Origin of the sequence: Nocardioides humilatus (assembly GCF_008373755.1) — a bacterium.
Lineage (GTDB): Bacteria > Actinomycetota > Actinomycetes > Propionibacteriales > Nocardioidaceae > Nocardioides > Nocardioides humilatus.
In genome coordinates this window covers 110,769-166,278 of the sequence record NZ_VUJV01000008.1, presented here as the reverse complement: position 1 = coordinate 166,278, position 55,510 = coordinate 110,769, and the positions used below count along the sequence as shown (strand labels likewise).

The 55,510-nt window shown below is 69.1% G+C and carries 58 protein-coding genes and 1 riboswitch (2 of these 59 only partly in view); of the genes, 34 read left to right on the top strand and 24 right to left on the bottom strand.

What is annotated here, in order from left to right:
• From F0U44_RS20180 to F0U44_RS20155, 6 genes are all read left to right on the top strand, one after another.
• Positions 1-1,363, top strand: the 3' portion of a protein-coding gene (locus tag F0U44_RS20180) for a glycosyltransferase family 2 protein (RefSeq protein WP_149730175.1). It extends 65 nt beyond the left edge of the window; only the last 1,363 of its 1,428 coding nucleotides appear in the window; its start codon lies off the left edge, out of view; it ends in the stop codon at positions 1,361-1,363.
• 1 nt (position 1,364) lies between these two features.
• Positions 1,365-1,586: a hypothetical protein gene (locus F0U44_RS20175; protein WP_223163767.1), complete on the top strand. Its 222-nt coding sequence runs from the start codon at positions 1,365-1,367 to the stop codon at positions 1,584-1,586.
• Positions 1,583-2,563, top strand: coding sequence for a hypothetical protein (locus tag F0U44_RS20170; protein ID WP_149730174.1), 981 nt, complete (start codon positions 1,583-1,585; stop codon positions 2,561-2,563). Before F0U44_RS20175 ends, F0U44_RS20170 begins: the two co-directional genes overlap by 4 nt.
• Before the next feature lie 107 nt (positions 2,564-2,670).
• Entirely contained in the window at positions 2,671-4,473 is a 1,803-nt protein-coding gene (locus F0U44_RS20165; RefSeq protein WP_149730173.1) for an aldehyde dehydrogenase family protein, read from the top strand.
• Positions 4,454-6,280 (top strand): patatin-like phospholipase family protein, encoded by a 1,827-nt coding sequence (locus F0U44_RS23790; RefSeq protein WP_149730172.1) that lies wholly within the window; start codon positions 4,454-4,456, stop codon positions 6,278-6,280. Before F0U44_RS20165 ends, F0U44_RS23790 begins: the two co-directional genes overlap by 20 nt.
• A 3-nt stretch (positions 6,281-6,283) precedes the next feature.
• On the top strand, positions 6,284-7,924 hold the full coding sequence (locus F0U44_RS20155) for an FAD-dependent oxidoreductase (protein WP_149730171.1): 1,641 nt from the start codon (positions 6,284-6,286) through the stop codon (positions 7,922-7,924).
• On the opposite strand, the gene F0U44_RS20150 is transcribed toward F0U44_RS20155, so the two are convergent.
• Positions 7,908-8,804 carry an adenylate/guanylate cyclase domain-containing protein gene (locus F0U44_RS20150; RefSeq protein ID WP_149730170.1) on the bottom strand — a complete coding sequence of 299 codons (897 nt, stop codon included), beginning with the start codon at positions 8,802-8,804 and terminating at the stop codon, positions 7,908-7,910. The two genes, F0U44_RS20155 and F0U44_RS20150, sit on opposite strands and share 17 nt — an antisense overlap.
• Positions 8,805-8,871: 67 nt before the next feature.
• Between F0U44_RS20150 and F0U44_RS20145 the strand changes: the two genes are divergently transcribed.
• From F0U44_RS20145 to F0U44_RS20075, 15 genes are all read left to right on the top strand, one after another.
• Positions 8,872-9,627 (top strand): CoA transferase subunit A, encoded by a 756-nt coding sequence (locus F0U44_RS20145; protein WP_149730169.1) that lies wholly within the window; start codon positions 8,872-8,874, stop codon positions 9,625-9,627.
• On the top strand, positions 9,624-10,271 hold the full coding sequence (locus F0U44_RS20140; protein WP_149730168.1) for a CoA transferase subunit B: 648 nt from the start codon (positions 9,624-9,626) through the stop codon (positions 10,269-10,271). Before F0U44_RS20145 ends, F0U44_RS20140 begins: the two co-directional genes overlap by 4 nt.
• Before the next feature lie 45 nt (positions 10,272-10,316).
• Positions 10,317-11,675 carry a hemolysin family protein gene (locus tag F0U44_RS20135; protein ID WP_149730167.1) on the top strand — a complete coding sequence of 453 codons (1,359 nt, stop codon included), beginning with the start codon at positions 10,317-10,319 and terminating at the stop codon, positions 11,673-11,675.
• Complete coding sequence (locus F0U44_RS20130) at positions 11,668-12,732, top strand: hemolysin family protein (RefSeq protein WP_149730166.1); 1,065 nt, start codon at positions 11,668-11,670, stop codon at positions 12,730-12,732. The genes F0U44_RS20135 and F0U44_RS20130 overlap by 8 nt, the downstream gene beginning before the upstream one ends.
• 30 nt (positions 12,733-12,762) lie before the next feature.
• The gene (clsA, locus tag F0U44_RS20125; RefSeq protein ID WP_149730251.1) at positions 12,763-13,365 is read left to right on the top strand and encodes a cardiolipin synthase ClsA; all 603 of its coding nucleotides are present in this window, start codon (positions 12,763-12,765) and stop codon (positions 13,363-13,365) included.
• Positions 13,365-14,258: a DUF881 domain-containing protein gene (locus F0U44_RS20120; RefSeq protein WP_149730165.1), complete on the top strand. Its 894-nt coding sequence runs from the start codon at positions 13,365-13,367 to the stop codon at positions 14,256-14,258. Before clsA ends, F0U44_RS20120 begins: the two co-directional genes overlap by 1 nt.
• A 3-nt stretch (positions 14,259-14,261) precedes the next feature.
• Positions 14,262-14,594 (top strand): small basic family protein, encoded by a 333-nt coding sequence (locus F0U44_RS20115; protein ID WP_149730164.1) that lies wholly within the window; start codon positions 14,262-14,264, stop codon positions 14,592-14,594.
• Positions 14,587-15,369 (top strand): DUF881 domain-containing protein, encoded by a 783-nt coding sequence (locus tag F0U44_RS20110; RefSeq protein ID WP_149730163.1) that lies wholly within the window; start codon positions 14,587-14,589, stop codon positions 15,367-15,369. The genes F0U44_RS20115 and F0U44_RS20110 overlap by 8 nt, the downstream gene beginning before the upstream one ends.
• Before the next feature lie 26 nt (positions 15,370-15,395).
• Positions 15,396-15,785, top strand: coding sequence for a glycine cleavage system protein GcvH (gcvH, locus tag F0U44_RS20105; protein WP_149730162.1), 390 nt, complete (start codon positions 15,396-15,398; stop codon positions 15,783-15,785).
• 103 nt (positions 15,786-15,888) lie between these two features.
• On the top strand, positions 15,889-16,398 hold the full coding sequence (locus F0U44_RS20100; protein ID WP_149730161.1) for a zinc-ribbon and FHA domain-containing protein: 510 nt from the start codon (positions 15,889-15,891) through the stop codon (positions 16,396-16,398).
• A gap of 5 nt (positions 16,399-16,403) precedes the next feature.
• Positions 16,404-17,135, top strand: a complete 732-nt coding sequence (gene ftsR, locus F0U44_RS20095; RefSeq protein WP_223163766.1) for a transcriptional regulator FtsR — start codon at positions 16,404-16,406, stop codon at positions 17,133-17,135.
• A gap of 44 nt (positions 17,136-17,179) precedes the next feature.
• A complete protein-coding gene (locus F0U44_RS20090) occupies positions 17,180-17,647 on the top strand; it encodes a bifunctional nuclease family protein (protein ID WP_149730160.1) in 468 nt (155 codons plus the stop codon).
• Positions 17,648-17,793: 146 nt separating this feature from the next.
• Positions 17,794-18,390, top strand: coding sequence for a MerR family transcriptional regulator (locus tag F0U44_RS20085; RefSeq protein ID WP_149730159.1), 597 nt, complete (start codon positions 17,794-17,796; stop codon positions 18,388-18,390).
• A gap of 40 nt (positions 18,391-18,430) precedes the next feature.
• Positions 18,431-18,521, top strand: a riboswitch (glycine riboswitch).
• A gap of 89 nt (positions 18,522-18,610) precedes the next feature.
• Positions 18,611-21,481 carry an aminomethyl-transferring glycine dehydrogenase gene (gene gcvP, locus F0U44_RS20080; protein ID WP_149730158.1) on the top strand — a complete coding sequence of 957 codons (2,871 nt, stop codon included), beginning with the start codon at positions 18,611-18,613 and terminating at the stop codon, positions 21,479-21,481.
• Positions 21,478-22,329: an acyl-CoA thioesterase domain-containing protein gene (locus F0U44_RS20075; protein ID WP_246160689.1), complete on the top strand. Its 852-nt coding sequence runs from the start codon at positions 21,478-21,480 to the stop codon at positions 22,327-22,329. The genes gcvP and F0U44_RS20075 overlap by 4 nt, the downstream gene beginning before the upstream one ends.
• A 16-nt stretch (positions 22,330-22,345) precedes the next feature.
• Here F0U44_RS20075 and F0U44_RS20070 read toward each other — a convergent pair whose 3' ends face one another.
• On the bottom strand, positions 22,346-23,707 hold the full coding sequence (locus tag F0U44_RS20070) for a DNA recombination protein RmuC (RefSeq protein WP_223163765.1): 1,362 nt from the start codon (positions 23,705-23,707) through the stop codon (positions 22,346-22,348).
• A gap of 11 nt (positions 23,708-23,718) precedes the next feature.
• A complete protein-coding gene (gene pepN / locus F0U44_RS20065; RefSeq protein WP_149730157.1) occupies positions 23,719-26,199 on the bottom strand; it encodes an aminopeptidase N in 2,481 nt (826 codons plus the stop codon).
• 24 nt (positions 26,200-26,223) lie between these two features.
• On the opposite strand from pepN, the gene F0U44_RS20060 reads away from it, so the two are divergent.
• The gene (locus tag F0U44_RS20060; RefSeq protein ID WP_149730156.1) at positions 26,224-27,117 is read left to right on the top strand and encodes an oxidoreductase; all 894 of its coding nucleotides are present in this window, start codon (positions 26,224-26,226) and stop codon (positions 27,115-27,117) included.
• 6 nt (positions 27,118-27,123) lie between these two features.
• Here the strand turns inward: F0U44_RS20060 and F0U44_RS20055 are convergent, their stop codons facing one another.
• Entirely contained in the window at positions 27,124-27,861 is a 738-nt protein-coding gene (locus F0U44_RS20055; protein ID WP_149730155.1) for a peptidylprolyl isomerase, read from the bottom strand.
• Between the two features lie 50 nt (positions 27,862-27,911).
• Between F0U44_RS20055 and F0U44_RS20050 the strand changes: the two genes are divergently transcribed.
• Positions 27,912-28,784 carry an LLM class F420-dependent oxidoreductase gene (locus F0U44_RS20050; RefSeq protein ID WP_149730154.1) on the top strand — a complete coding sequence of 291 codons (873 nt, stop codon included), beginning with the start codon at positions 27,912-27,914 and terminating at the stop codon, positions 28,782-28,784.
• Between the two features lie 8 nt (positions 28,785-28,792).
• Here F0U44_RS20050 and F0U44_RS20045 read toward each other — a convergent pair whose 3' ends face one another.
• A complete protein-coding gene (locus F0U44_RS20045) occupies positions 28,793-29,179 on the bottom strand; it encodes a VOC family protein (RefSeq protein WP_149730153.1) in 387 nt (128 codons plus the stop codon).
• A gap of 71 nt (positions 29,180-29,250) precedes the next feature.
• Here F0U44_RS20045 and F0U44_RS20040 point away from each other — a divergent pair, with 71 nt between their 5' ends.
• Both F0U44_RS20040 and F0U44_RS20035 read left to right on the top strand, forming a co-directional pair.
• On the top strand, positions 29,251-29,469 hold the full coding sequence (locus tag F0U44_RS20040; RefSeq protein ID WP_149730152.1) for a ribbon-helix-helix domain-containing protein: 219 nt from the start codon (positions 29,251-29,253) through the stop codon (positions 29,467-29,469).
• Entirely contained in the window at positions 29,469-29,777 is a 309-nt protein-coding gene (locus tag F0U44_RS20035; protein WP_149730151.1) for a type II toxin-antitoxin system PemK/MazF family toxin, read from the top strand. Before F0U44_RS20040 ends, F0U44_RS20035 begins: the two co-directional genes overlap by 1 nt.
• A 19-nt stretch (positions 29,778-29,796) precedes the next feature.
• Here the strand turns inward: F0U44_RS20035 and F0U44_RS20030 are convergent, their stop codons facing one another.
• Positions 29,797-31,731, bottom strand: coding sequence for a hypothetical protein (locus F0U44_RS20030; RefSeq protein WP_149730150.1), 1,935 nt, complete (start codon positions 31,729-31,731; stop codon positions 29,797-29,799).
• 136 nt (positions 31,732-31,867) lie between these two features.
• On the opposite strand from F0U44_RS20030, the gene F0U44_RS20025 reads away from it, so the two are divergent.
• Positions 31,868-32,224, top strand: a complete 357-nt coding sequence (locus F0U44_RS20025; RefSeq protein ID WP_149730149.1) for a VOC family protein — start codon at positions 31,868-31,870, stop codon at positions 32,222-32,224.
• A gap of 34 nt (positions 32,225-32,258) precedes the next feature.
• Here the strand turns inward: F0U44_RS20025 and F0U44_RS20020 are convergent, their stop codons facing one another.
• Both F0U44_RS20020 and F0U44_RS20015 read right to left on the bottom strand, forming a co-directional pair.
• On the bottom strand, positions 32,259-33,473 hold the full coding sequence (locus F0U44_RS20020) for an oxygenase MpaB family protein (protein ID WP_149730148.1): 1,215 nt from the start codon (positions 33,471-33,473) through the stop codon (positions 32,259-32,261).
• 80 nt (positions 33,474-33,553) lie between these two features.
• The gene (locus F0U44_RS20015) at positions 33,554-34,003 is read right to left on the bottom strand and encodes a DUF6918 family protein (protein WP_149730147.1); all 450 of its coding nucleotides are present in this window, start codon (positions 34,001-34,003) and stop codon (positions 33,554-33,556) included.
• A 112-nt stretch (positions 34,004-34,115) separates the two neighbouring features.
• Between F0U44_RS20015 and F0U44_RS23120 the strand changes: the two genes are divergently transcribed.
• Complete coding sequence (locus tag F0U44_RS23120; RefSeq protein WP_188113580.1) at positions 34,116-34,259, top strand: hypothetical protein; 144 nt, start codon at positions 34,116-34,118, stop codon at positions 34,257-34,259.
• An 18-nt stretch (positions 34,260-34,277) separates the two neighbouring features.
• Here F0U44_RS23120 and F0U44_RS20010 read toward each other — a convergent pair whose 3' ends face one another.
• The 3 genes from F0U44_RS20010 to F0U44_RS20000 are packed head-to-tail and all read right to left on the bottom strand — an operon-like array spanning position 34,278 to position 37,559.
• Positions 34,278-34,739: a VOC family protein gene (locus F0U44_RS20010; RefSeq protein ID WP_149730146.1), complete on the bottom strand. Its 462-nt coding sequence runs from the start codon at positions 34,737-34,739 to the stop codon at positions 34,278-34,280.
• 16 nt (positions 34,740-34,755) lie between these two features.
• On the bottom strand, positions 34,756-37,113 hold the full coding sequence (locus F0U44_RS20005) for an ATP-binding cassette domain-containing protein (RefSeq protein ID WP_149730145.1): 2,358 nt from the start codon (positions 37,111-37,113) through the stop codon (positions 34,756-34,758).
• A gap of 35 nt (positions 37,114-37,148) precedes the next feature.
• On the bottom strand, positions 37,149-37,559 hold the full coding sequence (locus F0U44_RS20000; protein WP_149730144.1) for a VOC family protein: 411 nt from the start codon (positions 37,557-37,559) through the stop codon (positions 37,149-37,151).
• Between the two features lie 89 nt (positions 37,560-37,648).
• Between F0U44_RS20000 and F0U44_RS19995 the strand changes: the two genes are divergently transcribed.
• Positions 37,649-38,812 carry an alpha-hydroxy-acid oxidizing protein gene (locus tag F0U44_RS19995; protein WP_149730143.1) on the top strand — a complete coding sequence of 388 codons (1,164 nt, stop codon included), beginning with the start codon at positions 37,649-37,651 and terminating at the stop codon, positions 38,810-38,812.
• Here the strand turns inward: F0U44_RS19995 and F0U44_RS19990 are convergent.
• The 5 genes from F0U44_RS19990 to F0U44_RS19975 all read right to left on the bottom strand — a co-directional run bounded on the left by F0U44_RS19990 (position 38,799) and on the right by F0U44_RS19975 (position 42,483).
• A complete protein-coding gene (locus F0U44_RS19990; protein WP_149730142.1) occupies positions 38,799-39,638 on the bottom strand; it encodes an SDR family oxidoreductase in 840 nt (279 codons plus the stop codon). The two genes, F0U44_RS19995 and F0U44_RS19990, sit on opposite strands and share 14 nt — an antisense overlap.
• 65 nt (positions 39,639-39,703) lie before the next feature.
• Positions 39,704-40,132, bottom strand: a complete 429-nt coding sequence (locus tag F0U44_RS19985; RefSeq protein WP_149730141.1) for a helix-turn-helix transcriptional regulator — start codon at positions 40,130-40,132, stop codon at positions 39,704-39,706.
• A gap of 46 nt (positions 40,133-40,178) precedes the next feature.
• Positions 40,179-40,934: an alpha/beta hydrolase family protein gene (locus F0U44_RS19980; protein WP_149730140.1), complete on the bottom strand. Its 756-nt coding sequence runs from the start codon at positions 40,932-40,934 to the stop codon at positions 40,179-40,181.
• A gap of 15 nt (positions 40,935-40,949) precedes the next feature.
• Positions 40,950-41,120 carry a hypothetical protein gene (locus F0U44_RS23115; RefSeq protein ID WP_188113579.1) on the bottom strand — a complete coding sequence of 57 codons (171 nt, stop codon included), beginning with the start codon at positions 41,118-41,120 and terminating at the stop codon, positions 40,950-40,952.
• A gap of 118 nt (positions 41,121-41,238) precedes the next feature.
• Positions 41,239-42,483 carry a GGDEF domain-containing protein gene (locus F0U44_RS19975; protein WP_188113578.1) on the bottom strand — a complete coding sequence of 415 codons (1,245 nt, stop codon included), beginning with the start codon at positions 42,481-42,483 and terminating at the stop codon, positions 41,239-41,241.
• A 407-nt stretch (positions 42,484-42,890) separates the two neighbouring features.
• Between F0U44_RS19975 and F0U44_RS19970 the strand changes: the two genes are divergently transcribed.
• On the top strand, positions 42,891-43,595 hold the full coding sequence (locus F0U44_RS19970) for an alpha/beta fold hydrolase (protein ID WP_149730138.1): 705 nt from the start codon (positions 42,891-42,893) through the stop codon (positions 43,593-43,595).
• 4 nt (positions 43,596-43,599) lie between these two features.
• A complete protein-coding gene (locus tag F0U44_RS19965) occupies positions 43,600-44,115 on the top strand; it encodes an META domain-containing protein (protein ID WP_149730137.1) in 516 nt (171 codons plus the stop codon).
• A 3-nt stretch (positions 44,116-44,118) separates the two neighbouring features.
• Here F0U44_RS19965 and F0U44_RS19960 read toward each other — a convergent pair whose 3' ends face one another.
• A complete protein-coding gene (locus F0U44_RS19960) occupies positions 44,119-45,135 on the bottom strand; it encodes a zinc-dependent alcohol dehydrogenase family protein (protein ID WP_149730136.1) in 1,017 nt (338 codons plus the stop codon).
• Between the two features lie 95 nt (positions 45,136-45,230).
• Between F0U44_RS19960 and F0U44_RS19955 the strand changes: the two genes are divergently transcribed.
• From F0U44_RS19955 to F0U44_RS19940, 4 genes are all read left to right on the top strand, one after another.
• Positions 45,231-46,781 (top strand): helix-turn-helix domain-containing protein, encoded by a 1,551-nt coding sequence (locus F0U44_RS19955; protein WP_149730135.1) that lies wholly within the window; start codon positions 45,231-45,233, stop codon positions 46,779-46,781.
• A 7-nt stretch (positions 46,782-46,788) separates the two neighbouring features.
• Complete coding sequence (locus F0U44_RS19950) at positions 46,789-47,565, top strand: glycerophosphodiester phosphodiesterase family protein (RefSeq protein ID WP_149730134.1); 777 nt, start codon at positions 46,789-46,791, stop codon at positions 47,563-47,565.
• Positions 47,562-48,941, top strand: a complete 1,380-nt coding sequence (locus tag F0U44_RS19945; RefSeq protein WP_149730133.1) for an MFS transporter — start codon at positions 47,562-47,564, stop codon at positions 48,939-48,941. The genes F0U44_RS19950 and F0U44_RS19945 overlap by 4 nt, the downstream gene beginning before the upstream one ends.
• Before the next feature lie 166 nt (positions 48,942-49,107).
• On the top strand, positions 49,108-49,500 hold the full coding sequence (locus F0U44_RS19940; protein ID WP_149730132.1) for an RNA polymerase-binding protein RbpA: 393 nt from the start codon (positions 49,108-49,110) through the stop codon (positions 49,498-49,500).
• Positions 49,501-49,509: 9 nt separating this feature from the next.
• On the opposite strand, the gene F0U44_RS19935 is transcribed toward F0U44_RS19940, so the two are convergent.
• From F0U44_RS19935 to kdd, 7 genes are all read right to left on the bottom strand, one after another.
• The gene (locus tag F0U44_RS19935; RefSeq protein ID WP_149730131.1) at positions 49,510-49,986 is read right to left on the bottom strand and encodes an FxsA family protein; all 477 of its coding nucleotides are present in this window, start codon (positions 49,984-49,986) and stop codon (positions 49,510-49,512) included.
• A gap of 23 nt (positions 49,987-50,009) precedes the next feature.
• Entirely contained in the window at positions 50,010-50,798 is a 789-nt protein-coding gene (locus tag F0U44_RS19930; protein WP_438616537.1) for a polyprenol monophosphomannose synthase, read from the bottom strand.
• On the bottom strand, positions 50,791-52,329 hold the full coding sequence (gene lnt, locus F0U44_RS19925) for an apolipoprotein N-acyltransferase (protein ID WP_149730130.1): 1,539 nt from the start codon (positions 52,327-52,329) through the stop codon (positions 50,791-50,793). Before lnt ends, F0U44_RS19930 begins: the two co-directional genes overlap by 8 nt.
• Positions 52,330-52,736: 407 nt before the next feature.
• Entirely contained in the window at positions 52,737-53,129 is a 393-nt protein-coding gene (gene kal / locus F0U44_RS19920) for a 3-aminobutyryl-CoA ammonia lyase (RefSeq protein WP_149730129.1), read from the bottom strand.
• On the bottom strand, positions 53,126-53,854 hold the full coding sequence (kamE, locus tag F0U44_RS19915) for a lysine 5,6-aminomutase subunit beta (RefSeq protein WP_149730128.1): 729 nt from the start codon (positions 53,852-53,854) through the stop codon (positions 53,126-53,128). The genes kal and kamE overlap by 4 nt, the downstream gene beginning before the upstream one ends.
• A complete protein-coding gene (gene kamD / locus F0U44_RS19910; RefSeq protein ID WP_149730127.1) occupies positions 53,851-55,407 on the bottom strand; it encodes a lysine 5,6-aminomutase subunit alpha in 1,557 nt (518 codons plus the stop codon). Before kamD ends, kamE begins: the two co-directional genes overlap by 4 nt.
• Positions 55,404-55,510, bottom strand: partial view of an L-erythro-3,5-diaminohexanoate dehydrogenase gene (gene kdd, locus F0U44_RS19905; RefSeq protein ID WP_246160688.1) — the end only. 934 nt of this gene lie beyond the right edge of the window; only the last 107 of its 1,041 coding nucleotides appear in the window; the start codon falls outside the window, past its right edge; its stop codon occupies positions 55,404-55,406. The genes kamD and kdd overlap by 4 nt, the downstream gene beginning before the upstream one ends.

The window sequence follows — 55,510 nt, the reverse complement described above, 5'->3', positions numbered from 1 at the left end:
GCTCGTCGCGGCGGTGTCGCGGTCACCCCGTGATGTGTTGGACGACCCGGGCACCATGATCGTCGGCGGTGGGTTCCAGGTCTTCTACGACGCCAGCGGGCCGTCCTGGTTCACGATCCTCCTCGCAGCGAGCCTGGCGGTGTTCTTCGCCTCGGCCGTCTCCTCGCTCGAGCGGATGGTGACGACCCGTTCGCGTCGCAGTCGGGGCGACTTCCGGACGCCGCTGGCTCCCAACCACGTCATGGACGCGACCCGCGGTGTGTTCGCGGGGCCGGTGACCCTGACCGTCCTCATCCCGGCCCACAACGAGGAGTCGTGCCTGGCGGCGACGATCACCTCGCTGCTGGGACAGAGTCGACCGCCCGAGCGGATCATCGTCGTCGCCGACAATTGCACGGACGGCACAGTCGAGATCGCACGGGCGGCGGGGGTCGACGTCTACGAGACGATCGGCAACCGCGACAAGAAGGCGGGCGGACTCAACCAGGCACTCAAGGGGTTGCTGCCGCACCAACGCGACAACGACCTGGTGATGGTCATGGACGCCGACACCGTGCTGGGCGCCGGCTTCCTCGAACGGGCGGTGCAGCTGATGACCGCCGACCGTGCGCTCATGGCGATCGGGGGACTCTTCTACGGCGACCCCGGTGGCGGTCTGCTCGGCCAGTTCCAGCGCAACGAGTACACCCGCTATGCGCGCGACCTGCGTCGACGCCGCGGGCTGGTGTTCGTGCTGACGGGCACCGCATCGATCTTCCGACCTCGCGCGCTGTGCACGGTCGCGGCTGAGCGAGGTCGGTTGCTCCCGGGCGTCCCGGGCCAGTACTTCGACACGGTCGCGCTCACCGAGGACAACGAGATCACCCTGGCGCTGAAGTCGCTGGGCGCGCTCGTGATCTCACCGGCCGAGTGCACGGTCGTCACCGAGATCATGACCACGTGGCGTGCCTTGTGGGTGCAGCGGCTGCGCTGGCAGCGTGGCGCGCTGGAGAACCTCGGCGCCTACGGCGTGCACGGACAGACGTGGCGCTACTGGTTGCAACAGCTCGGCCTCGGCTACGGAGTCATCGCGCTGACCGGCTACCTGTCACTGATGGCGGTCACGGCGGCCTCGGTCGACACGGTCATCTGGTTCCCGTTCTGGCTCGGCATCGGCTCGCTCTTCGCTGCCGAGCGCGCCATCACCGTGTGGCGGGGAGGTTGGCATGCGCGGTTGCTCGCCATCGTCATCTTCCCGGAGCTTTTCTACGCGTTCGTGCTCGCCCTGATCTGGCTCAAGGGGGTGCTCGACATCACCGGCGCCAGGGCCGCTGCCTGGCACTACGCTGATCGAGCCGAGCCGTCGCTCGAGCTGAGGAGCTGACATGGTCGACCAAGTCATCACCGCCTGGGGACTGTTGCTGCCGGAGAGCACCCTGGACCAGCAGTGGTTCCGTGTCCTCGCCGCGTTCGTCGCCGTCAACACGCTGGTCTACGTGACCCTCTCGATCGCGAAGTCGCTGCCGCGGTTCTACTTCGACGACTGGCGCCGCCGTCGCTACCTGCGCGCCGAGACCCGCAGCATCCACCCGGACGGACCGCGATGAGACGCGCCGTCGCGCTCCTCCTCGTTGCCGGTCTCGGTGCGTGCGCGGCGGCTGGTCCCGATCCCTCGTCCTCGGCCACGCCGACGGACCGCGCGCCCGTGTCCGGGTGCTCGGTGTTCCCTGCCGACAACTGGTGGCGGGCCGACATCTCCGCACTGCCGGTGCACGAGCGCAGCGCCGCGTGGTTGCGCCACATGTCGACCAGCGGCAGCGACCTGCATCCCGACTTCGGCCCGTCGTACGGCGACGGCCCCGACTACGGCATCCCGGTGACCGTCGTCTCGAGCACCCACCCCAAGGTGGGCGTGCGTTTCGACTACGCCGACGAGAGCGACCGGGTGGGTTATCCGCTGGGCGACGACACCCGGATCGAGGGCGGGCGCCGCAGCGACGGTGACCGCCACGCGATCATCGTCGACAAGGACCGGTGCAAGCTCTACGAGACCTGGGCGACGCGACTGCGCAACGGAAACTGGAGGGCCGGGTCGGGAGCCGTGTGGAACCTGCGCTCCAACGCCCTACGGCCGGACGTCTGGACCTCCGCCGACGCCGCCGGTCTGGCCATCTTGCCGGGACTGCTGCGGTGGCGCGAGGTGCGCGACGACAAGATCGACCACGCCATCCGCTTCACGACCGACCAGACCAGCCAGTGGCACCTGTGGCCCGCCCGCCACGACGCCGGCGACTACGCGAGCCACTCCTACCCGCCGATGGGCGCTCGGTTCCGGATTCGCGCAGACTTCGTCGCGCCATCCGGTCTCGGCACCTATGCCGAGCGGGTCATCGCAGCGATGCAGACCTACGGGATGGTGCTCGCCGACAACGGCAGTCCGTGGTTCTTCCAGGGCGAGCAGAACGGCAACTGGCCCGAGGCGCTGATCGATGACCTCAAGCAGATCCCAGCGAGCGCTTTCGAGGCCGTGGACACCTCCTCGCTCCAGGTCGACCCTGACAGCGGACAGGTGAGCACCCCGTAATCACCCCATCGACGGTGGTGGAGGGCCAAACTGGGGGCCTAGCATGACGAAGACCCGCCCCTGGGCGGTCGTCGGAGTGTTCCCTCACGCGCCAGGAGGCGGAAGCCATGAGCCTGCCCGGATTCTTCGATGCCCTCTCGGACGAGCACCGCGAGACCGTCGCCAAGCTCCTGACCGAGGTCGAGTTCGCACCCGGCACGACGATCTTCACCGAGGGCGATGAGGGCGACGCCGCCTACTTCATCGACGAGGGCGACGTCCGCATCGAGCTGGAGCTCCCGGAGGTCGACACCGAGTCGGTGCTCCGCTACGAGGGTCCCGGCTCCACCCTCGGCGAGGTCGCGCTCCTCGACCGGCTGCCCCGCTCGGCGACCGCGGTCGCCGACACCCACGTCCGCGCGCGCACGATCACGACCGCGAGCATCGACGAGCTCGCCGTCCGCGAGCCCGGTGCGGCCCTGGCCCTGACGCTCGAGCTCGCCCGCGATGCGACGGCGAAGCTGCGCACCCTCACCAACCAGGTCTCCGACCTGATGTTCGCCACCGCGCCCGACCCCGTCGTGGACGACCTGGTGGATCGCGCGGTGGCGGCCCAGACAGCCTTCGCCGACTGGCCCGAGGACCGGGTCGACGCACTCCTCGGCAAGCTCACGGCGGTCTTCCTCGAGCACGCCCCGGCACTGGCTCAGGCCACGGTCGAGGAGACCCACATCGGCAACGTCGACGACAAGACGCTCAAGAACATGGTCGCTGCCCAAGGGGTCTACGACTCGTTGGTCGGCCAGGTCGGTGCGGGCACGATCAGCACTGACGAGAAGACCCAGGTCACCGAGATCGCGGCCGCGGCCGGCGTCGTCTTCGGACTCGTCCCGGTCACCAACCCGGTGGCGACCGCCTACTTCAAAACCTTGGTCTGCCTCAAGTCGCGCAACGCCGTGATCCTCAGCTTCCACCATGCCGTCCTCGGAGTCGGCAACCAGGTCGGCGAGCTCATCCGCGGGGTGTTGGAGGCGGAGGGCGCCCCCGCCGACATCGTGCTGTGGGTCAAGAAGCGCGGTAGCCGCAAGCTCACCCAGCAGTTCATGAGCCACCCGGGCGTGTCACTGATCCTGGCCACGGGCGGGTCCGCGATGGTGCAGGCGGCCTACAGCTCCGGCACCCCGGCGCTCGGGGTCGGACCGGGCAACGCGCCGACCTGGATCGCCGCCGACGCCGACCTCCCGGCCGCGGCGTCGTCGGTGGTCATGTCGAAGTCGTTCGACAACGGCGTCATCTGCGGGGCCGAGCACAACCTCGTCGTCGATCGTGCGGTCCGGGAGGAGTTCATCGCCCAGCTCGAGGCCAGCGGGGCCGCGGTCCTCAGTCCCGAGGAGGCCGAGACCTTCATGAAGGCCGCCGTCGATCCGGCGACCAACCGTTTCCAAGGAGTCACCGTCGGTCAGTCCGCGGCGACGATCGCGGGATTCACCGGTATCGCGCGGCCCTACGACATCAAGGTGATCGTCGTCCCGGCCTCCTGGGACGGCGAGGACGACCCACTGGCGGCCGAGAAGATGACCCCGATCCTGTCGCTCTTCGACGTCGAGGGTGACGACGAGGCCATCGCGCTGTCCCTGCGGCTGCTGGCGTTCATGGGCACCGGCCACACCTCGATCATCCACTCGCAGGACCCCGACCGCGTCGCGCGTTTCGGCGCGGCGATGCCGACCAGCCGGATCCTGGCCAACTCGCCCGGCGCTCACGGGGTGTTCGGCGTGACCACGGGACTCACGCCGTCGCTCACGCTCGGTTGCGGCACGTTCGGCGGCAACTCCACGACCGACAACGTCACCTTCAAGAACCTCCGCAACATCAAGCGGCTCGCACGACTGGTCCAGCCCGGGGCAGGCGATGCGGACCATCCGGGCTGAGCCGCGCCACGCGGTCGGGGCGCTCGCCGGCTGCGCTGTCTTCACGGGCATGCCCGAGGCGCGCCTGGAGGAGCTCGCACGGTCGATGGAGTGGACGGTCCTGGACCGCGGCGAGGTGCTGATGCGCACCGGAGACCCCGGAGACGATCTCTTCGTGGTGGCCGGCGGCCGCCTCAACGTGTCGATCGTCGGAGCCGACGGCACCGAGACCATCGTGCGCGAGATCGGCCGGGGCTCGACCGTGGGAGAGGTCGCCCTGCTCACCGGTTCACGTCGTACGGCGACCGTGCGCGCCGTGCGGGACACGTTGGTGGGCCGGCTGTCCCGAGCCTCCTTCGTCAAGCTGATGGAGGAGGACCCGAGCAGCGCCCTCGAGCTGACCCGGGTCGTCGCCGGCTGGCTGCTGCCGGGCAGTCCGCCGCGTCGGACGAGTGCTCCGGCCACCGTCGCGCTGGTGCCGGCCTCCGGCACCGACGTGCGTGAGGTCGCCGCGCGGCTCGCCGCCGCCACGCCGCTGCGCGCCCTCGACCCCGAGACGGTCGACGCTGCCCTCGGAGAAGGCGCCGCACGGTCGCCCGCCGGTTCGGAGCATGAGCGCGCGCTGGCCGACTTCTTCGACTCGGCGGAGGTCGCCGACCCGTTGATCCTGCTGCTCGCCGACCCCGACCTGGAGTCGTCGTGGACCGAGCGGGTGCTGCGCCGGGCCGACCGGGTGCTCGTGGTCGCGCCCGGGGGAGTGCGCCCGGACCGTCATGCCCGCGGCCTGCTCGCCCGCGTCGCCGCGACGACGGCCGAGGTCCCGCGCGAGCTCGTCGTCCTGCACCACCGTGGGCGGGCGACGACGGGGGTCACCGAGCTCTGGCGCGACGCCGGCGAGCTCGGTCGCCAGACCCATGTGACCGTTGCCGACGACGGCGACTGGCAGCGGCTGGCCCGTCACCTCACGGGTCGAGCCACGGGCCTCGTCCTCGGCGGGGGAGGCGCGCGCGGCTTTGCCCACATCGGCGTGCTGCGCGCACTCGACGAGGCGGGCATCGCCATCGACCGGGTCGGCGGCAGCAGCATGGGGGCGATGGTCGGCGGCCTGTGGTCGATCGGGCTCGAGCCTGACGAGATCGTCGAGCGCAACCGCGAGGTCTGGCACGAGATCCGCCCCCTGAAAGGGTTCACGCTGCCGTTCGTCGCACTGCACGGCTCGCGCCGCAGCCGCGTCGCGATGGCGGAATGCTTCGGCGACCGCCGCATCGAGGACCAGGCCCGTGAGTTCTTCTGCACCTCGACCAACCTCACCCGCAACCGGAGCGTGATCCACACCAGCGGGCCGCTCAGCCGTTACGTGCTGGCGAGCATGTCGATCCCGGGCATCGTGGCGCCGGTGATCGACCACGGCGAGCTGCTGGTCGACGGGGGAGTGCTCGACAACCTCCCGGTCGACCCGATGAGCCGCACGGGGGCCGGTCGCGTGATCGCCAGCGACGTGTCGCCGCCGCGCACCTTCTCGGTCGGTTCGCACTGGCAGCAGGAGCCGGGCCTCGTCCAGGTGCTACGTCACCGCATCCGGCAGGGGGCCGGCACGGCGTTCCCGAGCATCGTGCGGATCCTGGAGCGCACCGCGACGCTGGCGAGCGATCGCGCGGCCAACACGCAACGGATGCGCAGCGACGTGCGTTTCATCGCACCTCCGGTCGAGAAGTACGACACCTTGGACATGCGCCACCTCGACGAGATCGTCGAGGTCGGTTATCGGTCGGCCGTCGAGACCATTGCCCGATGGCACCAGGCCGACGATGACAACGAGGAGGACTGACTGATGGTGGCAGCTCGGAGGAAGCCCCTGCGGGTCGTGTGCCTGGGTGGCGGGTGGACAGCGATCTACCTGTCCCGCTCGCTCAAGAAGGCGATCAACAAGGGCGATGTCGAGCTGACGATCGTCAGCCGCGACAACTTCCACACCTTCCACGGCTTCATCGCCGAGATGCTGACCGGCAAGGTGTCCCCGACCAACATCACCAGCCCGTCGCGGCGGCTCTTCCCGCCGGCTCGGTTCCACAACGCCGAGATCAAGTCGGTCGACGTTGAGAAGAAGACGGTCACGACCTCACGGCTGCTCGACGGCAAGGAGCAGGTGCTCGACTACGACCACCTGGTCATCGCCCTGGGGTCGATCGACGACCTGTCGCGCTATCCAGGGATCGCCCAGCACGCCCTCCAGCTGAAGACCTACTCCGACAACTTCAAGGTCCGCAGCCACCTGCTCGCGATGTTGGAGATGGCCGAGGCCGAGCCCGACCCGGTCGAGCGGCGACGACTGCTCACTTTTGTGGTGGTCGGTGCCGGCTTCGGTGGCGTCGAGGTCGCGACCGAACTGATGGACTACTTCCAGCGCCTGGCCCGCAAGGAGTACGCCGGCCTCGACCCTGACGAGATCCGGGTCGTCCTGGTGCACTCCGGTGACCGGATCCTGCCCGAGCTCGGCGAACGGCAGCCCAAGCTCATCGGCTACGCGGAGAAGACGATCGCGAAGGCCGGGATCGAGGTGATGACCGGCACCCGGATCTCCGCAGCGACCCGCGACGAGGCGATCCTGTCCGATGGCACCGTCGTGCCGACGCGGTCGATCATCAGCTCGTCCGGGACGGCGCTCTCGCCGCTGCTCGACCTGATGCCCTACGAGCGCGACGACCGCGGCCGGGTGATCACCGACGCCAACGTGCAGGTCCCCGGGACCGACGACGTCTGGGCTGCCGGTGACTGCGCCGCCGTACCCCACCCGCAGGGGGGCACCTGCCCGGCAGTGGCGATCTACGCGATGTACGCCGGCAAGCAGATCGGGCGCAACATCGTGCGGCAGATGGAGGGCAAGCCGCTCAAGCCCTTCACCTTCCCCGGCTTGGGTGATGCCTGTTCGCTCGGCCGTCGCAAGGCCGTGTCGCACCTGAAGGGGTTCCGGTTCTACGGCACCCCGGCGTGGATCGTGTGGCGGCTCTTCTTCTGGTGGTTCGTGCCGACCTGGGAGCGCAAGGCCGACATCGCCTTCGACTGGCTGTGCGCGCCCTTCTTCGGCCGCGACATCGTCGGCGTCGGCGTCGCGACGCCCTACGGGCTCAGGCGTGAGCACTACGAGACCGGACAGCCCGTGGTGCGGCAGGGCGAGGTCGGGCAGGCGATCTACGTCATCACGAGCGGCACTGCCGAGATCATCCGCGAGACACCTGAGGGGCCGGTGGTCGTGACGACCCTGGGCTCGGGTGACCACTTCGGCGAGAAGGCGGTCTTCGAGAAGTCGAGGCGTACGGCGACGGTGCGGGCGACCTCACCGCTCGAGGTGCTCTCGCTCGGCGAGGCCGAGGCACGGGCACTCGCCGAGACGATCAGCGTGTTCGGTGCGGCCGTGCGCGAGCTTCCCAACGAGCCGGAGCACAACCCGGCGCCGCTCAGCCCGGCTGGGTGAACCTGAAACTGGTCGCGCCGACGACGACCTCGTCACCGTCGACGAGCGGCCGGGCCATGGTGACCTCCTCGCCGTTGACGGTCGTGCCGTGCGTCGACTGCAGATCGGTGAGCACGAACCCGGCAGGAGTGCCGGTGATCGCGCAGTGGTGGCGGCTGACGAGCGTGTCGGTCAGCACGAGGTCGTTGTCGGGCATCCGGCCGATGCGCAGCCCGTGCTCGTTGACGGTGAGGCTGCGGCCGTCGTCCATGATCAGCTCGGCGTTGGACACGGCAGCGGGCCGGTAGAGCGTCCGCGCGATGACCGCCGCCGCTGCGCCGGACGTGCCGAGCGACTTGATCCGCGGGAAGGACGACAACATCCCCTCGGCGTGGATCTGGAACAGCCGCTCCTCCTCGGCGAGGTCCTTGAGCGGGTGGCGGCCCAGGTCGGTGAACTCGATGCCGTCGGGCTTCCGTGGGAAGGAGGCGATCACCGCTTGCGACGCGACGACCTGCCCTCCGTTGGCCGTGCCCATGATGCGCGCGGCGCGGTGGACGTCGTAGCCGACGTAGCTGCCGTCGTACGACGAAACCATGCCGATGTGGAGACCCATCCGCGACCGGATCGGCTGCCCGCCCGGCCAGTCGACGGCCGCGAGCTCGCGCTGCGCCTGGAGCGCGGCGGCGACCGCGTCCTCGACCGACCCGAAGACGACGAAGAACCCGTCGCCGGCCGTGTCGACCTCGTGGCCCTGGTGGGCCGCCCAGGCGCGACGGCACGTCTCGCGGTGCAGCCGGAGGACGTCCTTCCACTGGTCGCCGAGACGATTGGCGACCAGCGTGGACCCCTCGATGTCGGAGAACAGCATGGCCAGGCGCTGCTGTGACAGCTCGCTCACCCGGCCACTCTATTGTTCGGAGCGGACGGGCTGCGCAACAACGCATCGCAGGAGGGCTTGAGAACAGATGGACAAGGTGGTGGCGAGCGCCGCAGAGGCGATCGCGGACATTCCCGACGGAGCGACCGTGTCGGTCGGCGGATTCGGTCTGTGCGGCATCCCGTCGGTCCTGATCGACGCCCTGCTCGCCCAGGGCGCGACCGACCTCGAGGCGGTCTCCAACAACTGCGGTGTCGACGAGTGGGGCCTGGGCCGGCTGCTGTTCGCCCGCCGCCTGCGGCGGATGGTGTCGTCCTACGTGGGGGAGAACAAGGAGTTCGCTCGCCAGTACCTCTCCGGCGAGCTCGAGGTCGAGCTGACCCCGCAGGGGACCTTGGCCGAGCGGATGCGGGCGGGTGGATCCGGCATCCCGGCCTTCTTCACCGCGACCGGTGTCGGCACCCAGGTGGCCGACGGCGGCCTGCCGTGGCGCTACGACGCGTCCGGCGCCGTCGTGGTGGCCTCGCCCCCGAAGGAGGTGCGGACCTTCGGCGGTCGGGACTACGTGCTCGAGGAGGCGATCGTCGCTGACTTCGGTCTCGTGCGCGCCTGGAAGGGCGACCGGCACGGCAACCTGATCTACCGCGACTCGGCCCGCAACTTCAATCCGCTGGCCGCGATGTGCGGACGCATCACGATCGCCGAGGTCGAGGAGCTGGTCGAACCCGGCGAGCTCGATCCCAACAACATCCACACCCCGGGCGTGTTCGTGCAACGCGTCGTCGCCCTGACGCCCGAGCAGGCCGCGGACAAGCGCATCGAGAAGAGGACGGTAACCCCGTGAGCTGGACTCGCGAGCAGATGGCGGCCCGGGCCGCTTCTGAGCTGACCGACGGTTCCTACGTCAACCTCGGGATCGGCCTGCCGACCCTCGTGCCCAACTACGTCCCCGACGGGGTCGAGCTGATCCTCCAGTCGGAGAACGGCATCCTCGGCGTCGGTCCCTACCCGACCGAGGACAACGTGCACCCCGACCTGATCAACGCCGGCAAGGAGACGGTCACGATCAACCGCGGGGCCTCGTTCTTCGACTCGGCCACGTCGTTCGGGATGATCCGCGGCGGGAAGATCGATGCGGCGATCCTGGGCGCGATGCAGGTGTCGGTGAAGGGTGACATCGCCAACTGGATGATCCCGGGGAAGATGGTCAAGGGGATGGGCGGCGCGATGGACCTGGTCCACGGCGCGAAGCGGGTGATCGTGCTGATGGAGCACACCGCGCGTGACGGTGCCTTCAAGATCGTCAACGAGTGCTCGTTGCCCTACACCGGTCTGCGGGTGGTCCAGCGGATCATCACCGAGCTCGGCGTGATCGACATCGAGGACGACGGGCTGCACCTGGTCGAGCTCGCCCCCGACGTCACCGTCGAACAGGTCCGCGCTGCCACGGAGCCACCGCTGCTCTCCGTGCCCCCATCGGCGGGATGACCGGGGTCGCTACGCTTCAGCGATCATGACTGACGGTCAACATCGATGACGACAGCCTTGCTGCTCCTCGCGGTCGCCCTGCTCCTGGTGCTGCTCTGCGGGACGTTCGTCGCGGCTGAGTTCGCACTGGTGACGGTCGACCGCAGCCAGGTCGACAAAGCAGCGGCGGAGGGTGACCCGACCGCGGTCGGTGTCCAACGGGCACTCCGCACGTTGTCGACGCAGCTGTCCGGCGCGCAGGTGGGCATCACCGCGACCAACCTCGGCATCGGTTTCCTCGCCGAGCCGGCGATGTCCGAGCTGCTCCGGTCGCCGTTGGAAGCGGCCGGTATCTCCCACGACGCCGTCGGCCCGGTCGCGCTGACCGCCGGTCTGGTGCTCAGCACGATCCTCACCATGCTCATCGGTGAGCTGGTGCCCAAGAACGTCGCGCTCGCGCTGCCGATGGCGACCGCTCGAGCCACCCAAGGTCCGATGCGCGCCTTTACTGGCGCGATCAGGCTGCCCATCCGGTTCCTCAACGGCGCGGCCAACGCGATCGTGCGATGGTTCGGGATCGAGCCGCAGGAGGAGCTGCGTTCTGCGCGCAGCTCGACCGAGCTGGCGTCGCTGATCCAGCGCAGCGCCGACGTCGGCACGCTCGACGCCGAGACGGCCGAGCTGATGGAGAAGTCGGTGGAGTTCGGCACGCGGACCGCCGGCGAGATCATGACGCCGCGCGTGCGCACCCGGTCGCTCGACGACAACGACCGTGCCAGCGCGATCATCGACCTCGCTCGTGAGACCGGGCACTCGCGATTCCCGGTGCTCGACGAGACCGACGCCGTCGTCGGCACGGTGCATGTGAAGAACGCGGTCGCGCTCCCCGTCTCGGAACGCGCGACCACCAAGGTCAAGCACCTGATGGCCAAACCGATCATCGTCCCTGACAGCCTCCGGCTCGACCCGCTGATGGCCCTGCTCCGCAAGGACGGCTTCCAGATGGCGGTGGTGCTCGACGAGTACGGCGGCCACGCCGGCATCGTCACGCTCGAGGACGTCGTCGAGGAGATCGTCGGTGACATCGCCGACGAGCACGACCGGCTGGGCAGCCGTGGCCGGTTGCGCCGCGACGGCACTTGGTCGCTCTCCGGACTGCTCCGGCCCGACGAGGTCGAGGACCTCACCGAGCTCGAGCTGCCCGAGGGGGAGGACTACGACACGATCGCCGGTCTGTTCCTCAAGATCCTGGGTCGGATCCCGTCGACGGGCGACCACGTCGTCGTACCCCTGCCGGAGCAGCGCTCGGAGTCAGGCAGCGAGGACCCTCCGCGGCGCCACGTCGTGCTGACCGTCGAGCACATGGACGGGTTGCGCATCGACCGGCTGGCCCTGCGCGTCGAGGAGGGGAGCGTCGATGAATAGCCTCACCGCCCTCTTCGTCACGGTCGTGCTTCTGGCTGGCAACGCCTTCTTCGTCGCGACCGAGTTTGCCCTGGTCTCGGCGCGGCGCAGCCAGATCGAGCCGCGCGCGCAGGCCGGGTCGCGGCTCGCACGGACGACGCTGCGGGCGCTCGGGCAGATGCCGCACATGATCGCCGGCATCCAGCTCGGCGTGACGGTGTGTTCCCTGCTCCTCGGTGCGATCGCCGAACCGGCGATCTCGCACCTCATCGAGCCTGGGTTCGAGGCGCTTCACGTGCCCGAGAACCTGCTCCACCCCGTGGGGTTCGCGGTCGCGCTCGGGTTCGTCGCCTTCCTGCACGTCGTGCTCGGGGAGATGGTCCCCAAGAACATCACCCTCGCCGGCCCGGACCGGGCAGCGCTCCTGCTGGCGCCCCCGATGCTCGGCCTGGTCACGGTCCTGCGGCCCGTGATCACCCTCCTCGACGCGATGGCGAAGGCCATCTTGCGCCTGCTGCGGGTCGAGCCGAAAGACGAGCTGAGCTCGACCTTCACCCGCGAGGAGGTGGCTGCCCTCGTGGAGGAGTCCCGCGGTGAGGGCCTGTTGGCCAAGGACGAGTACGACCGGCTCGCGGGTGCGCTCGGCTTCACCGAGAAGACCGTCACCGGCGTGATGATGCCGCCCGAGTCGCTCACGACCGTGCGGCGCGGGTCGACCGGCGCCGACGTCGAAGCCGTCTGCGCGGCCACCGGCTACAGCCGGTTCCCCGTCATCGACGAGCTCGAGGACGGGAGCGTCGAGCTGATCGGTTACCTCCACATCAAGGACGTGCTCGAGCCGGATGAGGCGCGCCGGCACCGGCCCGTCGCCGACCGCTGGGTCCGCCCCTTCGCGACGGTGGGGGAGGACGCCCTGCTCCACGACGTGCTCGAGAACCTGCAACGTCGCGGTGCCCACATGGCGCGGGTCGTGACGGAAGACGGGGCGACGCTCGGTGTCGCAGCGCTCGAGGACGTCATCGAGGAGCTGGTCGGAGAGATCCGCGACGCGGCCCACTCCGACGAACTCGGCCCCTGAGTAACTAGGGTGTCCTCCGTGGCTCCGACGATGCGCGACGAAGGTCAGTCGGCTGCCATTTTCACGATCCCCAATGTGCTGAGCTTCCTCCGGCTCGCAGGGGTGCCGCTCTTCCTGTGGTTGGTGCTCGGGCCCGAGGAGGACGCCTGGGCGCTGGTCCTCCTGATGGTGTCCGGGGTGACCGACTTCCTCGACGGCTGGCTCGCCCGGAAGCTCAACCAGCAGTCCGCGCTGGGACAGGTCCTGGACCCCGTCGCCGACCGGCTCTACATCCTGGCCGTCGTCGTCGGCCTCGGACTGCGCGACGTCATCCCGTGGTGGCTCGCCGTGTCGCTGCCGTTGCGCGACCTCCTCCTCTGGGGGCTGGTCCCGATGCTGCGCACCCGCGGCTACAGCGCCCTTCCGGTGCACTTCGTCGGCAAGGCCGCCACTTTCAACCTGCTCTACGCCTTCCCGCTGCTGCTGCTCGGTGACGGCGAGGGCGACATCGCCACCCTGGCGCAGCCGTTCGGGTGGGCGCTGGCCCTGTGGGGGATCGGCCTCTACTGGTGGGCCGGCGTGCTCTACGCGTGGCAGGTGCGCAAGCTGCTCGCCACGACCGAGCGTCGCTCGGCCCGCTCGGCAGGTCATTGATGACCGCCGCGCCCGAGGTCCCCGGCCAGACCGACGCGGTCACCGCCCGCACCCGCACGCCGCTGCTGACCCTGATCTCGGCCGAGGCCCTGGAGCGCGACTACCAGATGGTCGCGTTGCGCCGTGTCCAGCAGGGCGGGTCGCCGAGCCGGCGCGGCGGTTGGCTGTCGGGAGGGTTGGGAGTCATCACGATCGTGGCTGTCTTCGGCTTCCTGGTCACCCTCGCTGCCGTTCAGACGTCGCGCAACGCCGACGTCACCGACGCCAGCCGCGCGACGCTGATCGACCGGATCGATGCCCGTCGCGCCGCCGTACGCAGCCAACAGCGCGCCATCTCCGACCTGCGTGACGACAACACGAAGGCCGAGGCCGACCTGATCGAGCTGAACGGCCAGGTCAACGACGTCGAGGGCGACGCGACCGATCTCGGCGCCGTCACCGGCTTCACTCCCGTGGTGGGGGAGGGCATCCGGATCCAGCTCGACAACGCGCCCTACGCCGACCCCGACACCGAGCACATCCGCGACTCCGACCTGGCCATGCTGGTCAACGCGCTCTGGACCGCGGGCGCCGAGGCCATCGCGATCAACGGGCAGCGGATCTCCTCGCGCACCGCGATCCGCAACTCGGGCACCGCGATCGAGGTCAACAGCATCGGGATCGCGCCGCCCTACGTCGTCCAGGCGATCGGCAACGTCAACACGCTCTCGTCGCGCGTGGTCGAGTCCGGCAGCGGCGCGTCCTTCGGAGTGCTGGCCGGTGACTACGGCTGGTCCTACGACGTGGACAATGTGGCGGAGCTGCGACTTCCGGCTGCACCGGCGCGACTGCGCCAGCTACGGTCAGCCGAACAGGCGTCGCAGGGTGGACGAGCACCGGAAGGAGACGGGTAGCAGGTGATCGCAGTCCTCGGCCTGCTCGTCGGCGTCGTGCTGGGCATCGTGTTCCAGCCGGACGTCCCGCTCGGTCTCGAGCCCTACCTGCCGATCGCTGTCGTGGCGGCCCTCGACGCCGTCTTCGGCGCGCTGCGCGCCTACCTCGACGGCATCTTCGACGACAAGGTCTTCGTCGTCTCCTTCATCAGCAACGTCCTGATCGCTTCGGGCATCGTCTACCTCGGCGACCGGCTGGGGGTCGGCGGTCAGCTGTCGACGGGTGTCATCGTCGTGCTCGGCATCCGGATCTTCACCAACGTGGCAGCGATCCGGAGACACGTCTTCCATGCCTGACACCGCCGCGCCCGACCCGGACGTACCTGACCCGGACGTCACGTCTCCGGCCGGTGACGACGGCCCGCGTCAGCGCCTGGTCGCCGGGCTGCTCAAGCCATCGCGAAGCCAGATCGTGGTCGGGCTGCTCCTCGCGGTCGTCGGGTTCGCCGCTGTCACCCAGGTCCGGGCCAACTCGACCGACGACACCTACTCCGGTCAGCGCGAGCAGGAGCTCATCGACATCTTGTCTGCTCTGGCGGGCACCCGGCAGCGAGCCGAGGAGGAGATCTCCGAGCTCGAGGACGTGCGCGACCAGCTCCAGGACGACACCAGCAAGCGGCGGGCCGCGCTGGAACAGGCTCAGGAGGACGTCGACGAGCTCAACATCCTCGCCGGGCTGGTGCCCGTCACCGGGCCGGGCATCCGCATCACGATCCAGGAGGAGACCGGTCGGGTGACGCTGTCCTCGCTCCTCGACACGATCGAAGAGCTGCGGACCGCGCAGGCAGAGGCGATGCAGCTCAACGGCACGATCCGGATCGTCGCCCAGACCTCCTTCGAGGAGACCTCCGGTGGGTTCCTCGTCGACGGCGAGCTGGTGGAGGCGCCCTACGTCCTCGACGTGATCGGCGACCCGTCGTTGCTCGCGTCGTCCCTGGAGTTCCTGCTCGGACCGCGCAAGCAGCTCGAGGAGGACGGCGCGACGATCGACGTCGACCAGCTCGGCTCGATCGACATCGAGTCTGTCAGCGAAGCTGCCCAGCCGGACTTCGCCGACCCCGATGCCGGCTAGCGCGAGGGTTGAGTACCCTTCCGCCCATGACCACCCCAGGCGACCTCAAGTACACCGTTGAGCACGAGTGGCTGCGCACTCCCGGCGAGCAGCCGGGCTCGGTGCGGGTGGGCATCACCGACTACGCCCAGGACGCGCTCGGCGACATCGTCTACGTCTCGCTCCCCGACGTGGGCGCGAGCCTCACGGCCGGCAGCGCGTGCGGTGAGCTCGAGTCGACGAAGTCCGTCAGCGACGTCTACGCGCCGGTCAGCGGCGAGGTCGTGGCGCGCAACGAGGCCCTCGACGCCACCCCCGAGCTCGTCAACAGCGACCCCTACGGCGACGGCTGGTTGTTCGAGATCGTTCCGGCCGACGCCGGTGAGCTCGACAGCCTGCTCGACGCCGCCGGCTACGAGGCCCAGATCGGCGGATAGTCGCGACACCCCTCGCGCCACGCTGACGAGGGGTACCGACCGGGGTGTAGGTTTCGAACCATCGACCTCATCCTCAGCCTGAGGGAAGCCTCGAGGAGTACTGATGCCCTTCTGCACCGCTTGCGGTCGGCAGAACCCGGACGACGCCCGGTTCTGCTCCCAGTGCGGGACCCGTCTTGTCGCACCCGAGCCCACGATCGAACCCGGTGACGCCACCGCGACGATCAGCTTCTCCGGCGCCGACAAGGTGGAGACGTCCGACCGTCAGCTGAGCGCGATCGACGCCGCGGCTGTCGACGCCCTCCCCATCGGTTCGGCGTTGCTCGTCGTGCAGAAGGGGCCCGGTGCCGGCAGTCGGTTCCTGCTCGACCAGGACGTGGTCAACGCCGGACGCCACCCGGAGAGCGAGATCTTCCTGGACGACGTGACCGTCTCGCGCCGGCACGCGGTGTTCAACCGTGCCGGCGACGGCTACACGGTGAGTGACGTCGGCAGTCTCAACGGCACCTACGTCAACCGCGACCGGATCGAGACGGTGTCGTTGAAGGACAGCGACGAGGTCCAGATCGGCAAATACCGGTTGGTGTTCTTCGCAGGGCACGAGGACGTCTGACGCCCGTGGGGATCTCGTCCGCGGAACGTCCCGATCCGCTCCTCAACATCGGCCAGGTCCTCGACCTGCTGCGCCCGGACTTCCCGGACATCACGATCCCCAAGATCCGGTTCTGGGAAGAGAAGGGCCTCATCAAGCCCGAGCGCACCCCCGCCGGCTACCGCAAGTTCTCCGACCGTGACGTCGACCGGCTCCGCTACGTCTTGAAGATGAAGCGCGACCACTACCTGCCGCTCGACGTCATCCGCGATCACCTCGACGCGATCGACCGGGGTCTCGCGCCGCCGCAGATCGACGAGGTCGTTCCGACCGTGCCGAAGGTCGCTCTGGCGTCTGACGGGCTTCCCGCCGCCGAGTCGTTCCGGCGCACCGACAACTTCCGTCTCTCGCGCAAGGAGCTGGTCAAGATCGCGGAGATCGGCGACGACCTTCTCGGTCAGCTGGAGGACTTCGGCCTCATCTCGGCCGGACCGACCGGTCACTACGACACCGACGCCCTCGTGATCGCGCAGGCGGCACGCGAGCTCGCCGAGTTCGGGCTCGAGCCGCGCCACCTGCGGGCGTTCAAGACGGCGGCTGACCGTGAGGTCGGGCTCGTCGAGCAGGTCGTGGCTCCGGTGCGCAAGAGCCGCGACGCGACGGCGTCGGCGCGTGCCGAGGAGGCGATCAGCGAGATCGCCGCCCTGTCGATCCGCCTGCACGCCACCTTGGTGAAGGCGGGCCTTCGCCGCCTCTGACGCACCCGGTCCGCCGCTGCCTGCCCGGGGGTAGGGTTGGAGCCATGCGCGAGGTCGACGTGATGGGTGTGCGGGTCGAGATGCCCTCGAACCAGCCGATCGTGCTGCTGCGTGAGGTCTCGGGAGAGCGCTACCTGCCGATCTGGATCGGCGCGGTCGAGGCGACCGCGATCGCGTTCGCGCAGCAGGGCGTCGTCCCACCTCGGCCGCTGACGCACGACCTGATGAAGGACATCCTCGCGGCGACGGGCAACGAGCTCACGCAGGTGCGGATCACCGACGTCAAGGACGGCGTCTTCTACGCGACGCTGGTCTTCGGCTCGGGCGCCGAGGTCAGTGCACGCCCGTCGGACTCCATCGCGCTCGCGCTCCGCACCGGCACCGCGATCTACTGCGCCGACGAGGTGCTGGACGAGGCCGGACTGGCCGTCCCGGCCGAGCAGGAGGACGAGGTCGAGCGTTTCCGTGAGTTCCTCGACCACGTGTCTCCCGAGGACTTCGAAGCTCTTTGAGACCCTTTTGCCCTCAACTAACCCTCAACTAGAGGGTGAGAGTTGCGACACGCCGGGGCGAGGTCTTTGACCATGCCTTGCGGAGCGCCGTACCTTGAGGAGTCGGCAGCTTTCCCCCGCCGACCGGACCACAACCGGAGGACCGAGTGAACGAGCACCAGCCCGACGCAGGCAGCCAGGCTGCTGACGTCGCCGCCGGCGTCGCCGAGGAGCAGGGTCTGCTCTTCAACGACGACGTGTCTCCGCTCCCCAGCGACCTCGGCTACCGCGGTCCGACTGCGTGCAACGCGGCCGGCATCACCTACCGCCAGCTCGACTACTGGGCCCGCACGGGTCTGATCGAGCCGAGTGTCCGGGGTGCGTCGGGCAGTGGCTCGCAGCGCCTCTACAGCTTCCGCGACATCTTGATCCTCAAGGTCATCAAGCGGCTCCTCGACGCCGGGATCTCGCTCCAGCAGATCCGCACGGCCGTCACCCACCTGCGCGAGCGCGGCACCGATGACCTGACCCAGGTCACGCTGATGAGCGACGGCGCCTCGGTCTACTACTGCACCAGCAACGACGAGGTCATCGACCTGCTTCAGGGTGGGCAGGGTGTCTTCGGCATCGCCATCGGTGGGGTGTGGCGCGAGATCGAGGGCACGCTCGCCGAGCTCCCCAGCGAGCACGCGGCGCAGGAGTCGACCGAGCCGACCGCCGGCGACGAGCTGGCAGCGCGACGCGCTGCACGCAGCGCGGTCTGACTGACCGCGCCTGGCTGAGCGGCTGTTATTCTTCAGCCGCTGATCCCACACGGGAGAGTCTGGGCTCGACCCAGCGCCGAAGGGGCAAATCCTCCCCGGAACCTCTCAGGCACCAGGACCGTGTGGACGGGCAACTGTGGAGCCGTGCGCTGGGCAAGTAACAGGGCAGGGTGACAGAGGGGGAGGGACCCGAGATCGACCGATCCCTAAGGTGCCTTCCTTGACTGACGTCCCCTCCCTGCCCGAGCTCGACGGCGCGCTGCCCTTCGTCAGCCGCCACCTCGGCCCCGACGACGCCGGCATCGCGACGATGCTCGAACGCCTCGGCTATGACTCGCTCGAGGGCTTGATGTCGGCTGCTGTGCCGAAGGCGATCCGGACAGTGGCCCCGCTCGACCTTCCGGCTGCGCTCAGCGAGGCCGCCGTCGCGAGCGAGCTACGCGCACTCGCCGGGGCCAACAGCCCGCTGGAGACGATGCTCGGTCTGGGCTACCACGCGACGATCACGCCGCCGGTCGTGCGCCGCAACGTGCTCGAGGACCCGAGTTGGTACACCGCCTACACGCCGTACCAGCCGGAGATCTCGCAGGGCCGCCTCGAGGCGCTGCTCAACTTCCAGACGATGATCAGCGACCTGACCGGTCTGCCGACCGCTGGCTCCTCGCTCCTCGACGAGGGCACGGCTGCCGCGGAGGCGCTGGCGCTGGTCCACCGTGCGCGCCGTTCGATCAGCGGCCCGTTCGTGCTCGACGCCGACGCCCTCCCGCAGACGATCGACGTGGTCCGCACCCGGGCCGAGGCGATCGGCATGGAGGTCACCGTCGCCGATCTCTCCGCTGGGCTGCCCGAGGGTGACCTGGCCGGTGTCCTCATCCAGTATCCGGGTGCGTCCGGACGGATCCTCGACCCGCGCCCCCTGATCGAGGCCGTTCACGAGCGGGGCGGGCTCGCCGTCGTCGCGGCCGACCTGCTCGCCCTCACCGTCCTCGAGGCGCCCGGTGCGCTCGGTGCCGACGTTGTGGTGGGATCCAGCCAGCGTTTCGGTGTCCCGCTGTTCTACGGCGGCCCGCACGCCGGCTTCATGAGCGTGGCCGCCGGGCTCGAGCGTCAGATCCCGGGACGCCTCGTCGGCGTCTCGATCGACGCTGAGGGTCGTCCGGCCTACCGCTTGGCCCTGCAGACCCGTGAGCAGCACATCCGTCGCGACAAGGCCACCTCCAACATCTGTACCGCCCAGGTGCTGCTGGCCGTCACCGCATCGATGTACGCCGTCTACCACGGCCCCGAGGGCCTCCGGCAGATCGCGACGCGCACCCACCGCTACGCCGCGGTGCTCGCCCACGCGCTGTCCGAGGGCGGCTTCGCCCCGACCAACGAACAGTTCTTCGACACCCTGACCGTGCCGGTGCCGGGGAGGGCCGCCGACCTGGTCGCCAGCACGCGGAGCCTGGGTGTGCACCTGCGTCTGGTCGACGCCGACACCGTCGCCCTGTCGACCTCGGAGTGCACCACGCGTGCCACTGTCTCGACCGTCCTGAAGGCGTTCGGGCTCGAGCCGGTCGACCTCGACGACGTCGATCGCACCACGTCCGATGCACTGCCGGGCGCGCTGCGTCGCGCGTCGGACTACCTGACCCACCCGGTGTTCAACACCCACCACAACGAGACGTCGATGTTGCGCTACCTGCACCGGCTCTCCAACCGGGACTACGCGCTGGACCGCGGCATGATCCCGCTCGGCTCGTGCACGATGAAGCTCAACGCCACGACCGAGATGGAGCCTGTCTCGCTCCCGGGCTTCGCCGACCTGCACCCGTTCGTGCCCGCCGCGGACGCGTCCGGTTATCTCGAGCTGGTCGCGCAGCTCGAGAGCTGGCTGGCTGAGGTGACCGGCTACGACAAGGTGTCGATCCAGCCCAACGCAGGCGCACAGGGCGAGTTCGCCGGCATGCTCGCGATCCGTGCGTTCCACGACGCCAACGGTGACCACGACCGCCGCGTGTGCCTGATCCCGTCATCGGCCCACGGCACCAACCCCGCCTCGGCGGTGATGGCCGGGATGTCGGTCGTCGTGGTCAAGGCCAACGACGACGGCACCGTCGACCTCGACGACCTGCGTGCCAAGTGCGAGCAGCACGCCGCGACGCTGGCCGCGATCATGGTGACCTACCCCTCGACCCACGGGGTCTACGAGGAGACGATCACCGAGCTGTGCGAGATCGTCCACGAGCACGGTGGGCAGGTCTACATCGACGGTGCCAACTTCAACGCGCTGCTGGGCTACGCCAAGCCGGGTCAGTTCGGCGGAGACGTCTCCCACCTCAACCTGCACAAGACCTTCTGCATCCCGCACGGCGGCGGCGGTCCGGGTGTGGGCCCGGTCGCGGTCCGGTCCCACCTGGCTCCCTATCTTCCGTCACACCCGCTGCACCCCGAGGAGTCGAAGCGCGAAGGGGTCGGCGCGATCAGCGCGGCGCCCTACGGCTCGACCGGCATCCTGCCGATCTCGTGGGCCTACGTGCGGATGATGGGCGCCGAGGGTCTCGCTCAGGCGACGGCCGTCGCGGTGTTGTCGGCCAACTATGTCGCCGCGCGCCTCGGTGAGCACTACCCGGTGCTCTACCGCGGCGAGTCCGGTCTGGTCGCCCACGAGTGCATCCTGGACCTGCGCGAGATCACGAAGGAGACGGGCGTGACCGTCGATGACGTCGCCAAGCGACTCGTCGACTACGGCTTCCACGCGCCGACGATGTCCTTCCCGGTCGCGGGCACGCTGATGGTCGAGCCGACCGAGTCGGAGGACCTCGCCGAGGTCGACCGCTTCTGCGACGCGATGATCGCGATCAAGGGCGAGATCGACCGTGTCGCCGCTGGTGAGATCGCGGTCGAGGACGCGCCGCTGCGGCACGCGCCCCACACGGCCCGTGCGCTGGTGGGGGAGTGGGACCACCCCTATTCCCGCGAGGAGGCCGTCTTCCCGGCGGGGATCACCGTCGACAAGTACTGGCCGCCGGTGGCCCGGATCGACCAGGCCTACGGTGACCGCAACCTGGTCTGTGCCTGCCCGCCCATGGACGCCTACGCGGAGTGAGTGACGAGGGGTTCGTGCTCGGCTGGTGGCGGGCCGAGGGCGACGGCTTCTTACCGATGCCGCTTGCGCAGAGCCTGTGGAGCACCGAGCAGATCCACGGCGTCGCCGTCAGCGGATTGCTTGCGCGAGCGCTGGAGCGGGCGGTCGGGGCGGCTGGCCGCGACGACCTGGTGCCGGCGCGCTACCACGTCGACCTGTTCCGTCCGGCGCGGATGGAGGTCACGACCACCTCGGCTGTCGTGGTGCGCGAGGGCCCACGGCTGATGCTGCTCGATGCCGTGGTCGAACAGAGCGACGGGGTCGTGGCTCGCGCGACCGCGACCTTCCTCAAGCCGTCGGCCGAGGCGGACGGCAGCGTCTGGAGCGCGACGGACCGCCCGGTCCCGCCGCCTGATGACGTCGCGCCGACGAGCGGGGAGCACCACGTGCCGTTCTTCGCGAGCGAGCAGCCCTGGTCCAACAACTTCTCCGAGCACCAGAACCCCGGTCGTCATCAGACCTGGCAGACGGCGATGCCGATCGTCGTCGACGAGAACTGCACCCCCTTCCAGGCCGCCGCCTCGGTCGCCGATGCGGCGAGCCTGGTGACCAACTGGGGTGCCGCCGGGGTCGAGCACATCAACACCGACATCAGCCTGACGCTGGCGCGACTGCCGGAGAGCACGTCGCTGGGGCTTCGGGCGCTCGACCACGTGGCGGCTGACGGGCTCGCCGTGGGGGTGGCGGAGGTCTTCGACCGTCGCGGCCCGCTGGGCACCGCGACGGTTGCCGCCCTGGTCAACACCCGCCGTTCGGTCGACCTCGCCGGATCAGGGGGCGACAAGCCGAAGGGCATGCCAGGCGTCTAAGGCGTGTCCTGCCTGTTCAGCCCGCGTCGCGGGTCTCGTCGACGATCTCGGCCTCGAGGGGCTCGACGTCGAAGATGGTGAGCTCCTCGCGGTCGAGGTCGGCGATCACCTCGAGGTCGGGGCTGGTCATCGTTCGCGGCGCTTCCTCGATGGCAGCGGGGGCCGCGATCTGAGCCGCCAGCGGCTCAGCGGCGTTGAGCTTGCGGGCCGCCGGGAGCACCGAGCGCTCGAGCGAACCAGTGAAGGCGTTGTAGTCCTTCACGCTGCGCTGGATCGAGCGGCCGAGCTTGTCGACGTGCTCGGCGAGCTTGACGATGCGTCGGTAGAGCACCTGGCCCAGCTCGAACAGCACCTGCGCGTCCTCGGTCAGTGCCTCCTGCTTCCAGGTGAAGGCGACCGTCTTGAGCATGCTCCAGAGGTTGGTCGGCGTCGCCAGCACGATGCCCTGCTGGAAGGCGTGCTCCATCAGCGACGGGTCGACCTCGAGGGCCGCGTTGAGCAGCTGCTCGTTGGGGATGAACGCGACGGTGAACTCCGGGCTCACAGGGAGCCCCGTCCAATACCCCTTACGGGCGAGGGTGTCGACGTGACCACGCACCTTCTTCGCGTGGTCGAGGAGGAGGCGGTCACGCACCTCGGGCTCGATGCCGGCTCGATGGGCGTCCATGAAGGAGTTGTAGGGGGCCTTGGCGTCGATCGCCATGTGCTTGCCACCCGGCAGGTTGATCACCATGTCGGGGCGGCGCGAGCCCGAGTCGGCGTCGACGGACGCCTGCAGCTCGAAGTCGATCCGGTTGAGCAGGCCGGCGGTCTCGACCAGCGTGCGCAGCTGCGTCTCGCCCCACGCGCCACGGACCGCGTTGTTCTTGAGGACCGAAGCCAACGTGTCGGCTGCCTTGCGCGACTCCTCGACCGACTGCTGGGTGTGGCGGATCTGGGTGGCGAGCTCGGCGTGCTGCTGGACGCGGGACTTCTCCAGGTCGTCGACCTTGCGCTGCATCGAGCGGAGATGCTCGACGACCGGGGTCAGCGTCTTGAGCACCTGGGTCTGACCGGCCTCGCCCTTCTCGCGCTCCTGCTGGGCCGTCCGCTGCTGGTTGAGCAGCTCCTGGTGCTGCTCGCGTGCCGCGACGAGCGCATCCCGCAGCTCGTCGACGGTGGCCTGGGCCGAGGCGAGGTCGGCCTGGATCTCGGCGCGCGCCTCGATCTCCTGCCGGCGCACCTGCTCCAGGACCGTCTGATGGCGCGCCGCGACGACCTCGGGCGCTTCGCCCGGGGTCTCCGCGACCATGACCGGCGGCGTCATGCGGGCGCGGACCACCCATCCGACGACGACGCCGATGACCAGACCGAGGAGCAGCAGACCGAGGGTTTCCATGATGGAAACAGTCAATCAGCAGGGTCCGTCGAAACCCGGGAGGCAGGGAACGCGGCGGCCACTGCGCGGCGTCGTTCGAGCTCGTCGACCTGTTCGCGCAGGCGTCGCAGTGCCGCTGCAGGCAGATCGAGCGTCAGCGCCGCGCGGGCCCGGGCGTAGGTGGCGTCATCGAGGTGCGTGATCGGGAAGTACGCCTCGACGGCGACCGCTTGCACCCAGCCCTGGTGGTGGGCGACCACCGTCGGCAGCTGGTCGAAATAGGCGCCGGCGTAGCCCTGGGTGAGGTGCTGCTGTCCGGGTTGCCACAGGTCGTAGCCAGCAGCCTCGATCTCGTACATCGCGACGGAGACCTCGCCCATGAGCCGAGACCACGCAAAGTCCTTGCCCTCGGCTGTTGGCAGGGACGCCACGGCGGCAGCGTGCTCCACCAGGGCATGACTCGTCGGCCCTGCGTCGAGTGCGGCGTCGAGCTCCGCCTTGCCCGTGAGACCGAGCCGCGCCTGGCGGCGGCGGATCCGCCACGCGAGGTCGTCGTCGAGGTCGACCCCGTCGGCGATGCCGTGGTCCGCGGCCCAGGACGCCAGTGCTTCGGCGTCCGAGCAGGACGCGACGAGCGCTCGGAAGGTCGAGAGCCGGAGCTCCGAACCGGCCTGGGTGCGCTCCAGCGCGGCGCGGAGGCCGAGGTGCACCCGGTCCAGTGAGCCGGCCGGTGCGAGGGGCACGACGGTGCCGAGCACCCAGGGCAACAGGTGCTTGCGGCTGTCGGCGGTGTCCTCGATCGGAGGAGCGACGGCGGCGAGGTCGACCACGGCGGCCGGGTCGACCGTCGCGTTGGCAAACCCGAGACGCACGTTGTTCCACATCGATGCTCGCAGCTGCGGGTCGAGAGTCCGGGTCAGCCGGGGGAGGGCCGCCATCGTGACCGGGTCGGGTGGCGCCACCGCCCACGTCGTCTCGTCGGCGTCGAGGAGGACGGCCGCCTCCGGCGGTGGTGAGTACGGCGTCGCCGGACCCACGAGCTCGAGCGGTTCGCGCTGCCACCCGTCCGGACCGTGCGTGGCGACGGTGATCCGGTGGCGGCGATCTGCCGGGAAGGCGGCCGGGGGAGTGCGGCGTACGAGGCCGGCGGCCCTGTCGAACGTCAGCACGTCGGGACCGGGCGTGCGCAGCCAGTCGTCGACGAAGCCGTCGAGGTCGCCGGCTCCCGCACGCGTCCAGCTCGCGAAGAGGTCGTGCATGGTCGCGTTGCCGAAGCGGTGCCGCTCGAAGTGGTCGCGAACGCCGGTGAAGAAGACGTCGTCGCCCAGACGCTCGGCGAGCTGGCGCAGCACGTTGGAGCCGCGGGCGTAGGAGATGCCGTCGAAGTCCTGGAGTGCAGCGAGGGCGTCGACCGCGCCGTTGCCCGCCACCGGATGGGTGGTCGGGCGCTGGTCGGCGGTCAACCCCCACACGCGTCGCGAGTAGGACTGGTCGACCCAGGCGTCGTGGTAGGCCGTGGCGTCGGCGATGACCCGGTAGCCCACGTACTCGGCGAAGGACTCGTTGAGCCAGAGGTCGTCCCACCACTGCGGGGTGACCAGGTTGCCGAACCACTGGTGCGCCATCTCGTGGGCGATCAGGGTGGCGCGGTAGGAGCGGTCCGCATGGGTGCTCGGACCGTCGTAGAGCAGCTGGTCGCGGATCGTGATGCAGCCCGGGTTCTCCATCGCGCCGGCGTTGAACTCGGGCACGAACGCCTGGTGGTAGTCGCCGAACGCGTAGCGGCTTCCGAAAAGTCGGTGCAGCTCGTCGAAGCTCTGCCGGGTGAGGGTGAACAGTTCGTCGGCCTGCTCTTCGAGTGCGCGCGCCTTGCTGGCCCGGGCGCTCATCGTCAGCCGGATGCCGTCGTGCTCCTCGGCGAGGTGCTCGTAGGGGCCGGCGACCAGGGTGACGAAGTAGGTCGAGAGCCGGGGAGTGGGGCCGATCCGCCACTCTCGAGCCGCGTCGTCGTCGCCGATCTCCTCCGCCCGTGCGTTGCCGACGACCAGCCAGTCGTCCGGCGCCGTGACGTGCATCGTGTAGGGCGCCTTCAGGTCGGGCTGGTCGAAGCAGGCGAAGATCGTCGGCGCGGCATCCATGAACGACATGCCGTAGATGTAGGCCTCGCCGTCGGCCGGGTCGATGCTGCGGTGCAACCCTTCGCCGTCGTTGCGGAACGGCATCGTCGCGTCGACCACGAGCTCGTGGTTGCCGGGGGAGAGGTCCAACGGGAGGCGGCCCCGATCGAGGGTGCCGGTGTCGAGGACAGCGCCGTCGAGCGCGGCGCGGTGCAGGGCGGTCGGTCGCACGTCGGCGAAGGTCGGGCCGCCGGTGGAGGTGAACCTGATGGTGGTGATCGACCGGAACGTGGTGTCGTCGGTCGTCAGGTCGAGCCGGACGTCGTAGGAGGTGATCGACAGCTGAGCACCCCGCTGGATCGCCTCGTCCCTGGTCAGACTTCGCCACGTCGCCACAGCAACGCACCCTAGTCTTTGCGCATGCGCCCGTGGACTGATGTGCCGCCCCAGCAGGGACGACGTTTCGTGATCACCGGAGGCAACGGCGGCATCGGGTTCCAAGCTGCGCGGATCCTCGGGTCGCGCGGTGCCGAGGTGGTGCTGGCCTGCCGAAGTGTCGAGAAGGGGGAGGCAGCCGCGCGTCAGGTCCCCGGCTACGACCAGGGGCGCGTCGCCGTACGCCGTCTCGACGTCGCCGACATCGCCTCGGTGCGGGCGTTCGCTGCGGACTTCCTCGAGGACTACGACGGCCTCGACGTGCTCGTCAACAACGCCGGCGTCCTCGGCGCGCCGCTGGGGTTCACCGTGGACGGGGTCGAGACGCACTTCGCCACCAACCACCTGGGCCACTTCGCGCTGGCCAACCTGCTGCTGCCGGCGATCCGCGAGCGGGTCGTCGTCACCAGCTCGCGCGAGCACCGCCGCGGCGTCCTCGACCTCGACGACTTGGCCTGGGAGCGGCGTCCCTACAAGGTGTTCGACGCCTACGCCCAGTCCAAGCTGGCCGATCTGCTCTTCATGACCGAGCTCCAGCAGCGCCTCACCGAGGCCGGCTCACCGGTCCGGGCGGTCGGCGCCCACCCCGGTGCGTCGTCGACCAACATCACGAGTGGCTCGGGCAATCCGGTGCTCACCTGGATCGGTGTCAATGGGTCGAAGCTGGTCAGCATGCCCGCCTGGCGCGGGGCGCTCTGCACCGTCTACGCGGCCACCATGGACATCCCCGGGGACACCTACATCGGACCGCACGGCAGGCTCGAGCTGCACGGTTGGCCCGCCGTCGCCCGACGTGGCAAGGCGGCCGAGGACAAGGTCCTCGGCCGCCGCCTGTGGGACGTGTCGGAGAAGCTGAGCGGGGTCAGCTTCCCTCTCTGAGATCGGTCAGCCGACGCTGACCGAGGCGATGTCGACGGGCGTGTTCGGCGCGCCGTCGCCGGGGCCGTTGGACTCGTCGGTGCCAGCGTCACCGACCTGCGTGACGAGGTCGATCGTCGCCTGGTCGACGTGGCCGAAGACCGTGTAGGCGGGCGGCAGCGGGCTGTCGCCGTAGACGATGAAGAACTGCGAACCGTTGGTGTTGGGGCCGGCGTTGGCCATCGCGAGGGTGCCGGTGCCGTAGGTCTCGGTGCCGTCGAGCTCGTCGGCGAAGGAGTAGCCGGGGCCGCCGGCGCCGGTGCCGGTCGGGTCGCCGCACTGAAGCACGTAGATGCCGGACGTGGTCAGGCGGTGGCAGTGGGTGCCGTCGAAGTAGCCCTGCTCGGCGAGCGACACGAAGGAGTTGACCGTGCACGGCGTCCGGTCAGCGTCGAGCTCGAGCTTCAGGTCGCCGATCGAGGTGTTCATCGTGATCGGCACCTTGCCCGACACGGTGGACGCGGTCGGCGGCGCGTCGACATCGCCCGAGGACCCGTCGGACGGGTAGTCGCACGTCTCGCCCGTCGCCGTCTCGGTGACGGTGGTGTCCGCCGTGGCGTCGGTCGACTCCGTGGGCGAGGTGCTGGAGGTGGTCTTGTCCTTGGCCTCGGCTTCCTTGGGGTCATCGCTGCAGGCGCTGAGGCCGAGGGCGAGGGTCAGGGACGCGGCGACGAGGGCCGGGCGGAGGAACGACTGAGCACGCATGGCGGGAAGCCTAGACACTCATCGGTTGTGGCGGTGCGTACGGTGGCCTGGTGGACCTCGGTGTGCATCACGCGAACTTCTCCTACCCCGGGTGGGAGACCAACCTGACCGAACGTCTGGTCGCCACTGCGCAGGCTGCAGAGGCCGGTGGTGCTGAGCTGTTCACCGTCATGGACCACTGGTTCCAGATGGAGAACATGGGTGGCCCGCCGGAGCCGATGCTCGAGGCCTACACGACCCTGGCGCACATCGCGGCGCTGACCGAGCGGATCCGGCTCAGCGCGCTCGTCACCGGCGGCACCTACCGCCACCCCGGGCTGCTCGCCAAGACGGTCACGACGCTCGACCGGCTCTCCGGCGGGCGGGCGATGCTCGGGATCGGGGCTGGCTGGTACGAGCGGGAGCACCTCGGGCTGGGCGTGCCGTTCCCATCGACCGCCGAGCGATTCGAGCGACTCGAGGAGTCGCTGCAGATCTGTCTCCAGATGTGGAGCACCGACGACGGGGTCTATGACGGCAAGCACTTCCGGCTGGCGGAGACCATCGGTGTCCCGCCGCCGTTGGCCCACCCGCACCCGCCGATCATGATCGGGGGAGCGGGGGAGCAGAAGACGCTGCGGTTCGTCGCGCTCTACGCCCAGTGGTGCAACATCTTCGGCGTCTCGCCCGAGGTCATGCGCCACAAGCTCGACGTGCTGCGCCGCCACTGTGACGACGCCGGCACCGATTACGACGCCATCCGCAAGACGATGATCACGTCCGAGGACCCGTTGGCCGACGCCGACGGCTTCGTCGCACTCATGAGCGACTACGCCGACCTGGGCATCTCGCTCGTGACGTTGATGCCCCACGGCAACGACCCGGTGGTGTGGACCGAGCGGGTCTGCGCCGAGGTGCTGCCGCGCTTGCAGGAGCTCGGCTAGTCGTTATGTCAGGTGGTTTCGGCCGGCTGGAAGAGCTCGACCAGGTTGCCTGACGGGTCCGCAATCAGCACCTGGCTGCCACCGGGCCCGCTCACGACGTCGCTCACGAACGTCAGCCCGTTGGCGCGGTGGCGGGCGACCTCAGCGTCGAGGTCGTCGACCACGAGGTTGATCCGGTTGCGACCGGGGGAGTCGGCGACGTCGGGGGGAGTGGCGCGAGCGCCGGAGCTGGCTGCCCCGGACAGGAGGAGCCGCAGGGGACCCCGGGCGACGTCGGCGAACGCCGGCGCGCGGCTCATGTTGACGGTGAACCCGAGGTGGGCTGTGTAGAACTCGATGGCCGCGTCGACATCGTCAACGAGGTAGCGGACGCTGGCACGTGCGGGCTCGGACATGGACATCGCCTCCTTGCCTGACCTTAGCGCGACGAGGCGCCGAACGAATCCCAGATTGGTACCATGATGGTATGAGCACCCAGATCGCCGTACGCCTGCCCGACGAGCTCGTCAGCTATGTCGACGCCCTGGTGTCCGACGGGGCAGGTTCGCGCGCGACGGTGATCACGCGTGCTCTCAAGATCTATCAACAGCAGCTCCGGGCTGAGGCGGATGCTCGGATTCTCGAGGCGACCGGGGACTACGACGAGTTCGACGCGCTGATCGCGCATGCGTCGGTCGACGAGTGATGCGAGACATCCACATCGCGCACCTCGACAAGGCCCGCCCGGTCCTCGTGCTGACGCGAGAGCCGGTCCGGGCGGCCATGCGCAGGGTGACCGTCGCGCCGATCACGTCGACGGCGAAGGGCTTGAGCACCGAGGTCGCGGTCGGCGTGGCCAACGGACTCGAACAACCGTCGGTCGTCAGCTGCGACAACATCATCACGATCGACAAGGCGGCGCTCGGTCGTCACGTCGGCTTCCTCTTCGAGCACCAGGAAGCCGATCTGGCCGGAGCGATTGCGAGCGCCTTCGCCCTGCGGGTCGACACCTGACGCTTCCAGGGCGGGGCGCTCAGCGCTTGGGGGCGTGCTCCAACTCCATGCGCAGTCGGCTGAAGCGGTCGGTGATGAACTGGTCGAACTCCCGGTGCGTCGATCGTTCTTCGAGGTAGAGGCCGAGCTTCGGCAGGCTTTCGTCGAAGAAGGCAGTGAACCTGAAGAATCCGGGGCGCGCGGCGATCAGCTCGGGGGTCCAGATGCTCCGGAAGCTGCCCTCGTAAACGAACAGGGACGGGAACTGGTAAGCCGGATTTCCCTTGGTGTAGTAGAGCTTGAGCTTGCCCGGGTCGATTTCCACCCAGGGTCGGCCACGATTGAGCACGAACTTGGTCCGGCCGTCGGCCGACGTCTCCAGTCGGGATGAGAGCGGGATCGTGGCCTCGACCCTCAGCGGCGCGACGAGCTCGGCGTTGCCAGCGGCCCAGTCCGTGGCATACGAGGCCGAGTTGTAGTAGAGCCACTCGGTGACGACGAGGTCCTGGGTGCCGGCGGTTTCGAACCGCCCGGCGTCGGTCATCGTCGTGATCAGCGCGACGTCAGAGGCCGCGACCTCGACGTCGCCTTCCTCTTCGACGTGTCCTTGGGACCTGTCGTCCCGGGTGTACTCGCGGACGCGTGCATCGAAGTCCAGCTCGAATCGTGCGCACTTCTGGAGCCGGTCGATGGCCTGGTCGCTGACGGACTCGGGACCGCCGAGGATGGTGACCATACGCGCGAGCATCAGCAGGGCTGGCGCGTAGGCCGTCTCCCGGTTCATGCAACGGTCGAAGCCCTTGTCGAAAGCGTTTTGGATGACATCGAGCACCAAGCCGAAGCCTTCGGTGGCCTGCTCGCTGAGCCCGTGGTCGGCTGCCACGAGCTGGCTGGTGCGGGTCCAGCCGAGGAAGCTCGCCATCGCGAGGACGGCGAGGGTGTCGTCGGTGACAGCCGCGTCGAGGCGGGGTTTGACGACGCGTCGGTAGTAGTCGAGCAGGTAGGGCACCAGTTGGTCGCCGTCGAAGTTGCCTTCACGCTTCATCTCTTGCGCTTGATCGCCGATGAGCTTCTCGATTTGCGCTTGTGCGTCAGCAGGCGCCCGCAGCTTGGCTGCGGCGCGCTCCGTGGACGTGGCGTTGCCGACGCCGTAGTCAGAGAAGTGGCTCAGCTGCAGCGAGATCGCCGAGGTTTCCTGGGTCGGGGGATAGGCGTGGAAGTCCTTGCCCGCTTCGCGTGTCGCGAAGACGAGCTGTCGGGTGAGGGGAATCGCGTCAGGCGGTGTGATGGTGAGCGTGGCTAGCTGTCCGAGCTGCAGGCCGTGGGGCGTGATGTCCACCGCCGACATGGCTCCGGCAAACGGCTTGCCGCTGAGGCTTGTCACCGGGGTGAGAGTGATCTGCTCGTCGGTCAGCACGCCGTCGGGAGGCACGTCGAGGACGAAGACGCTGCCGTCGAGCCCGGTGGCGGTGATCGTGCCGCCGGTGTCAGCGGGGACGAGAGCCGACGCTGCGTGGGCGGTGTCGAGGACGGGCGTGACGTCCAGGGGATTTCCGGGCGGAGGCGGCAGGGCCGGGTCCTGTCCGGGCTTCGTCACTCGGACGGGCGCTGTGCGGCAGCTTTGGCCGATGCAGGCGATGAGGTAACGCGCGCCGGCCTGCTTGGGCACCACGTCGACCTTGTAGGTGCGCCGGGCGCCGGCCTTCAGTTCTGGCACGTCGATCGTCGCGACTCGGACGTCGTCTGCGTCGGCGGTCTGGTTCTTCGACAAGACGATCTTCAGTCGAGCGGTCGCCGTGCGACGCGCGAGCTTGTTGACGACGACGACATCGGCGGAGAACGTCTGGTTGATCACGGCATTCTCGGGCGCGCGGACGGCCTTCACCGATGGCAGCCTGGTCGCACCCTCGGCAACTGATGGCACGAGCGTGACGAGAAGGAGTGCAACCACGAAGGCGGAGCCGGCCTTGCGCATCTGGCGAGACTAGACCCGTACGGAGGACACTGAGGGGGATTCAGTAAAGACGTCACCTGACATAATGTCACTTATCGGCGGTACGTAGACGAGTGGCAGAACCCCTCTCGAGCGCCTCCCTGGCACGCTGGTGCCCATGGAACGCGTGCTTGGCATTGGTGGACACTTCCTTCGTGCAGCGGATCCCGCTGAGCTCAGCGCTTGGTACCGCGAATGCCTCGGTCTCGACGCTGACGAATACGGAACCTGGATTCAGGAAGCCGGGAAAACGGTGTTCGCGACCTTTGAGGCTGATACCGACTACTTCGGGTCGCCGACCCAGCAGGTCATGCTGAACTTCCGGGTGCGCGACCTGGACGCGATGTTGGCTCAGTTGCGCGCCAAGGGCGCTGATGTCGCCGATCGGGTCGAGGACATGCTCGGCGTGGGGCGGTTCGGTTGGGTGACGGATCCTGAGGGAAACCGGGTTGAGCTCTGGCAGCCGGCGAGCTGACATAACGTGCCGGGCTCCCCTTGGAGGCTGGGGGTCAGCTGTAGTTCGGGTTGTTCCCCGTCGGCAGCGTGATGTTGACGCGCTTGCCCTCACCGAGGAAGAACAAGACGCCCTGGCGAAGGAACTCGTCGAACATCCAGTAGCCCTCAGGTGCCAGCGGTAGCGCGAGTCCGAACTCGCGGAACTTGATGAACGGCGGCCACCCTGCCTTGATCATGCCGTCGTAGGGAGACTTGGGGATCTCGAGCCAGGTCGCGATCTGCTCTCCCAGGCAGTAGCGCGCGAAGGCGTGGAGCATCGGCTTGGTCAGACCGCCGTCGTACTCCGCCGCCAGGTTGAGCAGGATGTGTGCCAGTGCCTTGCCCTCGGTGGTCGGCGCAAGGATCGGGTCGAGCACCTGTCGGGCCTGATCATTGGCGGACACCCAGGTGGCCGGGATGTACTCGTCCTTCACGCCCAGCATGTGTGCGGTGATCTGCCACAGGTGGAGGAACGCCTCGGAGTCGGCTGCCGGCATCGGCACCTTCCAGGCGTCGAGCTTGTTGCGGCTGAACGTTGCGAGGCTGTGCCAGGTCACCATGATGTCGGCCTGGCTGATCGGCAGGGTCTCCTCGGCGCCGGCCTTCCAGTGGCCCGACTTCGGCAGCAGGTAGCGGACCGCGGAGTGCGTCAGGCGGGTCTTGAGGCACGTGACGACCATCTGGCCACCCGTCCCGAAGGCGTTCTTGGTGCCGATGTCGTAGCCGAGCTTGGCCGTCTTGGCGATCCGGTCCTTCATGTCGGCGCCGCCGGCCGAGTAGTAGACCGCACGCGCCTCCCGCGGGATGACGCAGCTCATCATGCCGCTGCCGAAGCCGTAGAGGATGCCGAGGTAGAGCCCGCGTCGCTCGTAGAAGTCGAAGACGCGGGTCAGCTTGGTCTGGTCGGTCCACGACGGCAGTTGGCGCGCTCGCTCGAGGAAAGCGGCCAGGTCGCTGGGCAGGCCGGCTGGCAGTGGCTGCTCGTTGTGCGTCCAGCCAGCCAGGAGGTCGTTGACCAGGTCGACCTCATCGCGCTCGAACAAGCCGGCGACGATGCGGTCGGCCTCGTCGTCCCAGACGTACTTGGGATCCATGCCGGTGCCTGCGCCGATGACCGACTGCGACGGTGACCAACTCCAGGCCGGACTGGGCGCCACGATCCCGAGCGCTCCGACCGCTCCGAGCGCACTGCTCCCCCACAGCACTGAGCGCCTGCTGAGTCCGTCCATGCCAGTCTCCTCATTGATACGAAGATACGTGTTGCGTCTCTTTGTATCATCGAGAGCCGAGGTGCCACAAGGACCGCCGGTCAGGGAGTGCGGGTGGCGTGCTTCTGCACGGTTGCGCCGAGTCGCGGCAAGGCGGCCTGGACGTGAGCGTCGGCCTTGGCTCGTAGGGCGCGGTAGACCTTCTTGAGAGCTTCCTTCGAGGTGGCCTCGGCTCGGGCGTCGGTGATCGCAAGCAGAGCGGCGGTCACCTGCTCGCCGTGCTGGGCAAGGTAGGCGCCGAAGTCGGGGCCGCCGTCGGCGACGAACTTCTCCCAGAACGGCTCGAGCGCGCTGAGCGCATCAGGCAGCAGCTTGCGCACCGCCTTGCGGACCAGGTCCGGCATCATCTTCGTGGCGGTGGCGTAACCCGCCTTCAGCGTGGCACCCGACACGCCCTTCTTGTCAGCAACCTCCTGGCGGACGACGTCGACCAGGTCGGTGACGAGGGGAGGTCGGTTCTTCTTCGTCAGCAGCTGCTTCGAAAGGCTCATGAGACCGAACGGTAGCGACCCGCGCTGAACACCGGACGACGCCCGTCACCGGATGATTCCAGCGCTGTCGGGTACTGACGGGGTACACAGCGTCACAGAAACGGAGACAACAATGGTTATTCTCGGCGTCGTCCTCTTGGTCATCGGCCTCCTGGCCAGCATCTCGGTGCTCACCACGATCGGAGCGATCCTCATCGTGGTCGGGCTGGTCCTCAACCTGGTGCCGATCGGTGGCACCCGACGGACCTACTACTGATCCCCTGAGCGCTGCCTGTCAGTCGAGGCAGAACTCGTTGCCCTCGGGGTCGGTCATCACGATGTGGCCCGAGCCGATCGGAAGCGCCGGCTCGAACCGCTCGACCCGTAATGCCCCGAGGGCGACGAGGCGCTCGCACTCCGCTTCCAACACCGCCATGCGCTCGTCCCCCTCGAGCCCCGGCGCAGCACGCACGTCGAGGTGCACCCGGTTCTTCGCGACCTTGCCCTCAGGAACCCGTTGGAAGAACACCCTCGGCCCCACCCCGTCGGGGTCCTCGATGGCCGAGGCGCTGTTGCGCCGCTCCTCGGGGACGCCGGCCCGCTCCAGGAACTCGTCCCAGGCAGCGAGGGGGTCCTCGCCGTCGGCCAGGGTGACGCCGGGCGGCGTCGGGTGGACGTAGCCGAGGGCGTCGCGCCAGAAGGTCGAGAGCCCCCGCGGGTCGCGCGCGTCGAACGTGATCTGCACTGTGCGGCTCATAGGGGTCACCCTGCCGTCAGCCGCCGACATAGTCAGCCAGGTGCTCACCGGTCACGGTCGACCGCTGCGCGATGAGGCCGGCGGGAGTGCCTTCGAAGACGACCGTGCCGCCGTCGTGGCCGGCACCCGGGCCGAGGTCGATGATCCAGTCGGCGTGCGCCATCACGGCCTGGTGGTGCTCGATCACGATGACCGACTTCCCCGCGTCGACGAGCCGATCGAGCAGCCCGAGCAGGTTGTCGACGTCGGCGAGGTGCAGGCCGCTGGTCGGCTCGTCGAGGACGTAGGTGCCGCCCTTCTCCGAGAGGTGCATCGCGAGCTTGATGCGCTGCCGCTCTCCCCCGGACAACGTGTTGAGCGGCTGACCCAGCTTGACATAACCGAGGCCGACGTCCTCCAGGCGACCGAGGATCGCCGCGGCCTGCGGGGTCTTGGCGTCGCCGTCGGCGAAGAACGCGTGCGCCTCGGTGACCGGCAGGTCGAGGACCTCGGCGATGTTGAGCCCGCCGAAGCGCAGCTCGAGGACGTCGGCCTGGAAACGCTTGCCGCCGCAGTCCTCGCAGAGCGTCGCGACGGTCTCCATGAAGCTGAGCTCGGTGTAGATCATGCCGTTGCCGTTGCAGGTCGGGCAGGCGCCCTCGGAGTTGGACGAGAAGAGCGCGGGCTTGACCCCGTTGGCCTTGGCGAACGCCTTGCGGATGGGCTCGAGGAGTCCGGTGTACGTCGCCGGGTTGCTGCGCCGGGAGCCCTTGATGGCGGACTGGTCGACGACGATGACATCGGCTGAGGCGGAGATCGACCCATGAATCAACGAGCTCTTGCCCGAGCCGGCCACGCCGGTGACGACGCACAGCACCCCGAGCGGGACGTCGACGTCGACGTCGCGCAGGTTGTGTCTGTCAGCGCCCCGGATCTCGAGCACGCCCTTCGCGGTCCGCACCGACTCCTTGAGCTGCGCTCGGTGGTCGAGGTGGGTGCCGGTCAAGGTGCCACTCCCCCGCAGCCCCTCGACCGTGCCCTCGAAGCAGACGGCGCCGCCGGCCGTGCCGGCGCCCGGCCCGAGGTCGACGACGTGGTCGGCGATCTCGATGGTCTCCGGCTTGTGCTCGACGACGAGCACCGTGTTGCCCTTGTCGCGCAGGTCGCCCAGCAGCTTGTTCATCCGCTGGATGTCGTGCGGGTGCAGGCCGACGGTCGGCTCGTCGAAGACGTAGGTGACGTCGGTGAGGGCTGAGCCGAGGTGGCGGATCATCTTGGTGCGCTGGGCCTCACCGCCCGAGAGGCTTCCCGAGGGCCGGTCGAGCGACAAGTAGCCCAGGCCGATCTCGACGAAGCTGTCGAAGAGGTGCAGGAGGTTGCCGACCAGCGGTGCGACACCGGGGTCGTCGATGCTGCGGATCCATTCGGCCGCGTCGGTTATCTGCATCGCGCAGACCTCGCCGATGTGCTTGCCCTTGATGGTCGAGGAGCGCGCTGAGTCGTTGAGACGGGTGCCACTGCAAGCGGAGCACGCTGCGAACACGGCGGCGCGCTCGACGAACGCCTTGATGTGCGGCTGGAGCGAGTCGACGTCCTTGCTGAACATCGACTTGCGGATCTTGGGGATGAGCCCCTCGTAGGTGATGTTGATCTTCTCGACCTTCACCTTCCGTGGCTCGGCGTAGAGCAGCTCCTCGCGCTGCGCCTGCGTGAACTTCGCGATCGGCACGTCGGGCGGGACGACCTCCTTGTAGGGCGCGACCATCCACCCGTCGGCGGTGTAGCCCGGGACCAGGATCGCGCCCTCCTCGAGCGTCTTGCTCTCGTCGAGGATCGCCGTCAGGTCGAGGTCGGACACCGTGCCGCGGCCCTCGCACTCGGCACACATGCCGCCGAGGTAGATCGCCTGGCGTACGACGTTCTTCTCGACCTTCCCGCCGGCCTTCTCCGTCTGCATCACTCCGCTCGCCTTGCGGGTCGGGACGTTGAACGAGAAGGCCGTCGGCGGGCCGATGAACGGTGAGCCGAGGCGGCTGAAGAGCACCCGCAGCATGGCGTTGGCGTCGGTGACGGTGCCTACGGTGGAGCGCGCGTTGGCGCCCATCCGCTCCTGGTCGACCACGATCGCGGGCGTGATGCCTTCGAGCAGGTCGTAGTCGGGGCGGGAGAGGTTGGGCATGAACCCCTGGACGAAGGTCGAGTAGGTCTCGTTGATCAGCCGCTGTGACTCCGCAGCGATCGTGCCGAAGACGAGCGAGCTCTTGCCCGAGCCCGAGACGCCGGTGAAAACGGTCAGCCGCCGCTTCGGCAGCTCGATGTCGACGTCCTTGAGGTTGTTCTCCCGAGCGCCCTGGACGCGGATGAGGTCGTGGCTGTCAGCAGTGGGGGTAGCCATGGTGAATATCTACAGCAGGTCGTCAAGCAGCGCCGTCAGGCGGTCTGCTGGATCTTGATCTCGTTGCCGGCCGGATCGCGGAAAGCGCAGTCCCGCACGCCGTAGGGCTGGTCGATCGGCTCCTGCGCGACCTCGGCGCCGCGCGACTGGAGGAGGTCGAACGTCGCGTCGACGTCGTCAGTCGCGAGGTTGATGCCGAAGTAGGTGCCCTTGGCCATCAGTTCGCGAAGCGTCTGCTTCTCGGCGTCGGTGAGGCCCGGTGTGGCCGCCGGCGGGTGGAGGACGATGTTGGTGTCGGGCTGTCCCGGCGGACCGACGGTCACCCAGCGCATGTCGTTGTAGCCGACGTCCATGCGCACCTCGAAGCCCATCGTGTCGCGGTAGAACCTCATCGACTCCTCAGCGTCGAGGTGGGGCAGGAAGCTGCTGTGAATCTTGATCTCCATGGCCAGAAACCTACGACCGGGTCCCGACACCGCGCTTCTCGATTCCTGATCACTCTCGAGCGTTCCGTCAGGTGCGGCATCATGCGCGCATGGCGAACTTCTCCGACTTCAACCTCGGCATCTACCTGAGCGGGCTGAGCGGCGTGAAGCCGCCCTTCCCCGTGACGTACGAAGGCATGGCGGCTGCCGCCGCCGAGAAGCTCGACCCCGTGCTGCTCGACTACGTCGCGGGCGGCGCGGGCGACGAGTACACCCAGAACGGCAACAGCGAGGCGTTCCGCCGGTGGGGCATCTACCCGCGGATGCTGGCGGGCGCTGCCGAGCGCGACCTCACCATCGAGCTCTTCGGTCGTACCTATCCCACGCCCCTCTTCATGGCTCCGATCGGCGTCGTCGGCATCATGCACGAGAGCCAGCACGGCGACATCGAGGTCGCCCGGGCCGCCGCCGCGTCGGGCGTGCCGGCCGTCATCTCCACCCTGATGCAGGACCCGATGGAGGACGTGGCCGCTGAGCTCGGCGACACCCCCGGCTTCTACCAGCTCTACACGCCCAACGACCGCGAGCTGGCGGAGAGCTTCGTCCGCCGGGCCGAGGCCGCCGGTTATGCAGGAATCGTCGTCACCCTCGACACGTGGTCACTCGGCTGGCGCCCCCGCGACCTCCAGCACGCCGCCATGCCGCAGCTGCAGGGCAAGTGCCTGGCCAACTACTTCAGCGACCCGGTCTTCCGCAGCCGTCTCGAGAAGTCCCCGGAGGAGGACCCGGGCACGGCCACGATCGCCTGGGCACTCACCTTCGGCAGCCCGGCCCTGTCCTGGGACGACCTGCCGTGGCTGCGAGGGCTGACGGACCTGCCACTGCTGCTCAAGGGCATCTGCCACCCCGACGACGTACGCCGGGCGAAGGACGGCGGCGTGGACGGGATCTACTGCTCCAACCACGGCGGCCGGCAGGCTGCGAGCGCCCCGGCGATCGACTTCCTCCCGGGTGTCGTCGCCGCGGCCGACGAGATGCCGGTGCTCTTCGACTCGGGTGTGCGGTCCGGTGTCGACGTCGTCAAGGCGCTCGCGCTCGGTGCGACCGCGGTCGGCATCGGCCGGCCCTACGGCTGGGGCATCACGGTGGGCGGTGCGGCGGGCGCCCACCACATGCTCCAGTGCCTCCTCGCGGAGGCCGACCTGACGATGGGGCTCAACGGCTACCGCACGATCGCGGAACTCACGACCGAGTCGTTGGTCAGGACTCCTTGATCCAGGCCTCGCTGCGCGCCCACAGCTCCGCGGCGAGCTCGTCGGTCACGACCTTCGACGGCGTCTTCTCACGCTGGTTGTCGTAGTAGCGCCCGGTCTGGCCCGCGACGTCGGGCGAGGTCGCGCAGTAGAGGGTGGTCCGGGCCCCCTGCTCGACCGACTTCATGAAGAGCTTCATGACCTGGCGGAGCCCGATCGGGACCTCTCGCCAGACATCGGAGGCGACCGCGCCCGGGTGCACCGAGTAGGTCGTGACGCCGGTGCCCTCCAGTTGACGGCCGAGCTCCTTCGCGTGGAGCACGTTGGCCAGCTTGGACACGGAGTACTCGTCGAACGCGGTCCGGGTGACGCTGGGCTGGCGGATCGCCTCCCAGTCGATGCCGGGCGCGCGGAAATGAGCGGTGCTGGCGACGTTGACGATCCGGCCCGGGCCGCTGGCGACGACGTGGTCGCGAAGCAGCTCGGTGAAGAGGAAGGTGCCGACGTGGTTGGTGCCGAAGGCCAGCTCGAAGCCGCTCTTCGTCAGGCCCCGCGCACCGGCGAGGCCGGCGTTGTTCACCAGCACGTGGAGCGGCTCGCCACTCGCAAGGAACGTCTCGGCCGCCGTGCGGACCGACGCCAGGTCGCCGAGGTCGAGCGGGACGAAGTCGAGATCGGTGTTGCCGGTGCTGTCGGAGATCTCCTTCATGGCCGCGCGGGTCTTCTCCTCGGACCGACCGGCGATGACCACGCGGGCACCGCGGCCGGCCAGCACGCGGGCGGTCTCCTTGCCGATGCCGGTGTTGGCTCCCGTGACCAGGAAGGTACGTCCCTTGAGATCGCTCATGGTCGACCATCTTGTCGGGGTTTGCCCGGCCTGTCGTCCGACCCTGGTCGGAGGAGCTGTGTGACTCAGGCGACGCCGCGGTTGCGCACCGGCCGGGTGACCTTCTTCGCGACGCACGCGATCATGCCCTCGGTCGAGGACTGCGCGTCGTCGCGGTAGACGCTCGGCGACACCCCGACCAACTCGGTGAAGCGAGTGCTGAAAGTCCCGAGCGAGGAGCAGCCCACGGCGAAGCACACATCGGTGACGCTCAGGTCGCCGCGACGTAGCAGCGCCATCGCCCGCTCGATGCGACGCGTCATCAGGTAGGAGTACGGCGGCTCGCCATAGGCCTCCTTGAACTGCCGGCTCAGGTGACCGGAGGACATGCCGACACCTGCGGCGAGCGCGGCGACGTCGAGCGGCTGGGCGTACTCCCGGTCGATGCGGTCCTTCACCTTGCGCAGCAGGGCGAGGTCGCGCAGACGCTGGTCGTCGGCCGGACGGTTGCTCACAGCCTGATCGTGCCACGTCGCACGGACACCGGGATCGGCCCCGGAATCAGTCGACGAGGTATTGGTCGGCCCAGGCAGAGATGATCCGACCGGCCCGTTGCCCCTGGCCGGGCTTCGTGAGCAGGTGGTCCGAACCCTCCAGCGAGACGAAGCTGCGCGGGTGACGGGCGGTGCGGAAGATCTCGCTCGCGTTGGCGATCCCGACCGTGTTGTCGGTCGGCGAGTGCATGACGAGCAGCGGTCGGTGCAGCTCGCGGATCGCTTCGCGCAGGTCCGCGCGGCGCATGTCCTCGACGAAGGAACGTCGCAGCGTCAGCGCCTTCCCGCCGACGAGCCACTCCGCCTCCCCCTCCTCGAGGACCCGGTCGACCAGGGAGTCGTACTGCGACTCGGCGTGGGCCGGCTCGATCGGCGCGCCGATCGTCACGACCGCACGCGCTTGCGCGCCGTGCGCGGCGGCCAGCGCAGCGGCCCCGCCCAGCGAGTGCCCCACGAGTACGTCGACGCCCGTCCCCCGCTCGGCCATGAACCGTGCCGCGCAGACGGTGTCGGCGACCTTCTGGGTGAACGAGCCCGCGTCCCAGTCCCCGTCGGAGTCGCCGAGGCCCAGGTTGTCGTAGCGCAGCATCCCGATGCCGTCGCTGGCGAGCTGCTTGCAGATCCGCGCGGCCGCGGGACAGTCCTTGCCGAGCGTGAGGCCGTGGACGAACAGTCCCCAGCCGCGCGCCTTCCCGACGGGCTCGTCGATGAGCCCAGCGAGCATCGGTCCCGTGCTGCTCTCGAACCTGACCCGGGTCGCCATGACCCGGAGGTTAGATCAACTGGCTTCCAGCCAGGAACCGGTCCGCGAGATCACGACGCGCTGGTGCACGTCGCACATCCCGTGCTCGGTCACCCGCTCGCGTTCGCACATCGGGAACCCGCAGTCAGCCGGGACCCCCTCAGGCCCTCCGGCCGGTCCAGCGTCGTAAGACGATCCTGCGCTCATCGTGGCCACCTCCCCCTTGTGGTGATGACTTCATCGTGCGCCTCGAGGTCGCACAAGAGCGACGGGTCGTCGTCCACAGGTGTCCTGGTCACTCAGGACTAGTCCGCCGCGCGAACGGTCAGGCGGCGTCGAGGGCGACGGTACGGATCCGGTCGCGCCCGTCGTTCTTCGCGGTGAAGAGAGCCCGGTCGGCGGCGCTCAGCACCTCGACGAACTCGACGGCTCCCTCGTCGGCCCCGACGGCGGCGACGCCCAGGCTGATGGTGATCGCTCCGGCGCCCGGGAAGGACGTCGTGGCGACCCGGCACCGGATCCGCTCGGCGATCGCTGTGGCCTCGGCCGCCGTGACGTCGGGCAGCATCACGCTGAACTCCTCGCCCCCGAACCGGCCGAGCAGGTCGTTGTCCCTCACCTCGGCCCGGATGGCGTCGGCGACCAGCGCGAGCGCCTCGTCCCCGACCAGGTGGCCCCACGCCTCGTTGAAGTCCTTGAAGTGGTCGAGGTCGGCGAAGATCAGGCACCACGGCTGACCGCGACGTGCGCACCGCGCCGCACCTTGGACGGACAGCCGTCGCCAGGACTCGAAGCGCAGGGCACGGGTCTTCTCGTCGTACTCGGCGCGTTCCCGGAGGGGCTCGTGCAGGGCAGCGCGTTGGGTGATCAGGTAGACCGGAGCCAGCAGCACCACGAACCACCCGCCACCGGTCCAGATGGCCGCCGACAACCCGCCGACGAGCAGCACGCCGGCCTCGGTCAGGTAGAACGACCACGTAGCGAGGGTCTGGCGGAGCCACCCCTCGTCGCCGGCCTCGTTGAGGTAGGCACTGCCGTGGAAGAGGAGGGTCTCGACGCCGAGGAACGCGGCCGCCGCTGTCACGACGGTCGCGAGGCCGAGGAACCCGCTCCCGTGCATCAGGTCCGGCTCGTCGGCCATGACGCGGTGCGCGACCAGCGAGGCCGCGACGCCGGCGAGGACGACGTACGCCGCCGAGCCGATCCACTTCCAGGTGGCCACCCGCAGTCCGCGCCACCAGGCGTGGGCGTAGGTGATCGCCACTACCGGCAGTAGCCACGGCGTGGGAAGGAGTAGCGCGCTCGCGAACGCCCAGGCCGATAGCCCCTTGTGCGGCCGCTGGCTGTCACTCGCGCCGCCCTCGAGCAGCCGCCCGAGCTCGACGTTGACGATGGAGAGGAGGACCAGGAGAAGGCCGGTGAGCACCGGCGCTCCCGACGTGCTGCCATGGCCGAGCTCGTTCGTGAGCAGTGGTACGGCGAGCGCACCCACCACCGCGGTCGTCACCCAGACTCGCAGTCTGAGCGGGGCGCGCAGGAACGGCCACCCGCGAACGTCGACTCCGTCCATGGGGTGAAGGTAGGACTCGACCCGAGCCGCGTCAGCCGAACCGCGCGACATCGTGCCACCGGTCGGGCCGCCTGGTCACAACGGACCAGTGCCGTGATGCCTTCGGGGCAGACCTGCTCGACTGCCATGGCGTGTCTCAGGGACGCGTGCTTACCGTCGATGTATCAGGCGAACCCGCCAGCGATCCGTAGGGAAAGGAGGTGGCGAACATGAGGGACAACGTCCTTACCATCAATCGGGCGGACCACTTGTCGCACGACCTGCCCTGCGGGCGGTGCGGACACGGCGTCCACACCTATCTGCCGTGCAGCGACCACTGCGACTGCCCGCCGGTGGTCCTGCCGGGCCAGGTCGCCTGACTCTGCCAGCCTCGCGGCACTGTCGGCGGTCGTCCGTAGGTTGCTGACATGACGACTCCACCGATCGTGCTCGTACCCGGATTCTGGCTCGGCGCTTGGGCGTGGGACGAGGTGGCCGAGGTGCTTCGCGCCGCTGGCGACGAGGCCCACCCGGTGACGCTGCCCGGGCTCCACTCCCCCGACGACGACCGCTCGTCGGTGACGTTCGCCGACCACGTCGACGCCATCTGCGCGGCGGTCGAGGCCGTTTCTGGCCCGGCGGTCCTGGTCGTCCACAGCGGTGCGGGCATGCCGGGCTACGCGGCGACCGACAAGATCCCCGAACGGATCGCTGCGATGGTCTACGTCGACACCGCCCCCGGCAAGGGCGCGATGGACCCGGAGTTCGCCGCCGTTGAGCTGCCGCTCGCTCCGACCTGGGAGGAGCTCGGTGAGAACCTCGACGGGATCAGTGAGGCCCAGCTTGAGCGGTTCCGAGAGCGCGCCGTACCGCAGCCGGGCGCGGCGCTGAGCGGTGAGTGGGCCTTCGCCAACGACATGCGGCGGGCGGTGCCGTCCACGATCATCTGCACGGCCTTCACCGCCGACGAATATCGGGCCGGCGTCGCCGAGGGCCACAGCTTCCTGGCTGGCGTGCCCGAGCTGGACGACCTCACCTGGGCCGAGCTGCCGACCAGCCACTGGCCGATGTGGTCGCGCCCCGCCGACCTGGCGTCGATCATCGCTGGCGTGGCTGACGCTGTGGGAACCTGATCGGGTGACGCGTCGTCCCACCCCTGTGAAGACCATCTCCCTGGCTGCGGCCGCACTGCTCGTCCTGACCCTCGCCGGGTGCGGTGACGAGGACTCCTCCCCCGAGGCCCACGACGACCCGGCGTCGACGGGCCTCACCCTCGACGACCTCGACGGCAATGGCTATGCCACCGCCCAGGTCTCCGGACACATGCTCGTCGACGAGACCGTGGTCCGCCTCGGTTTCGACGGCACCCAGATCGCTGTCGACGCCGGATGCAACCACCTGTTCGGCACGCTCGCGCTCGACGGCGACACCCTCGACGTCAGCAACATGGGCGGCACCGAGATCGGCTGCGAGCAGGACCGTGCCGACCAGGACGCATGGATCGTCGACTTCCTGACCAGCGGCCCGACCATCGCGCTCGACGGCGACACCCTCACGTTGACGGCAGGTGACGTCTCGATGGCGCTTGCGCTGCAGGCGCCGACCGACGTGTCGTCGGGTGACCCCGACGACACCGTCACCAGCAACGAGTAGGACTCAGGGCTGGAGGATGACCTTGATCGCGCGGCGCTCGTCCATCGCGCGGTAGGCCTCTGGGGCTTCAGTCATCGGAAGCGTGAAGTCGAAGACCTTGCCCGGGTCGATCCGACCCTCGACCACCAGGTCGAGCAGCTCGGGCAGGTAGCGCCGTACGGGGGCCATGCCTCCGCGCAGCCCGACGTTCTTCTGGAACATCCGGCCCACCGGCAGCTCGACGCCGTGCGGCACGCCGACGAAGCCCACGGTCGCACCGGGCCGGGCGACAGCGAAGGCCGAGCCCATCGAGTCGTCGGTGCCGACGCACTCCAGGACCGCGTCGGCCCCGATGCCTCCGGTGATGTCCTTGACGGCCTTGGCCCCCTCACGGCCGCGTTCGGCGACCACATGGGTCGCGCCGAAGGCCGTGGCAAGCTGCTGCCGGGACTCGTGACGAGACATCGCGATGATCGTCTCCGCGCCCATGACCGAGGCGGCGAGCACGCCACAAAGGCCGACGGCGCCGTCACCGACCACGACGACCGAACCGCCCCGCCGCACCCCGGCGGACACGGCGGCGTGCCAGCCGGTCGGCATGACGTCGGTCAGCGCCAGCAGGGACGGGACCAGTGCCGCGTCGGGGGTACCGCCGGTGGAGACCAGGCTGCCGTCGGCCTGGGTGACCCGGGCGTACTGACCCTGTCCGCTCGACGTCATCCCCAGGTTGTCGCAGGCCGACTGCACGCCGGCCACGCAGTGAGCGCAGGTGTTGTCGCAGTGGCAGAACGGCACGATGACGTAGTCACCGGGTTTGAAGTCGCGCACTTCGGCACCGACCTCCTCGACCACACCGATGCACTCGTGGCCGATCGTCGCCCCGGCCGAGATCGGGTTCTCGCCGCGGTAGGGCCACAGGTCGGATCCGCAGACACATCCGGCGGTGACCTTCACGATGGCGTCGGTCGGCCGCTTGATCGTGGGGTCCGGGACCTCCTCGACGCGGATGTCACGAGGGCCGTGGATCGTCGTTGCGAGCATGCCGACAATCCTGCCCTATCGCCTGAATCCGGCGCTTCACGCGCGGCCCGCGGGGATGGTTGGCGTTATCTCACATGTGAGTTACCGTCTGTTCCATGACGGTCTCCCCTGTCCTTGAGAGCGACACCAACTACAAGGGTCGGATCGGAAACCTGATCCGCGATGCCCGTAAGCACCGGGGCCTGACCCAGACCCAGCTCGCCGAGCGCCTCGGCACCAGCCAGAGTGCGATCAACCGCATCGAGAAGGGTCACCAGAACCTCTCCCTCGAGATGCTGGCCCGGATCGGCACCGCCCTCGACTCCGAGATCGTCGCCCTGGGCGCCGGCCCGACGCACCTGCGGGTCAAGGGCCCGACGACGCTGTCGGGCGAGATCGACGTGAAGACGTCGAAGAACGCCGGGGTCGCGCTGCTGTGCGCCTCGCTGCTCAACCGGGGGCGCACCACCCTGCGCAAGGTCGCCCGCATCGAAGAGGTCAACCGGCTGCTCGAGGTGCTGGGCAGCCTCGGCGTGCAGACGCGTTGGATCAATGACGAGAACGACCTCGAGATCATCCCCCCGAAGGAGCTCGACCTGAGCCGCATCGACGAGGAGGCGGCCCGCCGTACTCGCTCGGTGCTGATGTTCCTCGGACCGCTCCTCCATCGCGCTGAGAGCTTCGAGCTGCCTTACGCAGGAGGCTGCAACCTCGGCACGCGCACCGTCGAGCCGCACATGTCGGCGCTGCGCCCCTTCGGGCTCGAGGTCAAGGCCACCGACGGGTGGTACCACGGCGAGGTCAGCAAGCTGGTCTCCCCCAGTCGGCCGATCGTGCTCACCGAGCGCGGCGACACCGTGACCGAGAACGCGCTGATGGCAGCGGCGCTGCACCCTGGCACCACCGTGATCCGCAACGCGTCGTCCAACTACATGGTCCAGGACCTGTGCTTCTACCTGCAGGCGCTCGGCGTCGAGGTCGAGGGCGTGGGCACGACGACGCTGACCATCACGGGCAAGCAGGTCATCGACGTCGACGTCGACTACGCCCCCAGCGAGGACCCGATCGAGGCGATGTCGCTGCTCGCTGCCGCGATCGTGACGCGGTCGGAGATCACGATCCGCCGAGCGCCGATCGAGTTCCTCGAGATCGAGCTGGCGACCCTGGAGGAGATGGGCTTCCGTTACGAGCGGTCGGAGGAGTACCTCGCGGCCAACGGCCACACCCGGCTCGTCGACATCCGCACCTTGGCCTCCGACCTGGTCGCTGCGCGCGACAAGATCCACCCGATGCCCTTCCCCGGCCTCAACATCGACAACCTGCCGTTCTTCGCCGTGATCGCGGCCGTCGCCGAGGGCCAGACGACGCTGCACGACTGGGTCTACGACAACCGGGCGATCTACCTGACCGAGCTCAACAAGCTCGGTGGACGGGTGAGCCTGCTCGACCCGCACCGGGTGATGATCGAGGGGCCGACGTCGTGGACCGGCGCCGAGCTCGTGTGCCCGCCGGCTCTGCGGCCGGCGGTCGTCGTGCTGCTCGCCATGCTGGCCAGCAAGGGCACCTCGGTGCTGCGGAGCACCTACGTCATCCACCGCGGCTACGAGGACCTCGCCGAACGCCTGAGCTCCCTGGGCGCCGAGATCGAGACGTTCCGGGACATCTAGCCCACCCATGAGCTACCTCGCGCCGGGGCGGGTCCTCGCGTTCGCCCACCGCGGTGGGGCCTACCACCCCGAGATCGAGGGGCTCGAGAACACGCTGGCGGCCTTCCAGCACGCTGCGGCCCTCGGCTACCGCTACCTCGAGACCGACGTCCACGTGACGAAGGACGGCGCGTTGCTTGCGTTCCATGACGACGTGCTCGACCGGGTGACCGACAAGGTGGGCGCGATCCGCGACCTCGACCTGGCCGAGATCAGGGAGGCGCGGATCGGCGGCCGAGAGCGGGTGCCGACCTTCATCGACCTTCTCGACAACTTCCCCGACGCGCTGTTCAACATCGACATCAAGTCCGACGGCGCCGCGGCGGCGTTGGCCGCGCTGGTCCGGGAGCGCGACCTCTGGGACCGGATCCTGGTCGGGTCGTTCTCCCGCGCCCGCATCCGGGAGTTCCGACGGCTGACGGACGGGCGGGTGCCCACGGCGGCCCACCCCCTCGAGATCGTGGCCTTCCGCTTCCTTCCCAGCGCCCGCCTGGCTGACCGGCTCGCGGGCCGTGGATTCGTCGCGCTCCAGGTCCCCCACCGTCGTGGTCGCCTGCTGTTGGTCTCGCCCGGTTTCGTACGACGGGCGCACGCGGCGGGCAAGCAGGTCCACGTGTGGACCGTGGACGACCCCGACGAGATGCGCGCGCTCCTCGACCGCGGGATCGACGGCCTCTTCACGGATCGCACCGACGTGCTCAAGGATGTGCTCGTCGACCGTGGCCTCTGGGAGGGAGCCTCATGAACACGACGCCTGCGATTGCTGACCTGTCACCGCTCAACCGACGCGCCGAGCAGCGCGCCTGGAACTGGTACGACTGGGCCAACTCGGCGTTCTACACGACCTCGCTGACGGTCCTCTTCGGACCGCTAATGATCACCGTGGCGGGCCGGGCAGCCGGGTGCGGTGACAGCGCCGACGACACCTGCAGCAAGACCGTGTCGGTGCTCGGTCTGCACCTCGCGGCCGGGTCGTTGCCGTCGTACCTCACCAGCTTCGCGACGATCGCCAGCGCGTTCCTGTTGCCGATCGTCGGGGCCATGGTCGACCGCTCGGGCCGCAAGAAGATGCACATGGCGTGGTTTGCCTGGGCCGGGTCCTTCTTCGCCGCGCTGCTCTTCTTCATCCACGGCGACCACTGGCAGCTCGGCGCTGTGGCGGTCATCGCCGCGAGTGTGCTCGCCGGGTGCTCGCTGGTCGCCTATTACGCGATGCTCGTGGAGATCTCCGAGGAGCACGAGCGCGACGCCGTGTCGGCCCGCGGCTGGGCCTTCGGCTACCTCGGCGGTGGCGTCCTGCTCGTGATCAATCTGGGGATGGTGCTGGGCCACGACGCGCTCGGGCTCGACAAGGAGCTGGCGGTCCGGCTGGCGCTGCTGAGCGCGGCGGTCTGGTGGGCGGCCTTCACGATCATCCCGGTGCGCAGGCTGCGCAACCGGCCGGCGCAGGACGTGGTGCTCGAGAGCGGCGGGCTCGTCCACCGCAGCTTCGGCCAGCTCTGGGCCACGCTGAAGGACCTGCGCAACTACCCGATGACCTTGACGTTCCTCCTTGCCTACCTCTTCTACAACGACGGCATCCAGACGGTCATCGGCAGCGCCGCCATCTACGGCTCGAAGCAGCTCCACTTCGGCGACAGCGTGCTGATCGCGACGATCCTGCTCATCCAGTTCGTCGCCTTCGGTGGTGCGCTCCTCTTCGGGCGGATCGCCCAGAAGCACGGCGCCTACCGCTGCCTGGTCGGCGGCACGATGGGCTGGATGGTCATCGTGGTCCTCGCGATGTTCCTCCCGGCGAAAAACATCGTGCTGTTCCTCCTCCTCGGCGTCGCGATCGCCCTCGTCATGGGCGGCACCCAAGCGCTCTCGCGGTCGTTCTACAGCCTGTTCATCCCCCGCGGCCGGGCCGGCGAGTACTACGCCCTCTACAACGCCTGCGAGCGCGGTACGTCGTGGTTCGGCACGCTGCTCTTCGGCGTGATGTTCCAGGTCACCGGGTCCTATCGACCGGCGATCGTGTCCCTGATCGTCTTCTTCGCGCTGGGTCTGTTCTTCTTGCTGAGGCTCGATCCGGAGCGCGGGATCCGTGAAGCGGGCAACCAGACGCCGGAAACCGTTTGATTTTGCCCGGATCTGCTGCGAATTTCGTAGAGATTGAAACCTTTGGGTGCTGGGTAACGTTGTATGGATAGCGGCCGCGTCGGTCACACCTGTCTGAGGAGATCCCTCAGCGACCACGCAGCCGGACCCCGCCAGGAGCAGGGGTCAGGGACATGGGAGGAAAGACATGGCGGAGCGCACCCTGCGAGGCGCACGACTGGGCGGCCAGTCCTTCGAGGACGAGCGAGGGATCGAGTTCGCGGCCCGGCAACAGGTCGGCTACCAGTGCGTCCACGGTCACCTGTTCGAGATCACGATGTCGATCGAGGCCGACGTCCCTGCGGTGTGGGAGTGCCCGCGGTGCGGAGCCGAGGCGGAGAGCACGGCTGGCATCGAGCGCATTGAGAAGGTCGAGAAGCCGCAGCGCACCCACTGGGACATGCTGCTCGAGCGGCGCTCGGAGAAGGAGCTCGAGGAGATCCTGACCGAGCGTCTTGAGCTGCTCCGCGGCGGCGAGATCGGCCCGGCCCACCTCCACCGCACCACCGCCGCGCGCAAGCGCAAGGCAGCCAACGCCTGAGGCTCGAGCTCAGTCCTCGACGACCTCGCCCCGGACGACGGTGTCCCCTGCCGTCGGGCCGGGGCTTCGTGGTGTCCGAGTGGCACCTACCACGGTCAGTCGCGCACCGAGGTAGCCCGTGAGCAGCCGCCGGAAGATCGGGCGGGTGAACGGCAGCACGAGCAGGAAACCGGCCACGTCCGTTGCGAACCCCGGGGTCAGCAGCAGCGTGCCGCCGATCAGGATCAGCGCACCGTCGGCCAGCTCCTTGGCGGGCGGTCGATAGGTCTGCAGTGCGTCGCGGAGCGCCTGCCACGCCCGCCTGCCCTCGCGCTTCACCAGCCACGCGCCGATGAGGCTGTCGATGATCAGCAGCAGGATGGTCCACCAGGGGCCGATCGCCTGACCGACCTGGATCACGACGTAGATCTCGAGCAGCGGCACCACCACGAACGCCAGGACCAGCACCAGCGGCAGCCAACGCCGCCGCCGCTTCGTCGTCGTCATCTCGTCAGCCTAGCCAGACGGTCCTACGCCTCGGCACGGTGCGCCTGCCGCCTGCGCGCCTGCTCCAGTCGTTCGCGGACGCCCCACTCGGTGATCCGCCGGAGCGACTCGACGGCGACCTGACCGCTCATCTTGGACTCGCCGCGAACCCGCTCGACGAACTCGATCGGCACCTCACGCACCGTCAGGCCGTGCCGGATGCAGCGGGTGACCAGGTCGGTCTGGAAGACGTAGCCGGTCGACTGCACGGACCCGAGGTCGATCTTCTCGAGGGCGGCCCGGCGGAAGACCCGGAAGCCTGCGGTGGCGTCACGGACATGGATCCCGAGCAGCAGCCGGACGTAGAGGTTGCCGCCGCGCGAGAGCGCCGAGCGACGCAGCGGCCAGTTGACGACGCTGCCACCGGGGATCCAGCGCGAGCCGATGACGAGGTCGGCCTCCTGGAGCGCGTCGAGGAGGCGGTGCAGCTGTTCGGGCTGGTGCGAGCCGTCGGCGTCCATCTCGCCGATCACGTCGTAGCCGGCTTGGAGCGCCCACGCGAAGCCGGCGAGGTAGGCCGCGCCGAGGCCGCCCTTCCCCGTGCGGTGCAACACGTTGACCTGGGGGTCCGCGGCAGCCAGCCGGTCGGCGACGGCGCCAGTGCCGTCGGGCGAGTTGTCGTCGACGACCAAGACGTCGACCGCAGGCTCGGCACGTCGCAGCCGCTCCACGATCCAAGCGATGTTGGCGACTTCGTCGTAGGTCGGGATCACAACGACGACCCGCCCGAGCGTGGTGCTCAGGTCGCCTGCGGTGATCGGTGGTTCAGACAACGACGGCCTCGTTCGGAGTGGTGGATGGGGACCCGTCGGGATCCTGCCTTCGACGGTACGCGATTCCTCCCAGCACGACGCCGACCAGCGCCAACCCGGTGAACACCCGGGCCGGCCAGGCCCCCATGCGCGTGGCCGGGGTCAGCTCGGTGCTCAGACCGACCCGCTCGACGAGGACCGCCTGCGTGCGCGGATCGGCTGACGCGACCACGGTGCCGTCGGGGGCGATCACGCCGGTGATGCCGTTGGTGGCGGCCACGACGAGCCAGCGGCCGGATTCGATCGCCCGCAGCCGCGTGATCGCGAACTGCTGGTCGATCTGGTCGGTGAAGATGAAGCTCGCGTTGCTGGTCTGCACAGTCAGCAGCTCGGCGCCCTGCTTCAGCTGGTCGCGCATGACGTCGTCATAGGCGATGTCGAAGCAGATCGCATCGGCGACCTCGATCCCGGCTACCTGGAGCGGGCTGGTGCGGGTGCCGCTCTTCATGTCGCGCCCGATGGCGCGCAGAGCGCCGAAGTTGGGGTCCCAGTAGCGGCGGAAGGGGATGTACTCGCCGTACGCGACGGGGTGCTGCTTGGTGTAGCGGTCCCCCGGCCCGGTCACCGGGTCCCACACGATGCCCTGGTTGAGGACGTGTTCGTTGCCGTCGTCGACGATGCCGCCGACGACGACCGGCACGCCGACCGCAGCCACGGCCCGTCGGATGCCAGCGTTGGTGCTGTCGTCCAGGAAGGGGTCGACCGCCGTGGAGTTCTCTGGCCAGAGCACGAAGTCGGGCTTGGGACCGGGCTCCTTGCCGAGCCTGACGGTGGCGTCGACGTGGTTGCGGGTGACCTGCTGGTAGTGGGCCAAGATGTCGTTGGCCGGGTCGGGGATGTTTCCCTGTACGGCGGCCACGACCGCCGTGCCCGACTGCTCCGTCTCGTAGGGCATCACAGCAGGCGCCACGAGCAGGGCGAGCACCCCGACCAGCCCGGCCAGCGCGATCGGCCGCGTGTGGGCTGGCGGGTCGGAGCCCGCGCGCCAGGTCTCCACGCCGGCCGCCAGCAGGAAGCCGGCCAGTGCGAGGAAGAACGAGAGGCCGGTCATGCTGAGGTAGGCCACGGACGCCGCCACGGGCGTGTCGATCGCGGCGAAAGAGAGCCGGCCCCAGGGCATGCCGCTGAAGGGCCACGTCGCTCGGACCTGCTCGACCGCCGTCCAGAGAGCTGCGAGCCAGATAGGCCACGCGGGCAGGCGCCGCAGCAAGGGAACCGCGAGGCCGACCGCGCCGTAGAAGAGCGCCTCCGCGGCGGAGAGCGCGATCCACGCGTCGGTGCCGATCGACTCCTTCATCCACCAGATGTGGGTGAAGTAGAAGGCCACGCCGAAGCCGAGGCCGACGATGCCCGCTCGACGGACCGAGAGATCACGGGTGGCCAGGGCGAAACCCGCCAGTGCAAGCGGCACCAGGTAAGGGATCGCGATCGGCTCGAAGGAGGCGGCGAGGGCCAGACCGCTCGCGAGAGCGAGGAGGAGTCGGGCCAGCACGGGGCCAGCGTAGTGAGTGCCTCTCGGTGCCAGGACAACGGAAGGGTCGAGGCCTCCTTCGGACCATCCCGACGACCGGCTGGCTGCCGGCACCGAGATGTTGTCTAGGGAGACCGCGACCCTTCCGTGTTGCTCTCGTGGTGCGAACCGACCTCCGCGAACCGCGACGGGTGGTGTTGGCGCTACACCCCTGTCTGACGGCCACTCGGACGTCGGTCCGCCTACCGCGACCTGCATGAGCGAACGGACACGTACTTTGGCGAGCGAGACGGTGAGTGTCAACCGTCCGCTGACCTGCGCGGATGCGCGAACGCGCAGGTCAGAGCGGGGTCGACCGGAAGCCAATTTCTCGAAAAATCTCGATCTGTTTCGGCGTGTCGCTGGCGACGCGCCGCGCCCTGTTCCGATTAGGGAACGACGACGGTCCCGGTCGCGGTCGTCGCCACGATCGGAGGATCGAGGATCTCCGCCGCGCCAGGGCGGTCCTCGGTCGCGGCGCCCCGTGCCACGACGATCAAGGTGAACGCCATGACGCGCGATCGTGTGCCCGCACGGACCAGCTCGGCGCTGGCCTCGACGACGTCGCCGGCGCGCACCGGCGCACGGAACTGCACGTCGTCGTAGGAGGCGAAGAGACCTTCGTCGCCATCGGTCAGGATGCAGAGCTCAGTCGCCACGTCACCGAACAGACCCAGCCCATAGGCCCCGTCGACGAGGTTGCCGGCGTAGTGGGCGTGGGAGTAGGGCACGTAGCGGCGCTGGGTCACACGGGTGCCGACCGGCTGCTCGAGCGCGCTCATGACGCCAGCCTATGGGCGAGGAAGCTCGCGACCTCGCCCGGCGTGGTGCCGCGCCCGAAGATCCGGTCGACGCCCAGCTCGCCGGCCATCGCCTCGTCGAACCGCGGCCCGCCCACGACCAGCAGTGGTCGCTCAGCGGCGGGGAACGCCTCGCTGAAGGCAGCCGACATCTCCCGGGTGTTGAGGAGGTGGGCGTCGCGCTGCGTCACGACCTGGGAGACGAGGACGGCGTCGGCCCGCTCGGCCACCGCCCGGTCGACCAGGTGCGGCACGGACACCTGAGCACCGAGGTTGACCACCTTGATCTCCCGGTAGTACTCGAGCCCCTTCTCCCCCGCGAAGCCCTTGATGTTGAGGATCGCGTCGATGCCGACCGTGTGCGCATCGGTCCCGATGCAGGCACCCAGCACGACGAGGCGGCGGCGCAGGCTCTGCTTGATCGAGGCGTTGACCTCCTTGGGAGTCAGCAGCGGGTAGTCGCGCTCGATGACCTCGACCGCGTCGAGGTCGACCAGGTGGTTGACGCGTCCGTAGACCACGAAGAAGGTGAAGTCCGGACCCATCGGCTTGGCGTGCACGACCAGCGCAGGGTCCATGCCCATCTTGTTGGCCAGCTGCTGGGCGGCGCCCTCGGCGCGCTTCGAGTGAGGCACGGGGAGCGTGAAGCTCAGCTGCACCATGCCGTCTCCGGTGGTGTCGCCGTAGGGGCGGACCAGCGTGCTCACGCTTCCTCCAGCAGGTCGGTCGCGGGGTTGTAGTAGCCATCCGCCTTCTTGGCGACGCCCTCGAGTCCCCGACCGGCATCGGCAGGTCGTCGCATCAGGCCGAAGGTGCCGTCGGCGATCGCGTCGAGGAGCCCTTCGTCGGCGATCCGGTCGAGCAGGTCGACGGTCTCGCCGAGCACCTGGCGCGCCCGGGTGGCGATGAGTCCGTCCGGCGCCGGCCGGAAGTCCTCGTGGAGCCCGCCGGCCGCATCGAGCACGTAGCGGACGTTCTGGAGGGCGAGGTCCCGGTCGGACAGCCACGGCGTCACGACCGCCTCGGTCATCATGCCGACCAGGAGGATGCCCTGGCCGGTCATCGCCCCGACGAGGTTGAAGAAGCCGTCGAGCAGGTAGCCGCGGAAGACGTCGCCGGTCATGTGCCGGGTCGGCGGCATCCACTTGAGCGGTGCCTGCGGGAACAGCTCGCGGGCGAGCAGAGCGTGAGCGAGCTCGAGCCGGAAGGACTCCGGCACCGCAGGGTCGATCTCGAAGGCGTGTCCGAGGCCGAGCTGCCAGTCCTCGAGCCCCGCCTCCTTGGCGAAGTACTCGTTGAGCAGCTGGCTCGTCGTGACGGTGTGCGCTGCCTCCACGGCATCGGCCGTCGTCAGGTAGTTGTCCTCGCCGGTGTTGATGATGATGCCCGCGCGGGCGTGGACCTGGCGGCTGAAGCGCTGGTCGACGAAGGTGCGGATCGGGTTGATGTCGCGGAAGAGGATCCCGTACATGGAGTCGTTGAGCATCATGTCGAGGCGCTCCATGCCCGCGAGGGCGGCGATCTCCGGCATGCAGAGCCCGCTGGCGTAGTTGGTGAGCCGCACGTAGCGCCCCAGCTCCTTGCTCGACTCGTCGAGCGCCGCGCGCATCAGGCGGAAGTTCTCCTGGGTGGCGTAGGTGCCGGCGAAACCCTCACGGGTCGCGCCCTCGGGCACGAAGTCCAGGAGGCTCTGCCCCGTCGACCGGATGACCGCGATGACGTCGGCGCCCTCACGCGCGGCCTGCTGTGCCTGCGGGATGTCCTCGTAGATGTCGCCCGTCGCGACGATGAGGTAGATCCACGGCTGCCGCGGCGCGTCTCCGTGCCGCTTGATCAGCCGGTCGCGTTCGACCCGGCGGCGGTCGATCGTCTTGATCCCGCCACCGACGGCGCGCTTGCTGGCGCTTCGCGCACGCTGCGCGTCGCGTCCCTCGGGGATCCGGAACCGGACCGACCCGGCCGACGCCTTCTGCGCCAGGGTCAGCAGGTCCTCGGCCTCGCTGCGGACCAGGGCGTCCCACACGGGCAGGGCAGCGCCGTGCTCCAGCCCGACGTCAGCCCGTACGGCGTCGAGCAGTCGGTTGACCCAGGGAGTGCCTTCCGCGTCGGCTCCCCCGAGGCCCGCCAGGCGAAGCGTCGCGCGCTCCACGGACACGGTGGTGTGCTGCTGGGCGATCCGGACGATGGGGCGCCCCGCCTTGCGAGCGAGGGACCGCGCCTTGCGGACGGTGACCGGGTCGAGGTCGAGCTTCGTCGTCATTGGACGCGCTCCGTGAAGAGGCGGCGCACGCCTTCGTTGGCGCGCAGGAGGTCGAGCGCAAAGGCGGCGTGACCGGGGACGTAGCCGTTGCCGATCAGCATCG

Coding starts and splice junctions, on each gene's coding strand:
- kal (WP_149730129.1), bottom strand. CDS start 53,129: ATGAGCGCGCTCGAGCAGCCGGTCGGCACCCGTGTGACCCAGCGCCGC.
- F0U44_RS20155 (WP_149730171.1), top strand. CDS start 6,284: ATGGTGGCAGCTCGGAGGAAGCCCCTGCGGGTCGTGTGCCTGGGTGGC.
- F0U44_RS20055 (WP_149730155.1), bottom strand. CDS start 27,861: ATGCGTGCTCAGTCGTTCCTCCGCCCGGCCCTCGTCGCCGCGTCCCTG.
- F0U44_RS20060 (WP_149730156.1), top strand. CDS start 26,224: ATGCGCCCGTGGACTGATGTGCCGCCCCAGCAGGGACGACGTTTCGTG.
- F0U44_RS19950 (WP_149730134.1), top strand. CDS start 46,789: ATGAGCTACCTCGCGCCGGGGCGGGTCCTCGCGTTCGCCCACCGCGGT.
- F0U44_RS20015 (WP_149730147.1), bottom strand. CDS start 34,003: ATGAGCCTTTCGAAGCAGCTGCTGACGAAGAAGAACCGACCTCCCCTC.
- F0U44_RS23120 (WP_188113580.1), top strand. CDS start 34,116: ATGGTTATTCTCGGCGTCGTCCTCTTGGTCATCGGCCTCCTGGCCAGC.
- F0U44_RS23115 (WP_188113579.1), bottom strand. CDS start 41,120: ATGAGCGCAGGATCGTCTTACGACGCTGGACCGGCCGGAGGGCCTGAG.
- F0U44_RS23790 (WP_149730172.1), top strand. CDS start 4,454: ATGCGGACCATCCGGGCTGAGCCGCGCCACGCGGTCGGGGCGCTCGCC.
- F0U44_RS20135 (WP_149730167.1), top strand. CDS start 10,317: ATGACGACAGCCTTGCTGCTCCTCGCGGTCGCCCTGCTCCTGGTGCTG.
- F0U44_RS20120 (WP_149730165.1), top strand. CDS start 13,365: ATGACCGCCGCGCCCGAGGTCCCCGGCCAGACCGACGCGGTCACCGCC.
- F0U44_RS20100 (WP_149730161.1), top strand. CDS start 15,889: ATGCCCTTCTGCACCGCTTGCGGTCGGCAGAACCCGGACGACGCCCGG.
- F0U44_RS20175 (WP_223163767.1), top strand. CDS start 1,365: ATGGTCGACCAAGTCATCACCGCCTGGGGACTGTTGCTGCCGGAGAGC.
- F0U44_RS20010 (WP_149730146.1), bottom strand. CDS start 34,739: ATGAGCCGCACAGTGCAGATCACGTTCGACGCGCGCGACCCGCGGGGG.
- F0U44_RS20005 (WP_149730145.1), bottom strand. CDS start 37,113: ATGGCTACCCCCACTGCTGACAGCCACGACCTCATCCGCGTCCAGGGC.
- F0U44_RS20130 (WP_149730166.1), top strand. CDS start 11,668: ATGAATAGCCTCACCGCCCTCTTCGTCACGGTCGTGCTTCTGGCTGGC.
- F0U44_RS19935 (WP_149730131.1), bottom strand. CDS start 49,986: ATGACGACGACGAAGCGGCGGCGGCGTTGGCTGCCGCTGGTGCTGGTC.
- F0U44_RS19940 (WP_149730132.1), top strand. CDS start 49,108: ATGGCGGAGCGCACCCTGCGAGGCGCACGACTGGGCGGCCAGTCCTTC.
- F0U44_RS20030 (WP_149730150.1), bottom strand. CDS start 31,731: ATGCGCAAGGCCGGCTCCGCCTTCGTGGTTGCACTCCTTCTCGTCACG.
- F0U44_RS19955 (WP_149730135.1), top strand. CDS start 45,231: ATGACGGTCTCCCCTGTCCTTGAGAGCGACACCAACTACAAGGGTCGG.
- F0U44_RS19945 (WP_149730133.1), top strand. CDS start 47,562: ATGAACACGACGCCTGCGATTGCTGACCTGTCACCGCTCAACCGACGC.
- F0U44_RS20070 (WP_223163765.1), bottom strand. CDS start 23,707: ATGGAAACCCTCGGTCTGCTGCTCCTCGGTCTGGTCATCGGCGTCGTC.
- F0U44_RS19995 (WP_149730143.1), top strand. CDS start 37,649: ATGGCGAACTTCTCCGACTTCAACCTCGGCATCTACCTGAGCGGGCTG.
- gcvH (WP_149730162.1), top strand. CDS start 15,396: ATGACCACCCCAGGCGACCTCAAGTACACCGTTGAGCACGAGTGGCTG.
- F0U44_RS20170 (WP_149730174.1), top strand. CDS start 1,583: ATGAGACGCGCCGTCGCGCTCCTCCTCGTTGCCGGTCTCGGTGCGTGC.
- F0U44_RS20110 (WP_149730163.1), top strand. CDS start 14,587: ATGCCTGACACCGCCGCGCCCGACCCGGACGTACCTGACCCGGACGTC.
- F0U44_RS20090 (WP_149730160.1), top strand. CDS start 17,180: ATGCGCGAGGTCGACGTGATGGGTGTGCGGGTCGAGATGCCCTCGAAC.
- F0U44_RS20145 (WP_149730169.1), top strand. CDS start 8,872: ATGGACAAGGTGGTGGCGAGCGCCGCAGAGGCGATCGCGGACATTCCC.
- F0U44_RS20020 (WP_149730148.1), bottom strand. CDS start 33,473: ATGGACGGACTCAGCAGGCGCTCAGTGCTGTGGGGGAGCAGTGCGCTC.
- F0U44_RS20040 (WP_149730152.1), top strand. CDS start 29,251: ATGAGCACCCAGATCGCCGTACGCCTGCCCGACGAGCTCGTCAGCTAT.
- F0U44_RS19970 (WP_149730138.1), top strand. CDS start 42,891: ATGACGACTCCACCGATCGTGCTCGTACCCGGATTCTGGCTCGGCGCT.
- F0U44_RS19980 (WP_149730140.1), bottom strand. CDS start 40,934: ATGGCGACCCGGGTCAGGTTCGAGAGCAGCACGGGACCGATGCTCGCT.
- F0U44_RS20035 (WP_149730151.1), top strand. CDS start 29,469: ATGCGAGACATCCACATCGCGCACCTCGACAAGGCCCGCCCGGTCCTC.
- F0U44_RS20025 (WP_149730149.1), top strand. CDS start 31,868: ATGGAACGCGTGCTTGGCATTGGTGGACACTTCCTTCGTGCAGCGGAT.
- clsA (WP_149730251.1), top strand. CDS start 12,763: ATGCGCGACGAAGGTCAGTCGGCTGCCATTTTCACGATCCCCAATGTG.
- F0U44_RS20045 (WP_149730153.1), bottom strand. CDS start 29,179: ATGTCCGAGCCCGCACGTGCCAGCGTCCGCTACCTCGTTGACGATGTC.
- F0U44_RS19990 (WP_149730142.1), bottom strand. CDS start 39,638: ATGAGCGATCTCAAGGGACGTACCTTCCTGGTCACGGGAGCCAACACC.
- F0U44_RS20165 (WP_149730173.1), top strand. CDS start 2,671: ATGAGCCTGCCCGGATTCTTCGATGCCCTCTCGGACGAGCACCGCGAG.
- kamD (WP_149730127.1), bottom strand. CDS start 55,407: ATGACGACGAAGCTCGACCTCGACCCGGTCACCGTCCGCAAGGCGCGG.
- F0U44_RS19975 (WP_188113578.1), bottom strand. CDS start 42,483: ATGGACGGAGTCGACGTTCGCGGGTGGCCGTTCCTGCGCGCCCCGCTC.
- F0U44_RS20000 (WP_149730144.1), bottom strand. CDS start 37,559: ATGGAGATCAAGATTCACAGCAGCTTCCTGCCCCACCTCGACGCTGAG.
- F0U44_RS19960 (WP_149730136.1), bottom strand. CDS start 45,135: ATGCTCGCAACGACGATCCACGGCCCTCGTGACATCCGCGTCGAGGAG.